Here is a 57,061-nt window from a genome sequence, read left to right on the forward strand (position 1 = left end):
CGGCTGCCGACGCCCGCCTCTGTACCTTCGCCGCATCGAATGACAAGTGATGCAGGCTGGCGAGGCGGCTTTTTGTGGAATTGAGACTGAGTCTGTTCGGCGTCAAACGCTCGATCGATCTGAGCGCTCTGGCGCGTTTTCGCAACACCTGGGTGGTATTGGCCGCTTTGGTGCTGGTGATCCCACTGACGTTGTGGTTGCTCGCCCCGGCGGCGATCCCTGATCTGGCGCATGGCAACGTGGCCGGGGCCCAGGCGTTGGCGACTGGCTGGGAAAAGGGCGAGATGATCGTGCTGGTGCGCCACGTCGAGCGCTGCGATCACTCCAAAGCGGCGTGCCTGAGCGGTAATGACGGCATCACCGATCGCTCGCGCAGTGTCGCGGTCGCGGTCGGTGCGCGGTACGAGCAACTGGGGCTGAACAATGCCGACATCTATAACAGCCCGATGGTGCGCACCGTGCAGACCGCCGGGTACATGTTCAACCGCGCCGCAGTGGGCGAAGACTGGTTGATCAGTTGCAAGGGCCGCATGTTACAGGAGGCGCTCGCGTACAAGGTACCGGGTCGCAATCTGATTCTGGTGACCCACAGCGAATGCATGGCGCAAATCGAAAAAGACCTGAAAGTGCCGGCGTCCGATCCCGGCTATGGCTCGTCACTGTTTGTTTCTGCTGCCAGCCCGGCGGCTCCGAAAATGCTCGGCTTCATTGAAGCCTCTGACTGGCACACGGTGACTACCGAATGAATACTCGTTTTTACGCTTACAACTTCGGCATCCCGCTGGCCTGCGCGACGTTGGTGTTTCTGATGTTCGACATGACCAACATCGACATCGCTTTCAGCAATCTGCTGTTCGATCCGCTGACCCAAACCTTCCCGCTCGACAAGATTCATTTCTTTGAAAAACTGACTCACAAGTGGGCGCGGATCATTCCGAACTGGACGGCGGAAATCGCCCTGATCGGCGCGATGTTGTCGGTGGTCTGGCCGTTGGTCACTCCGCAAAAGCGCCCGCGACTCGGGGCCTTTCTTGAGCGAAGTAAAGTTGCTCCGCTGCTGCGATTTGCCGCCGATCACCGTAGGGATTTTTTCTTCGTCGTCGTGGCGTTTGCCGTTTGCACCGGCGTGATTCATTTCCTCAAGGCGCACACCAGCGTTTACTGCCCGATCGAAACCACGCTGTACGGTGGGAAAATGGCTCACGTTGAGTGGTACAACAATTTTCAGCTGTTCCATGAAGCAGGCGAGGGGCGCTGCTGGCCGGGCGGACATGCGTCGGGCGGTTTCACCATGCTGGCGCTGTACTTCGTCGCACGGCGCTATCAGTGGCGGTTTTCCAGCGCGATTCTGTGGGGTTCGTTGTTGCTTGGTTTTGTGTATGGCACGACGCGGGTTCTGCAAGGCTGGCACTACATGTCCCACACGTTCTGGGCGGGAATCTTCGTTTGGTTGGCGTGTTTGCTGACGGCGTTGGCGTTTTATGGGCGGGCGCGGCTGGAGCGGCCGGTGTTGGAAAAGCATCAACAGCGAGTGCCCGCCAGCAACTTGGTAACTCCCTTGAGCAACGAATAACCCTGTGGCGAGGGGATTTATCCCCGACGGACTGCGCAGCAGTCCTTTCTTTTGAATCAAAAGAGGGGGCGCTGCGCACCCCATCGGGGATAAATCCCCTCGCCACAATAAGCCTCCTCAACCCAATGAGTCCTGGTCTGCGAACGATTGATTCAGTAGCCGACGAAGTAGTAAGCCTGACGCCCCACCATCATGGTCTTCAACACTTTCAGCGGTGCGGCAGGTTCGGTGTCCGCCGAAATCACCGCTACATTGGTAGCTGCCGCAGCGAGAAACTCCCGCAACTGCGCCTCTGTATCCAGACCTTTAAGCACGCTCTGCGTATAGAACACACTCGCACCGCCCACTCGTTCATTGGCTTGAAACAATGCAACTTGATGACCGTCCGCTTGCAACGTTTGAATGTGTTCGGTCAGCGGCAGGAACGACAGGTGTTTATCGGCGTTCGGCAACGTCCACTGTGCGGCAGCGAGATAGCTGCCGATCACTACGGTAAGGACAGCAGCGGTCAGTGCCTGACGATGCCTCGCGATTCGGCTGACAAAACCCTGGGCGGATTCGTACGCTTTCAGCTTGTCGAACAACACCCCCGCAAACTCGGCCGCAATCACCGCTGCCGCCGGGGTCATCGACATCAGGTACACCGTGCGCTTGCTCGAAGCCAATGTCAGCATCACGAATTGCGCAACGATCCACAGGCTGAAAAACAGCAGGTATCGGTTGGCCTTCAGTTGTTGGCGAAAATGCCACAGCCCCAGATACACCAGAATATTCCACGGCAAAAACGCTTCCGGCAGTTTGGCCAAGTAGTAGTAGAACGGCTCGTAATGCCCGGCCTCGACGAACGATCCGCTGAACCGTCCGACGCTGTTGGTCAGCAACACCTCCCGGATCGCTGGCGCGCCGCCGTGCTGATAAAGCACGACCAGCCAGATCAGCAGCGGCATCAGCCCAACCAGCGTCAGCAATCCCGGCCGCAGCCAATCACTGACCTTCAGGCGTTTCTCGATAAAGGTCTCCGCCAGCAGATAAGCAAAAATCACCACCCCCGGCATCGCCAGACCCAGCACGCCTTTACTCAACGTGGCGATGGCAATCCCGCCGACAAACAGCAACGAGTTACCCACGCTCGATGCGCGTTGTGCCTTAAAAAACGCCAGCAACGCCGCCGTCACACCCAGTGCGAGCAGCGCATCCTCGCCGACCCCACGCACGTTGCTCCAGTAACTGGCCATGGTTGCCAGCAGAATGCTTGCTGTCCACGCAACGATGCTTGGCCGCCCGAAACGCCGCAACATGCCGTACAACAGCATCACGCTGAGCAGTCCGGCCACCGCCGACGCCAGTCGTACCGCCCAGGGTGAAACGCCAAACACGCGCATGGCGCCGGCGTCGAGCCACAGACTCAGCGGGGGTTTTTCCAGAAAAGGCTCGCCGAACAGACGCGGCGTTATCCAGTCGTTGTCTAGGTGCATCTCCATCGCGATCCCGGCGACGCGGGCCTCGGTAGAGCCTTGCAACTGGTGATTGCCCAAGGCGAAAAAGAACAGCAGGGCGGCAAGCAGAAACAGCGAAGTGGCGGCACGCGACATGGCTTTCAGGCTACCGGAAGGGGCGAGAACCTTGAGCATACGTCGCCATTGCTGAACAAATCGTGAAGCTCAACCCAGTTGCCGCGACCAACGCTTTTCCGGCGTTTCGAACAGCGGATTGACCAACGCCGTCAGCACGTGATCCTGCCAGCGTCCGGCAATGTTCAGATACGCTTTGGCATAACCTTCACGCTCGAAACCCAGGCGCTCAAGCAAGCGCGCACTGCGGTCGTTGCCGGGAATGTAATTGGCCATGATCCGGTGCAGATTCTGGCTGTCGAACATGTAGCCGATGCCGGCCTCCAGCGCTTCCTGCATCAAACCTTGGCCCTGATGGGCTTCGTCGATGTGATAACCCAGATAACACGCCTGAAACGCCCCGCGAATAACACCGCTGAAATTGCACGCGCCGATCATTTGCTCACCGTCCGGCGTCAGCAGGGCGAAGTGCATGGCCAGTCCTGCCTCGAAAGCACTGGCCTGGATGTCCAGGCGTCGACGAATCTGTTCGGTGGAGAAATACTCCGTGGTGCAGATCGGCGACCAGGGCGCGAGGTGGCGCAGGTTGCGCTTATAGAAATCACTTTCCAGCGCGGCCTGATCCGGGGCAAGAATCGCCAGCGTCAGGCGTTGGCAGGGCAGGGTCAGCAGCGGCATCGGGCGCTCCGGTCAGGGGTATCAAAGGACAGAATTGACCGACGCGGCGGAAAATACAAACCGCTCTATAAAATCTGGCCACCCGCGGCACATACAAATAACGACGATGCTCTGTAGGAGCTGCCGAAGGCTGCGATCTGTTGATCTTGTTTACAATCAAAAGATCGCAGCCTTCGGCAGCTCCTACTTGAGAGGTTTGGGCGATGTTCAGGGAGTGGGGCATGGAGTTTGCGTTTACTGTCGGTACCGAGTCGCTGACATTGCGATCACCGGATCCGGCGATGACCAAGGCGTTCCAGCAAGCGCTGAACGCCAGTTATCCACAGCACGCAGAATTCCTCGCCTGGGCCCGGCCACACACCACCGAGGCGCAGGCGCTGGAATCGTTATCGCGTGCCCGTGATGACTTCAGCAGTGAAACCGGTGAGCGCCGGTTGTTCATCATCAGTGCGGACGGGCAATCCATCCTCGGCTGCATCGGCTTGAAACCGCGTCCGCGCCAGCGCTTTGTTGTCGGTTACTGGGCCAACACCGAGTATTCGGGCAAGGGTTACCTGCGCGCCGCCCTCACTCAATTGGTGAAGCGCTTGCCTGATTCAACGTTTTACCTGACCACCTCGTCGGCAAACACGCGTAGCCAGCGACTGGCCCAAGCGGCGGGTTTTGTGCGGGTCAGAGTTCATCCGCAAGCCCGCCACTCACCCCGCCATGGCGTGCAGGACACCTACGTGTATCGCCTCGACGCCAAACGCCAGGCAAAAAAAAGCCCGCAGGAGCGCGGGCGAACCGTAGTTTCTTGAATGAGCGAGTGGACTGTACAGGGTTGGTTGTGAAGGGGCTGTGAAGAAAAATTCATCTGCTCTGCCGCCGCAACTGCCCGGCGACGCGGCCTCGGAATGAATTCAGCGCTTGGTTTTGGCGCCTGCCGCATCACCTTGGGCAAGGCTTACCGACAGCGCGTAACTGGCTACTTCAGCACGCCGCGCCGCATTGCGCATCAGATAGACCTGCACCGTGTATTCGCCGTCGGCGGGCAATGGGCCAAGGAAGTGATTCCCCATGATCGAACCGTTGAACAACGCCGAATCCGCGCCTTTGGCATTGATGTTGAAGTAGGCGGAGGTTTTCGACGGTTTGAAATCGACCGTCAGAACCTGCCCGGCCCTGGCGTTGAACGTGTACTCCGCCGTTTGATTGCCCTTGATCGACTGTTTAATCACAACACTGTCGACACCAGCCTTGAAAGCGATGGGTTCTACCCGTGGAGCGGGAGTGTCCGCCGCGTGGGCGCACAGCGAAATCATTGCCACCATGACGGCGGCGATCCAGGTTTTCATGTTCAGCCTCATTGCTCTTCGATGTTTGCAGCATAGAGCCAGTAACGAGCGCTCGCCGGGCTGCGATGCGGATTAAATGTTGCTGGATTTGAGCGTGTACTTGAAGGGGTGTTCCCGCAGGCGGATGCTCAAGCCTCTCCAGCGATCCGATGAAGAAGCGGTCTTCACATAATTCCTACGCCAGTAAAGCTACCATCCGACGCATGCACCTCGGGTCTGACAGGGCGATCTCATCATGAACATGAATGTGCTCTACGCATTGGCCGCCGCGGCGTTGTTTGGCGCGAGCACGCCATTGGCCAAGCTCTTGGGCGTGAATGCTCCGCCCATTCTGTTGGCCGGCCTGCTCTATCTCGGCAGCGGTGTGGGCCTGGCGATTGTGCGGTTTGTTCGCGATAAAGGCTGGCGCGCGCCAGCACTCGCCGCTGGCGAATGGCCTTGGTTGATCGGCGCGATCGCCTTTGGCGGTGTGCTGGCGCCCGTGGCGCTGATGTTCGGTCTGACTCGAACGGCGGGGGCAACCGCCTCGCTGATGCTCAATCTTGAGTCAGTGCTGACGGCGCTGCTGGCGTGGATCGTTTTCAAAGAGAACGCAGACCGACGCATTGTGATCGGCATGATCGCAATCGTCTTGGGCGGCGTTGTTCTGTCCTGGCCGCAAGAGGCGGTCACGACTCAAGACTGGATCGGCCCTCTGGCCGTGGCTTTCGCCTGCCTGTGTTGGGCAATCGATAACAACCTGACGCGCAAAGTCTCGGCCTCGGATGCGCTGTTTATCGCCAGCAGCAAAGGCTTGGCGGCCGGCATGGTTAATTGTTCACTGGCCTTGGCCATCGGTTCGCAACTGCCCACCACCGGCCCACTGATCTCAATCCTGCTGGTGGGCTTTCTCGGCTACGGCGTCAGCCTGGTACTGTTCGTACTCGCGCTTCGCGGACTCGGCAGCGCGCGTACTGGCGCGTATTTTTCAACGGCGCCCTTTCTGGGGGCAGTCATCTCGATTCTGATACTGGGTGAGTCGGTCTCGGTGATGTTTTCGATCGCTGCAGCGTTGATGGCCCTCGGTGTGTGGATTCACCTGAGGGAGCACCATGCCCACGAACACCAGCATGAACCGCTCGAGCACCAACATCGCCATGTGCATGATGAACATCATCAGCATGAACATGCGTTTGAGTGGGACGGTTTGGAGCCGCATAGCCACGCGCATTCGCACGCGCCGATCCGTCATAGCCATGTGCATTTTCCGGATGTGCATCATCGGCATCGGCATTGATTGATGGGCCTGAAGGGGGGCTGAGGAGAATTTCTCGGTAGCAGGTCGGTGCAGGATGGATGCGGTCGGTGGCTTTTGAGGCGCGTTATCCAAACTCCAGATACGAAAAAGCCCGCACTTGGCGGGCTTTTTCGTTGAGTTGGTGGAGCCGGGGGGATTTGAACCCCCGTCCGCCAGTACTCCGCTGTCGGTACTACATGCGTAGCCGTTTCTATTAAGTTAACCCTCAGCGACCCGAAGGGCAGGGTGCTTTGGGCGAGTTGTGTAAGTTTTAGCCGCTTCGTCCACAACGTACTGCACGGCGATTCTGTTCTATATGACAATCACTTTGGGTTTACAGACATCCCCTGGTGATTGCTGGACCCGAAGGTACCAGAAGCTCAGGGCTAAGGCTGCTTACGCAGCGAGAGCGAATTCCTGGCCGTAGTTTTCGTCATTGGCAACTATAAGTAGTTGCAACAGTGGATTTACGACTTCTGTTACCAAGTCGGCATGCACCTAAAGTTTCGCAACCGGCGTCGAATCCTAAACGGCCCCGAACTCATTGCTCAGTACATCTGTTTGAGCAACAAGCCTGTGCAGTGTACGTCAATCGGCCGGGAAGGCCAACCCGAAGGTTGGCTTCCGGGTGTGTCAGTTACGCGTTGGATTGCGGATCTGCATTTTCGTGATCATGCCGCTGGTGATTTCGACGCATTCCTTGTCATTCCCGGCAGCCTGCGCCTTGGTGGCGTCTTCGTGCGCGGTTTTGACGTTCTCCAGCGAGGTCTCCGGAATCGAAGGCGAGCTGGTGATAAAGTCTTTGATAACTTGAAGATTCCCGGCACACAGGTCTTTATCCGCCGCAAACACCGGCGACGCCAGAAGTGCACCAGCGATGAACAATCCAGCAATTGCAGAATGCTTCATGGGTATCTCCTTGAACGATGGGGGCTCGGTGCTGCCGGACGGTCTGGCGGCGATGCCGAGGTCATGACAGGCCACGTTAGTGTAGTGCCTGTTCAATCGACCGCCACGCTACGCAGGAATTCGGTTTTTTTTACATTTAGTATGAAAACGCCATCTCGCCGAGATCACTTCTTGGTGTCGCCCGAGGCGTTCTGGATTTCCAGAATGGTGCGTTGAGTTTCCGCCAGGCAGTCGTCGATCTTGCCTTGGGACTTGAGATCCTGGGCCTTTTGCACACTGGCCGAGACGCGCGCGTTCAGATCGGGCGAGGTCTGATATTGCGATTTAGCGTTGTTTATCGTCTGCAGATTGGCTTCGCAGAGGCTGGTGGGCTTGTCGGCGGCAAACGAAGTGGAGGCCATCATCGAGGCAGTCACGAACAGACCAAGCAATACAGAACGTTTCATGGGTATCTCCTTACGCTGAGGGATCCAGACTTCGCTGACCCTGAGCGCCGGTCACCGAAAGAAGGAACGGCCCCGAGTGTTCGGGGCCTGTTCTGTGGACTGCGGTCTTGCGCAAGGGTTCTGATTTTCTTCAGTTGGCCTTCGCCTGAGTGACTCGATCAACCAGATAAACCAGGCCGTGATAGTCGATTCCGCCGTGTTGCGTCAGGCCGATTTCGCAGGTGCGGCTGGTGGAAATACCTTCGCTGCAATGCTGCACCGCGTCCTTCAAGGTGCGCAGCGAATGGCTGTTCAGCTCTGGCGTGGTGAAGCCCTTGTCGCCGGCAAATCCGCAGCAATGAATACCTTCCGGGATCACCACGGTTTTGCTGCACTTGCGCGCCAGGTCGATCAGCGCCTGGCTTTCGCCCAAGTGCTGAGTGCTACAGGTCACGTGCACGGCAATCGGTGCGTCTTGCGGGGTGAAGTCCAGTCGATCGAGAAGGTGCGTACGGATGAAACGCACCGGGTCGTACAGATCCAGACGGGTTTCTCCTACGTCTTGCACCAGCCGTAAGGTGCACGGACTGGTGTCGCAGTAGATCGGATCGAGACCGCCGCGACTGGCGTGGAGCAAAGCGCTGATCAACTCCTGCCGCTTGTGTTCGGCTTGCTCGGCGTAGCCTTTTGAGGCGAACGGCTGACCGCAGCAGAGGTTGTCTTGATTGTCCGGGAAGACCACTTGGTAACCGGCCTTTTCCAGCAGACCACGGGTTTTGTCGTAGAGCGACATCTGCTCTTTATCGCCCGCCGCCGGCCCCATGACACGCGAAACACACGCGGCCAGATACACCACGCGCGGGCGTTCATCCGACACGCTCGGGCTGAAGCGAATGGCTTTCTCCGGTTGCGGCATCGCATTTGTCCACAACGGTACGTGGCCTTTGGACAAGCGCGTCAGTGTTGCCGAAAGTTTCGCCAGACGCGGCGCGCCGAGCATCATCCGCGCACCGTTAGCCACGTGCAGAGTGAAGCGTGCGCCCTGCAAAGTCTTGGCGAAATTTCCTTCAATCCAGTCAGCGGTTTTCTGATGCGTGGCGTGTCGGCCACGCAGCTTTTTCACCAGCTCGCCGGTGTTGATGCCTACAGGGCAACGTTGCGCGCACAGACCTGTGGCGGCGCAGGTTTCGATGCCTTGGTATTCGTAGGCTTTTTCCAGTTCGGTGGTGTCGACGCCGGCACGTTTTTTTGCCTGGATATCGCGCCAGATCACGATGCGCTGGCGCGGGCTCAGGGTCAGGCCTTTCGAGGGGCAGACCGGTTCGCAGAAGCCGCACTCGATGCACTTATCGACAATCTCGTCGGCCGCCGGCAGCGGTTTCAGATGTTTGAGATGGATCTGTGGATCTTCGCTGAGCACCACGTCCGGGTTGAGAATGCCATTCGGGTCGAGCAGACGTTTGAGCTGCCACATCAGTTGGTAAGCGTCGCTGCCCCATTCCAGTTCCACGAACGGCGCCATGTTGCGCCCGGTGCCGTGTTCAGCTTTCAGCGAGCCGCCGAATTCCACCGCCACCAGTTGCGCGACGTCGTCCATGAACGCTTGATAGCGTGCGACTTCTTCCGGGTTGTTGAAGCCTTGGGTGAAGACAAAATGCAGATTGCCTTCCAGTGCGTGCCCGAAAAGGATCGCTTCGTCGTAGGAATGTTTTTCGAACAGTTCGATCAAGCGATTCACGCCAATCGCCAATTGCTCGACCGGGAAGGTCACGTCTTCGATGATTACCGTGGTGCCGGTTTTGCGCACAGCGCCAACGGCGGGGAAGGTGTCCTTGCGGATCGCCCAAAGCTTGGCGTTTTCGGCAGGGTCTTCGGTGAAGTCGACCTGCTTCTCCACTGGGAAACCACTGAGTGAAGCCATGATCTGTGCCAGTTGTTCCTGCAACAAAGTGGAAGACGCGGCGCGGGATTCGATGAGCAATGCGCAGGCATTGTTCGACAGCTGTTGTACGAAAGCGGGCATGCCCGGTTTGTCCTGCACCGAGCGCAGGCTGCGCCGATCCAGCAGTTCCACAGCGGATACCGGTTGGCTTTTCAGCACGGTGACCGCGTTGCAACAAGTTTCCACATCGGGGAAGACGATCAGCGCCGAGGCTTTGTTCGGGTGATCAATCACCGTGTCGTAAGTTACCGCGCTGATGAAACCGAGCGTGCCTTCGGAACCGACCAGCAAGTGGCTCAAGATATCCACAGGGTCATCGAAATCCACCAGGGCGTTGAGTGACAGGCCGGTGGTATTTTTCAGACGGTATTTGTGGCGGATTCGTGCAGCCAGTTCGGCGTTGGCGCGGGTCTCGCGGCCTAAAGTCGCCAAGCGTTCGAGCAGTTCGCCGTGGCTGGCGTGAAATGCCGCAACACTCGTCGCGTCTTCAGTATCCAGGCGCGTGCCATCAGCCAGCACCAGGCGAATCCCGGCCAGCGTGTGATAGGTGTTTTGCGCAGTCCCGCAGCACATGCCGCTGGCATTGTTAGCGACGATGCCGCCGATTTTGCAGGCGTTAATCGAGGCCGGATCCGGGCCGATCTTACGCCCGAACGGCGCCAGCCACGCATTGGCTTGCGCACCGATCACGCCCGGTTGCAGGCGGATTTGCGTACCTTGGCCACGAATCTCGCGAGCGTTCCAGTTATCCCCAAGCACAATCAAAACCGAGTCGCTGATTGCCTGACCTGACAGGCTGGTACCCGCCGCACGGAACGTCACCGGGACGTGGTCACGTTGAGCCAGTTTCAGCAGCGCAACCACTTCGTCTTCAGATTCAACGCGAATCACCAACTGCGGAATCAGCCTATAAAAACTCGCATCAGTGCCGAAGGCCAGCGTCGATAACGGATCATCAAAACGGCGCTCGGCCGGAATTAGTTGCTGCGCATCACGCAGGAAATTCACTGGCAGCGTCATTGGTCCTCCAGAATCAGCACCACGAGGTCTTTCGGGCCGTGTGCGCCGTAGGCCAGGACTTGTTCAATGTCGGCGGTTTTTGAAGGGCCGGACACCAGCAACGCATTGGTCGGCATGCCTTGGGCCCATTCGAATTCCTGTTGAACCTGATAAAAGTTGTCGCGGATTTCGCTGGCCTTGAGCAGCGCGAAATGCACCGGCGGCACCAGACTCATCAGCCGTGGTTCTTCGCGGGTTGGCCACATGATCAGGCTGCCGGTGGCGGCGATGGCACCGAGGGTGCCGGTGAGGCTGGCCGGGGTGTCGTTGAACAGCTCGGCTTTCCATTCTTCCATCGGCCGGTCGTAGGATTTCAGCGTCGGCAGATCAGGATTGTTCGCCCAGTGCTGTGCGATTTTCTGCCCGTGGCCAGTAGTCGGCGCGATCAACAGGCTCGGCAACTGACGATCGCGCAGCAATTGCGCGAGAAGCGCCGGCCATTCTTCGCCGGAGGTCAGGTGGATTTCGGTGTGCACCGCTTCCATCAATTTGCGCAGTTGTGGGATGCGTTGTTCGGCAGTGTAGGTGTAAGGCAGCGTCACCAGATCGACATCGAAGTCGTCGGCAATCGGCGTGGCGCCCGTCAGACTTTTGCGTAGTTTGCCGAGGATATTTTCTTTGGCGCTCATCAGCGGTCTCCCTGTTTGGCCAGATGCTCGCGGGCCATGTCGTGCAGTGAGCGTGCGGCGGGTTTCGGCGCGCTGTGGTTTTGTGTCCACGGGCCGACGTTGCTCGGGGTCAATGCACGCAGGCGCGTGGCGAAGAAACCGAACAATCGATACAAGGTTGGCGAGCTGTTGAGCATGGCCCAGGCGTTCCAGATAAAGCGTTCCTTACGCGAATATTTGCTGCCCTGACCGCGCATCACTTGGTGCGGGCTGTCGGGGGCTTTGACGTTTTCTTCGCGCAAGCGCCGCAGGATTGCCGGGATGGGAATTTTTACCGGGCAGACTTCACCGCAGGCCCCGCACAGCGATGACGCGCTCGGGTGATCCGGGACTTTCGCTAGGCCGACCATGTGCGGCGTGATGATTTTGCCGATCGGTCCCGGGTAAACCTCGCCATAGGTATGGCCACCGACGCGGGTGTATACCGGGCAATGATTCATGCAGGCGCCGCAGCGGATGCAGTTCAAGGTCTGGCGCAATTCACTGTCGGCGAAAGCCTGGCTGCGACCGTTGTCGAGCAGCACCAGGTGCACTTCCTGCGGGCCGTCGAGTTCGTGCTCCTTGCGCGGGCCGGAGATCATGTTGACGTAGGTCGTGATTGGTTGGCCGAGCGCCGAGCGGGTCAGCAGGGACAATAACGGCACCACGTCGCGCAGGTTTTCCACGACTTTTTCGATGCCGGTGACGGCGATGTGCACCGGCGGCACGGTGGTGGTCATGCGGCCGTTGCCTTCGTTTTCCACCAGCAGCAGGGTGCCGGTTTCGGCCACGGCGAAGTTGACACCGGAGACGCCGATGTCCGCTTCGAAGAATTTCTGTCGCAAGACTTTGCGACCGATTTGAATGAGTTGGTCAACGTCCTTGGTGTATTCCACGCCAAGTTTGTCGTGGAACAAGGACGCGACCTGACCGGCATTCTTGTGGATCGCCGGCATAATGATGTGTGAAGGCTTCTCGTGGTCGAGCTGGACGATGTATTCCCCCATGTCGGACTCCAGGCATTCAATGCCTTGAGCCTCGAGGAAATGGTTCATCTCCATCTCTTCGCTGACCATCGATTTGCCCTTGATCACTTGCCGCGCCTCGTGAGCGCGGATGATCGATAAGACGATGCCATTGGCCTCGTCCACCGTTTCCGCCCAGTGCACTGTCACACCGTTGCGGGTCAGGTTTGTTTCCAGTTGCTCGAGCAGGTCGGGCAACTTGGAGAGCGCGCGGGCTCTGATCGAGTTGCCCAGAGCACGCAAGTGTTCTCTTTCATGGGCATCGCTGAAAGCCGCTGCCCGTTTGCTCATCAATGAATCCATCGCAGTACGGAAGTTGTTCCGCAACTGCTGATCACCCAAGGCGTTGTGCGCCCGGGTGCGGAAATCTTCTTCTACGGCGACCGTAGGAATAATCGCGGAAGTGCTCATTGCGCACCTCCGGTTCGTTGCCACAGAAAGCTGGCGAGATGTTGCCCGCGTAGCGTTTCTTTTTGTTTCTCCAATGCGCCGTTGATGTTCATCAAACAGCCACAATCGGCGCTCAACACCTTATGTGCGCCGGAATCCTTCAGCGAACGGGTCTTGTCAGCCACCATCGCGCCGGAAATGTCTGGCATACGGACGCTGAATGTTCCGCCGAAGCCACAGCATTCGCTTTCGTGGTCATGGTTGACCCGTTCCACGTTGCTCAACTGCGCCAACAACTCGCGGCCGTGCAGGTGGGTGTTCATTTCGCGGCGCGCCGAACACGAAGTGTGCAGGGCGACTTTGACCGGTTCGCCGCTGTCCTTGAGCTGCACCTTGCAGACAAACAACAGGAACTCGGCCAGTTCGTAGGTGCGGGCCGCGAGGGCCTGAACCTGTTTCAGCGTGTCCGGCTCATCCTTGAACAAGTCGGCGTAATGTTCGCGCAGCATGCCGGCGCAGGAACCTGACGGCACCACCACCGGATAATCGCCGGCAAACAGCGCCAGTTGCGAGCGCGCTACCGTCCGCGCCTGCTCGGTGTAACCCGAGGTGTAGGCCGGTTGGCCGCAGCAGCTTTGTCCTTGCGGGTACTCGACCCGGATCCCTTCGCGCTCCAGCAAGTGGATCGCGTCCATCCCGGCCTCGGGGTAGAACAGGTCGACCACGCACGTGCCGAACAGGTACACCCGCGATGGTTTTTCGCTGGGGTATTGCCGAGGTTCGGGCAGTGGCGGTGCCACGCGGGTCGCGTTCGGCACAGCGTTGTAAAAAAGCTCGCTCATCAGGCGTGTCTCCGGGTGGGCCCGGTTATCCGTCTGTTGCGGCTGCTGAATATAGAGAACGTTGCTTTCAGCAGCCTTACAGACCGGGTTGTGAATTGCTGACGCCGGCATCACCAACCGGCGTCGGTTTTTTCTCTATTTCTTATCGGTTTAATGCACCAGCATGCCGGTGAACCAGTAGGCCTGAGCCAGAGTGATCAGACCGACAATCGTTGCAAAGAATAGGCTGTGCTTGAGGGTGAAGCGGAACAGATCCGATTCTTTGCCGACCAGTCCAGTCGCGGCGCAGGCCACGGCGATCGATTGTGGCGAGATCATCTTGCCGGTCACGCCGCCGCTGGTATTCGCTGCGACCAGCAGGGTGTCGTTGACGCCGATCTGGTGTGCCGTGGTCGCTTGCAGCGAACTGAACAGCGCGTTGGACGAAGTATCCGAGCCGGTGAGGAACACCCCCAGCCAGCCGAGGAACGGCGAGAAGAACGGAAACGCCGCGCCCGTACCGGCCAGCACCAGTGCCAAGGTCGACGACATGCCGGAATAGTTGGTGACGAAGGCAAATGCCAACACCATGCCGATCGACAGAATTGGCCAGCGCAGTTCGTAGAAGGTTTCTTTCAAAGTGGTAAGACCAATTTTGAAATTGATCTTCAGCACCAGCATCGAGATCAGTGCGGAGAAGAAAATCGCCGTGCCGGTCGCGGAAATCGGATCGAGTTTGAACACCGCAGGAATGGCGGTCGGAGCAGCAACAATCGGTGCAGTTTTAATCACCAGTTGATCAAGGTGCGGAATCGCGAAGTTGAACACCCAGCTGTACATCGAGCCGCCCGCGGCGAACATCGCCTTGAAAGGTTTCAGCGTCCAGATGGTTACCAGCACGGTGAGGATCAGGAACGGCGACCAGGCCTTGAAAATTTCCCCGAGGCTGTAAGGCGAAGCCACAGTGGTGCGTTTCTGGCCGAAACCGCCGACGCTGGCGGTAATCGCTGCGCTCGACGTGGCGCCAGCGATTTGCGCGCCGGCGGTGCGTTTTGGCTGCCAGATTTTCAGGAACAGGGTAAGCGAGACCAGGCTGGCCAGCGCCGAGGTGATGTCCGGCAATTCCGGGCCGATGAAGTTGGACGTGAAGTACTGAGTGACGGCGAAACTCAAGCCGGCAACCAGTGCGGCCGGCCAGGTTTCACGCACGCCGCGCAGACCATCCATCATGAAAATCAACCAGAACGGCACGAACAACGACAGCAGCGGTAGTTGGCGACCGGTCATGGCGCCGATCTTGAAGGCGTCGATGCCGGTGACTTGGCCGGCGACGATGATCGGAATCCCCAGTGCGCCGAACGCCACCGGTGCGGTGTTGGCGATCAGGCACAGGCCGGCGGCATACAGCGGGTTGAAGCCCAGGCCGACGAGAAGTGCGGCGGTAATTGCCACTGGCGCGCCGAAACCGGCAGCACCTTCCAGGAACGCGCCGAAGCAAAAACCGATCAGCAGCACTTGCAGGCGCTGGTCGTCAGTAATCGATAACACCGAACTGCGAATGACCTCGAACTGACCACTTTTGACCGTCAGTTTGTAGAGGAATACTGCGGCGACAATGATCCAGGCAATCGGCCACAGACCGTAGGCGAACCCATAACCGGCGGCGGCGAAGGCCATGTCGACCGGCATCTGGAACGCGAAGATCGCCACGGCAATCGACAGAGCGAGGGTGATGCTGCCGGCCACATGGCCTTTGAGGCGGAACACCGCCAGGGCGAGAAAAAAGAACACGATGGGAATGACGGCCGCGAGTGCGGACACGCCGAGACTGCCGAGCGGGCTATAGAGCTGTTGCCAGGTTTGCATATGGGGTGGCCCCTAATTGTTGTTGGTCAGGCACTGTCAGCGTTCTTGGATAATTGGTAAGACCAATTTACAATCGCTGTTGGCTAGGGTAAAAGCCTTGATGTCGGTGTGTCAATTTGTCGCCCTAAAACTTTTGTCGAATCAGCGGTGCAGATCGCATCTGATCCGGTTTCGGCAAGTGGCGTCCGGTAGGTGTCGGCGAGGCGCCAATAGGCCAGAATAGAGAGCCCGGCGAGCGGTCGGGATCGTGGAGAAATGAGTTATGGGGTTTGATCAGATACGTCAGCGCCGTTTGTCTGACGATATTGTCGAGCGACTCGAGGGGATGATCCTTGAGGGCACGCTGAAGTCCGGTGAGCGGCTTCCGGCGGAGCGCACGCTGGCTGAACAATTCGGCGTATCACGGCCGTCGTTGCGTGAGGCGATTCAGAAGCTGGCAGCGAAAGGTCTGCTGGTCAGCCGTCAGGGCGGTGGCAACTATGTTGTCGAAAGCCTGGGCTCGACGTTCAGTGATCCGCTGCTGCAGCTGCTCGAAAGCAACCCCGAAGCGCAGCGCGATCTACTGGAGTTTCGGCATACTCTGGAGGCATCGTGCGCCTATTACGCCGCATTGCGCGCGACGGATGTCGATCGTGAGCGGTTGACCGCAGCCTTTGAAGAGCTGCAGGACTGCTATTCGCGTCACGACGAGGTCGGTCGGGCGGAGGAGGGCGCGGCGGATGCGAAATTCCACCTGGCAATTGCCGAAGCGAGTCATAACGCGGTGTTGCTGCACACCATTCGTGGACTGTTTGATCTGCTCAAGCGCAACGTGGTGACCAACATTGGCGGCATGTACAAGCAGCGCGCGGAAACCCGCGACATGCTGATCACCCAGCACCGGGAATTGTATCTGGCGATTATTGAAGGACGTGCGGAGCAGGCGCGCGAAGTCTCCAGTCGACATATTTTGTATGTGCAAGAAGTGCTGGAAGAGGTGCGGCAGGAGGTTCAGCGCATGGCTCGGGCGGAGCGGCGCAAGGGGATGTGATTTTTTTAAAGCAAAAGATCGCAGCCTGCGGCAGCTCCTACACAGGAATTTGCGTTTTCCTGTAGGAGCTGCCGCAGGCTGCGATCTTTGCTTTCAGGGGGGAGGACTAGTCTTCCTTACCCTTGTTGCGCACAGCGCGCTGCAGTTCACGACCGGCGTCGCGCTCGCGCTCGGTGTCACGCTTGTCGTATTCCTTCTTGCCCTTGCCCAGAGCGATCTCGCACTTGACCATGTGCTTGCTCCAGTACCAGGACAGGCAGACGCAGGCGTAACCCTTTTGCTGCACCATCGCTGCAAGCTTTTCCAGCTCGCGGCGGTTGAGCAGCAATTTGCGCGTGCGCACCGGGTCGGCGATGACGTGGGTGCTTGCGGTCATCAGAGGCGTGATGTGGCTGCCGAGCAGCCACGCTTCGCCATCCTTGAGCAGGACATAGCTGTCGACCAGCTGTAGCTTGCTTGCCCGCAGACTTTTTACTTCCCAGCCGGCCAGGACCAGACCAGCCTCGAACTTATGTTCGATGAAGTAATCGTGTCGCGCCTTTTTGTTCTGCGCGATGGTCCCTGTTGGGTGTTTCTTCTGTTTAGCCATAGGGGCGGCATTATATGGAGATAAACGGCTGTCGGCTACGGTGATGCTGCGTGCTTGAGCAGGTTGAGTGAATCCCGGACAATGCGGCCTCTTTTTCTAACGCTTGGGCGTGATAAACGATGTCGACAGACAAGGTTTCTGTCCACGGCAGTTGGGCTAGCCGCTGGGTATTCATACTCGCCGCGACCGGTTCGGCCGTGGGACTGGGTAGTATCTGGAAGTTCCCGTACATGGTCGGGGTCTACGGCGGCGGTGCATTTGTACTGATGTTTCTGGCGTGCATCGCGCTGATCGGCATCCCCGTCATGCTCGCTGAAACCCTGATCGGCCGGCGCGCCCGGCAAAGTCCGGCGAACGCCTTGAAGGTGCTGGCGCTGGAAGCCGGGCACTCGGGCAAGTGGTCGTGGGGCGCATTTGCCGGGATGATCACGGCATTGTTGATCCTGTCTTTCTATAGCGTGGTCGGCGGCTGGTCGCTGGACTACATCGTCGATATGGGGCGCGGTGACTTCCAGGGCGCGACAGCCGAGCAGGTCGGCGCTTATTTCGGCAATGTCATCTCCAATCCATGGCGCCTGACACTTTGGCACACGATTTTTATGCTGCTGTCAGCGTATGTGATCGCCAAAGGCGTGGTTGCCGGGCTTGAGCGCAGCTTGCGCATCATGATGCCGCTGTTGTTCGTGATGGTGCTGGTACTGCTGGGTTACAGCATGACCACCGGGCATTTCATGGAAGGCGTGCATTTCATGTTCGACTTCCACCCGGAAAAAGTCCTCGACGGCTTGCTGCCAGCGATGGGGCACGCGTTCTTTTCGCTGAGCGTCGGCGTCGGCTCGATCATGATCTATGGCGCTTACATGCCGAAAAACGCTTCGCTGTCCGGCACGGTCGTCGGCGTGGCGCTGCTCGATACCTTTGTTTCGCTGGTCGCCGGTCTGGCGTTGTTCCCGATCGTGTTTGCCGGAGGCCTGAATCCTAGCGAAGGACCTGGCCTGATGTTCGTCAGCCTGCCATTTGCGTTTGGTAATGTGGCATTCGGTCAGTTGATGGGCGTGGTGTTCTTTGTGCTGGTGGCGATTGCTGCCTGGAGTTCGGCAATTTCCCTGCTGGAGCCGATGGTTGCCTATCTGGTTGAGCGCACGAAAGTCAGCCGCGCCTGGGTGACGTTCTGGTTGGCGTTCACCTGCTGGTTCGTCGGTCTGGGTACAGTGTTCTCCTTCAATATCTGGAAGGAAGCCAAATTTTTCGTGAACGAAGGCGGAGCGTTCCACCTCTACCAATGGGGTGCGCAGAGCGGTCTGGACTTCTTCGGCGTGATCGATTTCTTCACCTCGCGGATCATGTTGCCGCTCGGTGGCCTGTGTTTTGTATTGTTCGCCGGATGGGTGATGGGGCGTGAGGCGGTGCGTGACGAATTGTCGATCCGCAACCCGGCACTGTTTGCCCTGTCTTTGTTCTTGATGCGCTACGTGGCGCCTATCGGCATTGTTGTAGTGTTTGCCGCTCAGCTCTGGAAGTAACGCTTACATGACGACACATATTCAACGATCAGCACTGCTGCCGTACCCGGCGCAATTCCTCTATGACCTGGTCAACGACGTGGCGCGTTACCCGGAGTTTCTGCCGTGGTGCTCGGCCGCCGAGGTGCTGGAAAGCTCGCCCGAGCACATGCGCGCCAGCGTGGGGGTGGCGAAGGGCGGGCTCAGCCAGCATTTCGTCACGCGCAATACGCTGGTACCAGGGCAGTCGATCGAAATGAACCTTGAAGAGGGGCCTTTCAATCAACTGCACGGCGTCTGGGTGTTCAAGGTGTTGAACGAAAAAGCCTGCAAGATCAGTCTGGACTTGTCGTTCGATTACGCCGGGCCGCTGGTGCGTGCCACATTGGGGCCGCTGTTCAATCAGGCCGCCAATACGCTGGTGGATGCGTTCTGCCAGCGTGCCAAGCAGATGCATGGTTAAGCCGGTGATCGAGATAGAAGTGGTGTATGCCGCGGTTGATCGTCAGGTTTTGCGCTCGGTCAGCGTGGCAGAGGGCGCGACAGTTCGGGCGGCAGTCGTTGCATCGGGGATTGGCGTAGAGTTTCCCGAGCTGGATCTGGCGCAATGCCCGTTGGGTATTTTCGGCAAAGTGGTTGCCGATGCTGATTCGCGGCTGATTCAAGCTGGGGATCGCATCGAGATTTACCGCCCGTTACTCGCCGATCCGAAAGAGGTTCGGCGCCTGCGCGCGGCCAAAGCGGCCGAGGCTAAAGCCCGGAATCTTTAGGAGCGCCAAACGCCAGACAATAAAAAACCCGGAATTTCCGGGTTTTTTATTGCCTCGCCAATTACTGCGGCGAGGTGTCCAGCGGCTCTGGCGTCGGAACCGGAACGGTTTCCACACCATCGACATCCTTCTGGATCTGATCCAGCAAGGAACCTGGCTTGACCGGTTTTTCCGGTGCTGGCTTCTCGGCGTTTTCAGCAGGAGCGGTCACAGAAGTGCCACTGTCCTTGCCGAGAATGGCTTCGTCACGGCTGACGCCCGGCATAAAGTCACCGGACAGGCTGACAAGCTGGTCGTTTGAGTTGAAAATAACGCTGACGCGTTCCTGTTGGCGTTCACCGCCACCCGGTTGCAGGCTGTACAGATAATCCCAGCGATCGGCATGGAACGTGTCGGCAAGCAGAGGGTTACCCATGATAAACCGTACTTGCGGCCGGGTCATTCCCGGGCGTAACTGGTCTATCATGTCCTGCGTGACGACATTGCCCTGCTGGATGTCGATTTTGTAAACCCCGGGGAATGAACAACCGGCGAGTGCGAGCAGTCCCACAAAGGTGAAACTGGTTAGCAAGAGCTTGGTGTTTTGCATCGGTGGGCGACTTCCACTATCTTGGCTGGGACAACGTAAACGCCGATCATACCCGCATTAAGAGAAGCTGCGAAGCAGCATCGCGAGAAAGCTGACCATGGTTGAAAATAGCGAACTACGCAAAGCCGGCCTCAAAGTGACCCTGCCACGGGTCAAGATCCTGCAAATGCTCGACTCTACCGAGCAGCGTCACATGAGTGCCGAAGACGTCTACAAGGCGTTGATGGAAGCTGGCGAGGACGTCGGTCTGGCCACGGTTTACCGTGTTCTGACCCAGTTCGAAGCAGCTGGCCTCGTGGTCCGTCACAACTTCGACGGCGGCCACGCGGTATTCGAACTGGCTGACGGTGGCCACCACGACCATATGGTCAACGTGGAAACCGGTGAAGTGATCGAGTTCTTCGACGAAGAAATCGAAAAACTTCAGAAGTCGATCGTCGAGAAGCATGGCTTTGAGATGGTTGATCACAACCTGGTGCTGTACGTGCGCAAGAAAAAGTAAGCATGTCGCGCGAATTTCAGGTTCGCGAAACGAGCGAAGGCGACCCAAGGGTCGCCTTCGTGCTTTTTATTGTTTCTAAATCTTAAACTTTCGCGGTGACGACCATCTTTTTCGCGTGAGCCAGAGATTCCTTGGTCAGATCGATGCCGCCGAGCATGCGCGCCACTTCTTCTATGCGGTCGTTCTTGCTGAGCTTGGATACGGCCGTGTGGGTTGCCTGTTCGCCGCGGACTTTGTGCACGAACAGATGCTGATGTCCCTGCGCCGCCACTTGCGGCAAGTGCGTCACCGTCAGAACCTGGCCGCGATCACCCAGGCGACGTAGCAGCTGACCGACAATTTCAGCGGTCGGGCCACCAATCCCCACGTCCACTTCGTCGAAGACCAGCGTAGGCACGCGCGATGTCTGCGCCGTTATCACCTGAATCGCCAGACTGATCCGTGACAGCTCGCCTCCCGATGCCACTTTCGCCAGTGCTTTAAGCGGTTGACCTGGGTTGGCGCTGACCAGCAATTCAACCTGTTCCAGCCCATTCGGCAGCAGTTCGTCACTGCTGTTGGCGCGCAGTTCAATGGTAAATCGCCCGCCGGGCATGCCCAGGCGCTGAATCTCCTGCTCTACTGCACTGGCAAGACTGCCCGCCGCCTGATGGCGCAAATCGCTCAGCTCGCGGGCCTTCTCCTGATAATGACGAGCGTAGGACGCCAGTTCCTCACCCAAGCGCTCGATGGATTCATCGTTGGCGTTAAGGGTTTCGATTTCATCCAGCAGCTTCTGCTGCATTTCCGCGACTTCGGTTGGCTGGATTCGGTGTTTGCGCGCCAGCGTATAAATAGCGTCGAGACGTTCTTCGAGATATTGCAGGCGTGCCGGATCAGCGTCGAAGTTGTCGAGGAAGCGGTTGAGTTCGCCGACCGCTTCTTCGACCTGGATTTGTGCGCTGGTCAGCAGGCTGCTGGCCTCACCCAGCGCGCCGACCGAATTATTCACGCTCGACAGGCGATTGAGGCTGGCGGTCAGTGCGTTCAGGACATTGCCGGAGTCACTTTCACTGCACTGCTCGACCACTTGCCGGCAAATGCCCAGCAAGGTCTCAGCGTTGGTCAGATTCTTGTGTTCCTGCTCCAGTTGCTCCAGTTCGTTATCGCCGAGACCAAGGTTTTCCAGTTCTTCGAGCTGATAGCTGAGCAATTGATGGCGGGCGCGCTGTTCGTCGCCGGAATTGGAGAGACGCTCCAGTTCCTGACGAGTCTGGCGCCAGCGTTGGGCTGCAAGCTGCACTTGCCGGGCCAGATCGGTCGCGCCAGCGTATTCGTCGAGCAGGCGGCGATGGGTATCGGTTTTCAACAGCGACTGGTGTTCGTGTTGGCTGTGGATATCAATCAGCAACTCGCCCAACGCTTTGAGATCGCCAAGCGGGCAGGGCGTGCCGTTGATGTAGCCGCGCGAACGGCCTTCGCTGGTGATGACTCGGCGCAGGATGCACGGGCCTTCGATGTCCAGATCGCGCTCGGCCAGCCAGGCGCTGGCTTCAGGGATGTCGACCAGATCGAAAGTTGCAAGGATGTCGGCCTTGTCGGCGCCCGGGCGAACCACGCCGCTGTCGGCGCGATCGCCCAAGGTCAGGCCGAGGGCGTCGAGCATGATCGACTTGCCGGCACCGGTTTCCCCTGTGATCACGCTCATCCCGCGATCAAGTTCGAGATCGAGATGTTCAACGATGGCGTAGTTATGTACGGACAGGTGCACCAGCATAAAGGCCGCTCCCAGGCTTTAGGTCTGGTTATTTATACAGTGTTTTGTTTCGGCCTGACAATGCCCTCGCTTAGCTCGATTTGCTTGAACCGCAAAACTTCTTAGTGCATCAGGGAATGAAAATGCGGCACTTTTTTGTAGGGTTAATGCTTGAAGGCCCTTGAAGCCTGATTTTGCGGCCCCATATATCGGGACAGAAGCGCGAGTCAGGCTCGCGGACGAAATTGAAAGGAGAATTCTATGGCTGACGAACAGACAGTAGATACGCAAAACCCAGATGCCCCTCAGGCGCCGGAAGGTTCGAGTGATGACCTGGCGACCCGTGTGCAAGTGCTCGAAGAGCAATTGGCCGCAGCGCAAGATCAATCTCTGCGCGTAGCTGCCGATCTGCAGAACGTCCGCCGCCGTGCCGAACTGGACGTCGAGAAGGCGCACAAATTCGCCCTGGAGAAATTCGCCGGCGACTTGTTGCCAATCGTCGACAGCCTGGAACGGGGCCTTGAGCTTTCGAGCCCGGACGACGAAAACATCCGTCCGATGCGCGAAGGCATCGAGCTGACCCTGAAAATGTTCCACGACACCCTCAAGCGCTATCAGCTTGAAGCGATCGATCCGCAAAACGAACCGTTCAACGCTGTTTACCATCAGGCGATGGCTGCTCAGGAATGCGCTGACGTAGAGCCGAATTGCTGTCTGAAGGTGTTTCAGAAAGGCTACCAGCTCAACGGTCGCCTGTTGCGCCCGGCCATGGTTGTGGTCAGCAAGGCGCCTGCACCAATTTCGCCTTCGATTGACGAGAAGGCTTGAAATTAGCCGCAAGGCCCCCATTTAGAAGTCAAGCGTTTAAGTGCTACCGCAGTCAGCCACCACTGCTGCGGCATCCAAATCCAAAGTTTCGGGAGAGTTAACATGGGCAAAATTATCGGTATCGACCTGGGGACTACCAACTCCTGCGTCTCCGTGCTGGAAAACGGCAAAGCAAAAGTTATTGAAAACGCTGAAGGCGCGCGTACCACGCCGTCGATCATCGCTTACGCCAACGATGGCGAAATTCTGGTAGGTCAGTCGGCCAAGCGTCAGGCTGTGACCAACCCGCACAACACTCTGTACGCAGTAAAGCGTCTGATCGGTCGTCGTTTCGACGAAGAAGTTGTGCAGAAAGACATCCAGATGGTCCCTTACAAGATCGTCAAGGCTGACAACAACGACGCTTGGGTTGAAGTGAACGGCCAGAAAATGGCGCCGCCACAAATCTCGGCTGAAATTCTGAAGAAAATGAAGAAGACCGCCGAAGACTACCTCGGCGAGCCAGTGACCGAAGCGGTGATCACCGTTCCGGCCTACTTCAACGACAGCCAGCGTCAGGCGACCAAAGACGCCGGCCGCATCGCCGGTCTGGACGTAAAACGTATCATCAACGAACCAACCGCAGCCGCTCTGGCTTACGGTATGGACAAGGCCAAGGGCGATCACACCGTGATCGTTTATGACCTGGGTGGCGGTACGTTCGACGTGTCCGTGATCGAGATCGCTGAAGTTGATGGCGAGCACCAGTTCGAAGTGTTGGCCACCAACGGTGACACTTTCCTCGGCGGTGAAGACTTTGACATTCGTCTGATCGACTACCTCGTTGACGAATTCAAGAAAGAAAGCGGCATGAACCTCAAAGGTGACCCGCTGGCCATGCAGCGCCTGAAAGAAGCCGCTGAGAAAGCCAAGATCGAGCTGTCTTCCGCTCAGTCGACCGACGTCAACCTGCCGTACATCACTGCAGACGCGACCGGTCCTAAGCACTTGAACGTGAAGATCTCGCGCGCCAAGCTCGAAGCGCTGGTTGAAGACCTGGTTCAACGCACCATCGAACCTTGCCGCATCGCCATGAAAGACGCCGGTCTGGACGTTGGCGCGATCAACGACGTGATTCTGGTCGGTGGTCAGACCCGTATGCCGCTGGTACAGAAGCTGGTTACTGATTTCTTCGGTAAAGAAGCTCGTAAAGACGTTAACCCGGACGAAGCGGTTGCCATGGGTGCCGCGATTCAGGGTGCTGTTCTGGCCGGTGACGTGAAAGACGTTCTGCTGCTCGACGTCAGCCCGCTGACCCTGGGTATCGAAACCATGGGTGGCGTGATGACCGCGCTGATCGAGAAAAACACCACGATTCCTACCAAGAAATCGCAAGTGTTCTCGACTGCCGACGACAACCAGGGCGCTGTGACCATTCACGTGCTGCAGGGCGAGCGTAAGCAAGCCACTCAGAACAAGTCCCTGGGCAAGTTCGACCTGGCCGACATTCCACCAGCTCCACGTGGCGTGCCGCAGATCGAAGTGACCTTCGACATCGACGCTAACGGCATCCTGCACGTTGGCGCGAAAGACAAGGCTACCGGCAAGACTCAGTCGATCGTGATCAAGGCCAACTCCGGTCTGTCCGACGAAGAAATCGAGCGCATGGTGCGTGACGCCGAAGCCAACGCTGAGGAAGACCGCAAGTTCGAAGAGCTGGCCGCTGCCCGTAACCAGGGCGACGCACTGGTTCACTCGACTCGCAAAATGATCTCCGACGCGGGCGACAAGGTCACCGCTGAAGAGAAGACTGCGATCGAAGCTGCTGTGGTTGCACTGGAAGCCGCTGTCAAAGGCGACGACAAGGCTGCTATCGAAGCGAAGGTTGAAGAGCTGTCGAAAGTCTCCGCTCCGGTTGCTCAGAAGATGTATGCCGAACAGGCGCAGCCAGCTGATGGCGCAGCCCCGCAAGGCGAATCGGCTGAGAAGGCTGACGACGTTGTCGATGCAGAGTTCGAAGAAGTCAAAGACCACAAGTAAGTTGTTGGTCGGCCGGTTGACTGCCTTCAGGCAGTGACTGGTAGGATGTCGCCGCGCGGGAGCTAGCTCCCGCGTTGGCGTATCTGGAATACGCGAATTTTTACAGCATGCGACAACGTTCGGATGTTGGCGGTATGGCTGAAGATGCTCCTGCTTTTCACGCCGAAAGTACCGCAAGAAACAAAGACCAGGATCGTTGAATTGACGTGAGTTGGGTCCGGGCCTGTATTGGGGCTCAACGAGTTTGGCGATCCTCAGGAGGGGTTTGCCAGACGTCCTCAAGAGTGCAGAAGACTTATGGCAAAGCGTGACTATTACGAAGTGTTGGGTGTTGAGCGTGGCTCAAGCGATGCAGACCTGAAGAAGGCCTACCGCCGTCTCGCGATGAAGCACCACCCGGACCGTAATCCCGATGACAAAGCGTCGGAAGAACTGTTCAAAGAGGCCAACGAGGCCTATGAAGTGCTGTCCGATTCCAGCAAGCGTGCGGCTTACGACCAGTACGGTCATGCCGGCGTTGACCCAAGTATGGGTGGCGGCGGTGCCGGTTTCGGCGGTCAGAACTTCTCTGACATCTTTGGCGATGTCTTTAGTGATTTCTTCGGTGGCGGTCGCGGCGGTGGCCGTGGCGGCGCTCAGCGTGGCAGCGATCTGCGCTACACCCTGGAGCTGAATCTGGAAGAAGCGGTGCGCGGCACGTCGGTGAATATCCGCGTTCCGACACTGGTCAATTGCCAGCCGTGCGACGGTTCGGGTGCCAAGAAAGGCTCCTCGCCATCGACGTGCCCGACCTGTGGCGGCATCGGTCAGGTGCGCATGCAGCAAGGCTTCTTCTCGGTGCAGCAGACCTGCCCGCGCTGCCATGGCCAGGGCAAGATCATTTCCGATCCGTGCGATTCCTGCCACGGTGACGGTCGCGTTGAAGAGTACAAAACCCTGTCGGTCAAAGTACCGGCCGGCGTCGACACCGGCGACCGCATTCGTCTGTCCGGCGAAGGCGAAGCGGGTACGCAGGGCGGCCCGACGGGCGACCTGTACGTGGTCATCAACGTGCGCGAGCACGACATCTTCCAGCGTGACGGCAAGCATCTGTTCTGCGAAGTGCCGATCAGCTTCGTCGACGCAGCGCTGGGTGGCGAGCTGGAAATCCCGACCCTCGACGGTCGCGTCAAACTGAAAATCCCTGAAGGTACTCAGACCGGCAAGCAATTCCGTGTCCGTGGCAAAGGCGTTGCGCCAGTGCGTGGCGGCGGTGCGGGCGACTTGATGTGCCGCGTCGCGGTGGAAACACCGGTCAATCTGAACCGTCGCCAGCGCGAACTGCTGGAAGAGTTCCGCGGCTCGCTGGCGGACGACAACAGCCATTCGCCGAAAACCACCGGTTGGTTTGACGGTGTGAAGCGCTTCTTCGGCGATCTGTAAGGAGTCGGCATGCGACGTATAGCTGTGATGGGCGCCGCCGGGCGCATGGGCAAGATTCTGGTCGAAGCCGTGCAGCAGCGCGCACCGCTGACCGGGCTGACCGCTGCGGTGGTTCGTCCCGGCAGCACGCTGATCGGCGTCGATGCCGGTGAGTTGGCGTCGCTGGGTCGTATCGGCGTGCCGCTGTCCGGTCATATCGAGGCTGTGGCTGAAGAGTTCGACGTATTGATCGACTTCACGCTGCCGGAAGTGATGCTGAAAAATCTGGCGTTCTGCCGCAAGGCAGGCAAGGCCATGGTCATCGGCACCACTGGGCTGGATGCGGCGCAAAAGCAGTTGCTGGTCGAGGCGGGCAAGGATATTCCGATCGTCTTCGCGGCCAACTTCAGTGTCGGTGTCAATCTGTCGCTGAAGCTGCTCGACATGGCGGCGCGGGTGTTGGGTGATGAGGCCGACATCGAAATCATCGAGGCTCATCACCGTCACAAGATCGATGCGCCGTCGGGTACGGCGTTGCGCATGGGTGAAGTGATTGCCAGTGCGCTGGATCGTGATCTGCAGAAAGTTGCGGTTTACGGTCGCGAGGGTCATACCGGCGCTCGTGAGCGCGAAACCATAGGTTTTGCCACCGTGCGCGGCGGTGATGTGGTGGGTGATCACACCGTGCTGTTCGCCTGCGAAGGTGAGCGTCTGGAGATCACACACAAGGCGTCGAGCCGCATGACGTTCGCCAAGGGTGCGGTGCGTGCTGCGCTGTGGCTGGATGGTCGCGAGCCGGGTCTGTACGACATGCAAGACGTACTCGACCTGCGTTGATTGATCGTTTGAATCCGGCGCAAACGCCCTGTTTGCGCTGGTTTTTCTCCGCCTGGCGACGTCCTGTCGCATTCTCCGGCCTTTTAGGCTCTTTAGCGGTGGACCAAAAAAGCCTTTTTCTGTAAGCTACAGCTTTAGTGTGTCCACTAAAAGCGCGCAGAATAATTCAGTGAAGAAGCGGGGTGACGTGTCCATACGTCACTCCGCTTTTTTACAACCTGCGATCGCCCTTTCATGCGTTATTTACGGGAGGTCTTCTTGACTAAGCCAGCCATACTTGCCCTTGCTGATGGCAGCATTTTTCGCGGCGAAGCCATTGGTGCCGACGGTCAAACCGTTGGTGAGGTGGTGTTCAACACCGCAATGACCGGCTATCAGGAAATCCTTACCGATCCTTCCTACGCCCAACAGATCGTTACCCTGACTTACCCGCACATCGGCAACACCGGCACCACGCCGGAAGATGCCGAGTCCGACCGCGTATGGTCCGCTGGCCTGGTCATCCGTGACCTGCCGCTGGTAGCGAGCAACTGGCGTAACACGATGTCTCTGTCCGACTACCTGAAAGCCAACAACGTTGTGGCCATCGCCGGTATCGACACCCGTCGCCTGACCCGCATCCTGCGTGAAAAAGGCGCTCAGAACGGCTGCATCATGGCCGGCGACAACATCTCCGAAGAGGCTGCAATCGCAGCTGCGCAAGGCTTCCCGGGCCTGAAGGGCATGGACCTGGCGAAAGTCGTCAGCACCAAGACTCAATACGAATGGCGCTCGACTGTCTGGGACCTGAAAACCGACAGCCACGCGACCATCGACGCTTCCGAGCTGCCTTACCACGTGGTTGCCTACGACTACGGCGTCAAGGTCAACATCCTGCGCATGCTGGTCGAGCGCGGCTGCCGTGTCACCGTGGTGCCTGCTCAGACTCCAGCTGCCGACGTACTGGCACTGAAGCCGGACGGCGTGTTCCTGTCCAACGGCCCTGGTGATCCGGAGCCATGCGACTACGCGATCAAGGCGATCAAGGAAGTCCTGGAAACCGAAATTCCGGTGTTCGGCATCTGCCTCGGTCATCAACTGCTGGCTCTGGCCTCCGGCGCCAAGACCCTGAAAATGGGCCATGGCCACCACGGTGCCAACCACCCGGTGCAGGATCTGGACACTGGCGTTGTGATGATCACCAGCCAGAACCACGGTTTCGCGGTAGACGAAGAAACCCTGCCAGCCAACGTGCGTGCGATCCACAAATCGCTGTTCGACGGCACCCTGCAAGGCATCGAGCGCACCGACAAGAGTGCGTTCAGCTTCCAGGGTCACCCTGAAGCGAGCCCGGGCCCGAACGATGTCGCGCCACTGTTCGACCGCTTCATCAACGAGATGGCCAAGCGACGCTAAGCGTTCGCCTTGAGACTGTAGAGAGAAGCCCCTCGAGGGCGGCCCCGATAGCGGTGGCCCCCTCGGGACTTCAGAAATCGATCAAGACGGCTTGCCGACTGACCTGCGGATTTGAGTGACAAACCCATGCCAAAACGTACAGACATTAAAAGCATCCTGATTCTCGGCGCTGGCCCGATCGTTATCGGCCAGGCCTGCGAATTCGACTACTCCGGCGCCCAGGCCTGTAAAGCCCTGCGCGAAGAGGGCTACCGCGTCATCCTGGTGAACTCCAACCCGGCCACCATCATGACCGACCCGGACATGGCTGACGCCACGTACATCGAGCCGATCAAGTGGCAGACCGTGGCCAAGATCATCGAAAAAGAGCGTCCGGATGCGGTGCTGCCAACCATGGGCGGCCAGACCGCTCTGAACTGTGCCCTGGACCTGGAGCGCGAAGGCATTCTGGAGAAGTTCGGCGTAGAAATGATCGGCGCCAACGCCGACACCATCGACAAGGCTGAAGACCGTTCGCGTTTCGACAAGGCGATGAAATCCATCGGCCTGGCGTGCCCGCGTTCCGGTATCGCCCACAGCATGGAAGAAGCCAACGCGGTTCTCGAAACCCTCGGCTTCCCGTGCATCATCCGTCCGTCCTTCACCATGGGCGGCACTGGTGGCGGTATCGCGTACAACCGTGAAGAGTTCGAAGAAATCTGCGCTCGCGGTCTCGACCTGTCGCCGACCAAAGAACTGCTGATCGACGAATCGCTGATCGGCTGGAAAGAATATGAAATGGAAGTTGTCCGCGACAAAAAGGACAACTGCATCATCGTCTGCTCGATCGAAAACTTCGACCCGATGGGCGTGCACACCGGTGACTCGATCACCGTGGCTCCAGCACAGACCCTGACCGACAAGGAATACCAGATCCTGCGTAACGCCTCTCTGGCGGTACTGCGCGAGATCGGCGTCGAGACTGGCGGTTCCAACGTGCAATTCGGTATCTGCCCGGACACTGGCCGTATGGTCGTGATCGAAATGAACCCGCGCGTATCGCGTTCCTCGGCCCTGGCTTCGAAAGCCACCGGTTTCCCGATCGCCAAAGTCGCGGCCAAACTGGCTGTGGGCTACACCCTCGACGAGCTGTCGAACGACATCACCGGCGGCAAGACCCCGGCGTCTTTCGAACCGTCGATCGACTACGTCGTCACCAAGCTGCCACGCTTCGCCTTCGAGAAATTCGCCAAGGCTGACGCACGTCTGACCACTCAGATGAAGTCGGTCGGTGAAGTCATGGCCATCGGCCGTACCTTCCAGGAATCTCTGCAGAAAGCTCTGCGCGGCCTGGAAGTTGGCGTTTGCGGTCTGGACGAGAAGCTCGACCTGAGCAACCCGGAAAGCATGAGCGTGCTCAAGCGTGAACTGACCGTGCCCGGCGCCGAGCGTATCTGGTACGTGGCAGACGCTTTCCGCGCCGGCATGACCGTCGAAGAAATCTTCGCGATGAACATGATCGACCCTTGGTTCCTGGTACAGATCGAAGATCTGATCAAGGACGAAGAGAAGGTCAAGACCCTCGGTCTGTCCGCGATCGACCGCGACGTGATGTACAAGCTCAAGCGCAAAGGCTTCTCCGATCAGCGTCTGGCCAAGCTGCTGGGTGTGACCGAGAAGAACCTGCGGACTCACCGTCACAAGCTGGAAGTGTTCCCGGTCTACAAGCGCGTTGACACCTGTGCCGCCGAGTTCGCCACAGACACCGCTTACCTCTATTCGACTTACGAAGAAGAGTGCGAAGCCGCGCCATCGGGTCGCGACAAGATCATGATTCTGGGCGGTGGCCCGAACCGTATCGGCCAAGGTATCGAGTTCGACTACTGCTGCGTTCACGCTGCCCTCGCACTGCGCGAAGACGGCTACGAAACCATCATGGTCAACTGCAACCCGGAAACTGTTTCCACCGACTACGACACCTCCGATCGTCTGTACTTCGAATCGGTAACCCTCGAAGACGTGCTGGAAATCTGCCGCGTCGAGAAGCCGAAAGGCGTGATCGTCCAGTACGGCGGTCAGACTCCGCTGAAACTGGCGCGCGCTCTTGAAGCCGCTGGCGTGCCGATCATCGGCACCAGCCCTGACGCTATCGACCGCGCTGAAGACCGCGAGCGCTTCCAGCAAATGGTTGAGCGTCTGAATCTGCGTCAGCCGCCTAACGCCACCGTGCGCAGCGAAGACGAAGCAATTCGTGCCGCCAGCAAGATCGGTTACCCGCTGGTCGTACGCCCATCCTATGTACTGGGTGGTCGCGCGATGGAAATCGTTTACGAAGAAGAAGAGCTCAAGCGCTACCTGCGTGATGCGGTGAAAGTGTCCAACGACAGCCCGGTGCTGCTCGATCACTTCCTCAACTGCGCCATCGAGATGGACGTGGATGCAGTCTGCGACGGCAAAGATGTAGTGATCGGCGCGATCATGCAGCACATCGAACAGGCTGGCGTTCACTCCGGTGACTCCGCGTGCTCGCTGCCGCCTTACTCGCTGCCTGTGCATATCCAGGACGAGATGCGCGAACAGGTCAAGAAAATGGCCCTGGAGCTGGGTGTTGTCGGTCTGATGAACGTACAGTTGGCGCTGCAAGGCGAAGACATCTACGTCATTGAAGTCAACCCGCGCGCTTCGCGTACCGTACCGTTCGTATCGAAGTGCATCGGTGTTTCCCTGGCCATGATCGCTGCCCGCGTGATGGCTGGTAAAACCCTGAAAGAAATCGGCTTCACCAAAGAAATCATCCCGAACTTCTACAGCGTGAAAGAGGCGGTCTTCCCGTTCGCCAAATTCCCTGGCGTTGACCCGATCCTCGGCCCAGAGATGAAGTCGACCGGTGAAGTGATGGGTGTGGGTGACACCTTCGGTGAAGCATTCGCCAAAGCCCAGATGGGCGCCAGCGAAGTGCTGCCGACCGGCGGTACTGCGTTCATCAGCGTACGTGACGACGACAAGCCACTGGTTGCAGGCGTGGCCCGTGATCTGATCAACTTGGGTTTCGAAGTGGTTGCCACCGCCGGGACTGCCAAGCTGATCGAAGCCGCAGGCCTGAAAGTGCGCCGTGTGAACAAGGTGACCGAGGGGCGTCCGCACGTGGTCGACATGATCAAGAATGACGAAGTCACCCTGATCATCAACACCACCGAAGGTCGTCAGTCGATCGCTGATTCGTACTCCATTCGTCGTAATGCCTTGCAGCACAAGATTTACTGCACCACCACCATTGCTGCTGGCGAAGCTATCTGCGAAGCGCTGAAGTTCGGTCCGGAAAAGACCGTGCGCCGCTTGCAGGATCTACACGCAGGATTGAAGGCATGATCAAATACCCAATGACCGTCCAGGGCGCTAAAGCCCTGGAAGAAGAACACACTCACCTGACCAAGGTCGTTCGTCCGAAGCTCAGCCAGGACATCGGTACGGCCCGAGAGTTGGGTGACTTGAAAGAAAACGCCGAATACCATGCCGCGCGCGAACAGCAGGGCATGGTCGAGGCGCGGATTCGTGACATCGAAGGCCGGATTCAGAATCAGGTCATCATTGACGTCACGACCATTCCTCATACTGGCAAGGTGATTTTCGGCACTACCGTCGAAATCGCCAATGTCGAGACTGATGAAAGCGTCACTTACCACATCGTGGGTGAGGATGAGGCTGACTTCAAACTCGGCAAGATTTCCGTCGGCTCGCCTTTGGCCCGTGCCTTGATCGGCAAGGAAGAGGGCGATGTAGTCGCCGTGAAAACGCCAAGTGGCGTGATCGAGTACGAGATTGTCGAAGTCCGTCACATCTGAAAGAAGGCGCCCGCTGCAGGCGGGCGCCATGCTTTGGCAGCTGACCCAGATGTTGTGGGTCGGCGGTCTATGGTTGGTTCATCTCGGTTTGCAGCCGGTGCTGGTTCAGATTGAACTGGCGCCGCTGTTGATCGATGAAATCTCAAGCATGTTTGAAGTGCTGGTGGTGGGATTCGCTGCCGCTTGTGTGGTTTTTCAGGCTTTGGTGCTGATACAGGCCGAGGGCCTTGCCAGTCTATGGCGAGATTTTCGCGGGCAGGTGCTGCTGATGGCGTTGTATGCGTGTGCGATGTTTGTCGCAGTGCGTGTCGGCTGGCCGGATGCGCAGCGCTGGCAGGTGTTCAGTTATCTGGTGCTGGGCTTTTCCGGGCTGGTGCTGGTGATGCAGCCGGTGCCGGGATGGAGTGGCAGGGTGCGCGAAGCACACCCTTGACCCTTTTCATCACTTGAAGCGATGAACGTTCGACAGCTGCTTGTTGACGCTGAAGTTCTTGCGGTAAACCAGTGCCATCTTACCGATGACCTGTACCAGATCCGCTTTGCCGGCCTTGCACAGTTCTGCAATGTGCGCCAGGCGCGATTCGCGATCGAGGATGTTGAGCTTGATTTTGATCAGCTCGTGATCCGCCAAAGCGCGTTCAAGTTCGGCTAGCACACCTTCAGTCAAACCGTTGTCAGCCACCGTCAAAACCGGTTTCAGGTGGTGACCAATGGATTTGTACTGTTTCTTCTGCTCTGGAGTGAGCGGCATAATCTGACCCTTTCGTCTGGATTCTGTAAAATGGCGGCCATTTTACCCGAGGGTTCGTGGATCCGCCCAATTAATCACGACCCTAATCACTGAGGTGCCCAATGGCGCGTTCCAAGACAAGCCTTGGTTGGCTGAAAAGACATGTCAACGATCCCTATGTGAAGCAAGCGCAGAAGGATGGCTACCGCTCGCGTGCGAGTTACAAGCTTCTGGAAGTCCAGGAGAAATACAAGCTGATCCGTCCGGGCATGAGCGTTGTCGACCTGGGCGCCGCGCCCGGCGGCTGGTCGCAGGTCACCAGTCGTCTGATCGGCGGTCAGGGGCGCTTGATCGCTTCGGATATTCTGGAGATGGACAGCATCCCTGACGTGACCTTCATCCAGGGCGACTTCACTGAAGACGCGGTGCTCGCTCAGATCCTGGAGGCTGTGGGTAATTCGCAGGTGGACCTTGTGATTTCCGATATGGCCCCCAATATGAGTGGTACGCCTGAAGTGGATATGCCGAAAGCCATGTTCCTTTGCGAGCTGGCACTTGATTTGGCGGAGCGTATCCTCAAGCCGGGTGGTAATTTTGTGATCAAGATTTTTCAGGGTGAAGGGTTTGATGTTTACCTGAAGGACGCTCGCAAGAAGTTCGACAAGATCCAGATGATCAAGCCGGACTCCTCTCGTGGCTCCTCCCGCGAGCAATACATGCTGGCTTGGGGCTACCGCGGTCGTAGTGAATAAAACGAGTTTTTTTGGCAGGGTGATAGGTTTTTAGTATTTCGCCCGGCCAGCATTAACGAATATTGTGTAGAAAGTGTTTCACAAAGGGTTACAGACGGCGCCTGCCAGAGCTGTAGGTAATGTAGTAAGTTAGGCCGGTGAATATCATGCGAAGCGCGCGCCAGTAGCGGAGCTTGCTTCAGAGGGTAGTTAATTGAACGATATGGCAAAGAATCTGATCCTGTGGTTGATCATCGCGGCTGTCCTGGTGACGGTGATGAACAACTTCTCCAGCCCTAACGAGCCGCAGACCCTCAACTATTCCGACTTCATCCAGCAGGTCAAGGATGGCAAGGTCGAGCGCGTAGCCGTTGATGGCTATGTGATTACCGGTAAACGTAACGACGGCGACAGCTTCAAGACCATTCGTCCGGCAATCCAGGACAATGGCTTGATTGGTGATCTGGTCGACAACCACGTTGTGGTCGAAGGCAAGCAGCCTGAGCAGCAAAGCATCTGGACCCAGCTTCTGGTGGCCAGCTTCCCGATCCTGGTGATCATCGCAGTGTTCATGTTCTTCATGCGCCAGATGCAGGGTGGTGCAGGCGGCAAGGGCGGGCCGATGAGCTTTGGCAAGAGCAAGGCGCGCCTGCTCTCCGAAGATCAGGTGAAAACCACATTGGCTGACGTTGCCGGTTGCGACGAAGCCAAGGAAGAGGTCGGCGAGCTGGTTGAATTCCTCCGTGATCCGGGCAAGTTCCAGCGTCTGGGTGGTCGTATTCCACGCGGCGTACTGATGGTCGGTCCTCCGGGTACCGGTAAAACCTTGCTCGCCAAGGCAATTGCCGGCGAAGCAAAAGTGCCGTTCTTCACCATTTCCGGTTCTGACTTCGTCGAGATGTTCGTCGGTGTCGGTGCCAGCCGTGTACGTGACATGTTCGAGCAGGCGAAGAAGCACGCGCCATGCATCATCTTCATCGACGAAATCGACGCCGTCGGTCGCCACCGTGGCGCCGGCATGGGTGGCGGTCACGACGAGCGTGAGCAGACCCTCAACCAGTTGCTGGTTGAGATGGACGGCTTCGAGATGAATGACGGCATCATTGTTATCGCTGCAACCAACCGTCCTGACGTACTCGACCCTGCGCTGTTGCGTCCGGGCCGTTTCGACCGTCAGGTTGTGGTGGGGCTGCCGGATATCCGTGGTCGCGAGCAGATTCTCAAGGTTCACATGCGCAAAGTGCCAATGGGTGACGACGTTGCTCCGGCCGTGATCGCGCGTGGTACTCCGGGTTTCTCCGGTGCTGACCTAGCTAACCTGGTCAACGAAGCGTCGCTGTTCGCTGCACGCAGCGGCAAGCGCATCGTTGAGATGAAAGAATTCGAACTGGCGAAAGACAAGATCATGATGGGCGCCGAGCGCAAATCGATGGTCATGTCCGAGAAGGAAAAGCAGAACACTGCTTATCACGAAGCTGGCCACGCCATCGTGGGTCGCGTCGTGCCTGAGCATGATCCGGTTTACAAAGTGTCGATCATCCCGCGCGGTCGTGCTTTGGGTGTGACCATGTTCCTGCCGGAAGAAGATCGCTACAGCTTGTCCAAGCGCGCTCTGATCAGTCAGATCTGCTCGCTGTACGGCGGTCGTATCGCTGAAGAAATGACCCTGGGTTTCGACGGTGTGACCACCGGTGCTTCCAACGACATCATGCGTGCCAGTCAGATTGCACGGAACATGGTGACCAAGTGGGGCCTGTCGGAAAAACTCGGTCCATTGATGTACGCCGAAGAAGAGGGTGAAGTATTCCTCGGTCGTGGCGGCGGTGGTCAGGCTGCCAGCTTCTCGGGTGAGACAGCCAAGCTGATCGACTCCGAAGTGCGCAGCATCATTGACCAGTGCTATGGCACCGCCAAGCAGATCCTTACGGATAACCGCGACAAGCTCGATGCAATGGCTGACGCCCTGATGAAGTACGAGACGATCGATGCCGAGCAGATCGACGACATCATGGCCGGTCGTACGCCTCGCGAACCGCGCGATTGGTCGGGTGGCACTGGTACGCCACCGCCACCTGTGGTTCAGGACGAGCGTCCGCAAACACCGATTGGCGGTCCGGCTGCTGACGTTTAAGGTTTGAAATGACTTCTGTTCAGTCCCTGACCCGGTTGCCTTGCGGCAACCGGGTTCTTGATTTGGCCCAGACGCATGTCATGGGCATTCTCAATGTGACTCCCGATTCCTTCTCTGATGGCGGCAAATACAGCCAGCTCGATGCGGCGTTGCGCCATGCCGAAGCCATGGTTGCGGCCGGTGCCACGCTGATTGATGTGGGTGGCGAGTCGACCCGGCCTGGCGCGCGGGCGGTATCGCCGCTCGAAGAGCTGGAGCGCGTTGCGCCCATCGTCGAGCTGATCAATCGCGAGCTCGACGTCATTATCTCGGTTGATACTTCGACGCCTGCCGTGATGCGCGAAACCGCGCGGCTGGGCGCTGGTTTGATCAATGATGTGCGGTCGTTGCAGCGTGATGGTGCGCTGGATGCGGCGGCGGCTACAGGTTTGCCGGTTTGCCTGATGCATATGCTGGGTGAGCCCGGCGACATGCAGGACAATCCGCAGTATGAGGATGTCACCCGGGAAGTGGGCGAGTTTCTCGCAGAGCGGATGTCGGCGTGTGCACTGGCGGGTATTCCTGCTGAGCGCATCATTCTCGACCCCGGTTTCGGCTTCGCCAAAACCCTGCAGCACAATCTAAGCTTGTTCAAGCATATGGAAGCCCTGCATGCGTTCGGTCGACCTTTGCTGGTCGGCGTTTCGCGAAAAAGTATGATCGGCCATGCCCTGAATCGCCCGGTAGGCGAGCGCCTTTTCGGTGGCCTGGCCCTGGCAGCGCTGGCATCTGTCAAAGGCGCGCGTATATTGCGCGTCCATGATGTTGCGCAGACGGTAGACGTGGTGCGAATGATCGCGGCCGTGGAATCAGCCGAATAAGAATGATGGAGCACTTATGAGCAAAAAATACTTTGGTACCGACGGCATTCGTGGTCGCGTCGGTGTATACCCGATTACTCCTGACTTCATGCTCAAGCTCGGTTGGGCCGCAGGCATGGCGTTTCGCAAGATGGGCGCCTGCAAGGTGCTTGTCGGCAAGGACACGCGAATTTCCGGCTACATGTTCGAGTCTGCACTTGAGGCGGGGCTGACCTCGGCGGGTGCCGATGTGATGTTGCTGGGGCCGATGCCGACGCCGGCCATTGCCTATCTGTCGCGAACTTTCCAGGCGGAAGCAGGGATCGTTATCAGTGCTTCACACAATCCGCACGACGATAACGGCATCAAATTCTTCTCCGGCAAAGGTACCAAGTTGCCGGATGAGCTGGAACTGATGATCGAAGAGTTGCTGGATGCGCCGATGACGGTGGTTGAGTCGAGCAAAATCGGCAAAGTGTCGCGCATCAACGATGCCTCGGGTCGCTATATCGAGTTCTGCAAGAGCAGCGTGCCAACCGGCACCAGCTTTTCCGGGCTCAAGATCGTTATCGATTGCGCGCATGGTGCAACCTACAAGGTGGCGCCAAGCGTCTTCCGGGAGTTGGGCGCAGAAGTTGTCGTCTTGTCTGCCCAGCCCAATGGGCTGAACATCAACGATAACTGCGGCTCGACCCACATGGGCCAGTTGCAGGCGGCTGTACTCGCAGAGCACGCTGATCTGGGGATCGCCTTTGACGGCGATGGCGATCGGGTTCTCATGGTCGATCACACTGGCGCCATTGTTGATGGAGACGAGTTGTTGTTCATCATCGCTCGCGATCTGCATGAGCGCGGTAAGCTGCAGGGCGGCGTGGTTGGCACCCTGATGAGTAACCTCGGCCTGGAGTTGGCGCTGGCGGATCTTTCGATTCCGTTCATTCGTGCCAACGTCGGCGACCGTTATGTGATCGCGGAGTTGCTTGAGCGTAATTGGCTGGTCGGCGGTGAGAATTCGGGGCATATCGTTTGCTTCAACCACACCACGACCGGTGATGCGATCATCGCCGCGTTGCAGGTGTTGATGGCGCTGAAGACTCGCAATGAAGGCTTGGCGCAATCGCGTCAGGCGCTGCGCAAGTGCCCTCAGGTGCTGATCAACGTACGTTTTGCTGGTGGCAATAGCCCGCTGGAGCATCCGGCTGTCAAGGAAGCGAGTGCGCGAGTCACTCAGGCAATGGCGGGTCGCGGTCGTGTTCTTTTGCGCAAGTCCGGCACAGAGCCTCTGGTGCGTGTAATGGTCGAAGGCGAGGACGAAGCGCAGGTTCGCGGCTATGCCGAAGAACTGGCAAAACTGGTAACTGAAGTTTCTGCCTGATACGGCTTGCAAGGCATGATTGTGTTGGGTAACATCTGCGCCCACTTTGACCGACGAGGTACAGCATGCGTCGCCCTATGGTAGCTGGTAACTGGAAGATGCACGGTACCCGCGCCAGCGTCGCTGAGCTGATCAACGGCCTTCGTCATCTGGCCTTGCCAAGCGGTGTTGATGTCGCGGTATTCCCGCCTTGCTTGCATATCAATCAAGTGATTGATGGCTTGAAAGGTAAATCGATTTCGGTCGGTGCGCAGAATTCTGCGGTGGAATCCATGCAAGGTGCATTGACCGGTGAGATTGCACCGAGTCAGTTGGTGGATGCAGGTTGTTCCCTTGTGCTTGTCGGGCACTCCGAACGCCGCCAGATTATGGGTGAGCGAGACGGGATGCTGAATCGCAAGTTCGCAGCTGCACAGGCATGTGGCTTGATTCCGGTGTTGTGTGTAGGGGAAACCCTTGAGCAGCGCGAAGCTGGAAAAACTCTTGAGGTTGTCGGGCGTCAGCTGGGCAGCATCATCGAGGAGCTGGGTGTAGGTGCTTTTGCCAAGGCAGTCATCGCTTACGAGCCGGTCTGGGCTATTGGTACCGGACTGACTGCAACGCCGCAGCAAGCTCAGGATGTGCATAAAGCCATTCGCGAGCAGCTGGCGGCAGAGAATTCTGAAGTCGCACGAGGTGTGCGGCTTCTATACGGCGGCAGCGTGAAGGCGGCCAATGCGGTCGAACTGTTCGGCATGCCGGATATCGATGGGGGGCTCATTGGTGGAGCTTCCCTGAATGCAGATGAGTTCGGTGCGATCTGTCGCGCCGCGGGAAACTGAAAAAATGCTGGAAACAGTCGTAGTCGTTTTTCATCTGCTGGGTGCATTGGGCGTAGTTGCTCTGGTTTTGCTGCAGCAGGGTAAGGGTGCGGACGCTGGCGCGTCTTTCGGAGCAGGTGCTTCAAATACTGTGTTCGGAAGCCAAGGTTCCTCTACCTTTCTTAGTAAGTTTACTGCTATACTTGCCGCCGGTTTCTTCATAACCAGCTTAGGGTTAGGTTACTTTGCTAAAGAGAAAGCTCATCAGCTGACTCAAGCAGGTTTGCCAAACCCGGCAGTGTTGGAAGTACCTAAGCAACAACAACCGGCTTCTGATGATGTCCCGGTGCTTCAAGAGCAAAAGTCGGCTACTCCAGCGACTGACGTACCTCCAGCTCAAGAGCAGAAGTAAGAAGGGTTTCAAACGTAGTTTTGCCGAGGTGGTGGAATTGGTAGACACGCAACCTTGAGGTGGTTGTGCCCATAGGGTGTAGGGGTTCGAGTCCCCTTCTCGGTACCAATTAGTCAGGAGAGCCCGCTGTTGCGGGCTTTCTTGCAGGTGGAAGGTTACATTGACCCTATAAGGGATCGGTCGTATACTTCCGCCCCAGCTTTGTCGCGGGGTGGAGCAGTCTGGTAGCTCGTCGGGCTCATAACCCGAAGGTCGTCGGTTCAAATCCGGCCCCCGCAACCAGTTTAAGGAGCCCCTTTTAAGGGGCTTTTTGTTAGCTGGACACTTTCAACGCCGCTGTTCGACGGCGTTTCAAGGATGGGCGTTTCGCCCATTTTTTTATTTTGCAAAGCATGCACATATCATGCACTAGGGGGTTCAGGTGTCGAGCAAGCTAGAAGAGTTGCAGGCCTTGCTGGCCCCGGTGGTCGTGGCCCTGGGCTATGAATGCTGGGGTATCGAGTTTTCGGCTCAGGGTCGTCACTCGATGTTGCGCGTTTATATCGATAAAGAGGGTGGCGTGCTGGTGGACGATTGCGCCATTGTCAGCCGTCAGATCAGTGGTGTCCTGGATGTTGAAGATCCAATCACCGTTGAATACACCCTTGAAGTTTCCTCGCCTGGCATGGAGCGCCCACTGTTCACTATTGAGCAGTTCGCCCAGTTTGTCGGTGAACAAGTGAAGATCAAGCTGCGCTCGCCTTTCGAAGGTCGACGCAACTTTCAGGGCCTTCTGCGCGGTGTAGAAGAACAGGATGTCGTGGTGCAGGTAGACGACCATGAGTTCCTGTTGCCGATCGATATGATCGACAAGGCCAACATTATTCCCAGTTTTGACTGAGACGCGGATCCCGCGGATCCAATGGCTTGCGAAAGGCGAGGCGTACGATGAGCAAAGAAGTACTGCTGGTTGTTGAGTCGGTATCCAATGAAAAGGGCGTACCGGCAAGCGTAATTTTTGAAGCGCTGGAGCTGGCTTTGGCCACTGCTACCAAAAAGCGTTTTGAAGACGAAGTTGACCTGCGTGTGGAAATTAACCGCCACACCGGGGCATACGAAACTTTCCGTCGCTGGACGGTCGTTGAAGAGAATGATCTCGACGATCCGGCCATCGAAACCTGGCCGAGCAAGGTTGCTGAAACGCATCCGGGTGCCAACGTTGGCGACGTCGTCGAAGAAAAGATCGAATCCATCGAGTTCGGCCGCATTGCTGCACAGACTGCCAAGCAAGTCATCGTGCAGAAAGTGCGTGAAGCCGAGCGCGCTCAAGTGGTCGACGCTTATCGCGAGCGCCTGGGAGAAATCATCTCCGGCACCGTGAAAAAAGTCACCCGCGACAACGTGATCGTCGATCTGGGTAACAACGCTGAAGCGTTGCTGGCCCGTGAAGACATCATTTCTCGCGAAACCTTCCGTGTCGGCGTGCGTCTGCGTGCGCTGCTCAAGGAAATCCGCACCGAGAACCGCGGCCCGCAGCTGATCCTGTCGCGTACCGCGCCGGAAATGCTGATCGAGCTGTTCCGCATCGAAGTGCCGGAAATTGCTGAAGGCCTGATCGAAGTCATGGCTGCGTCCCGCGACCCGGGTTCGCGTGCCAAGATCGCCGTCCGCTCCAAGGACAAACGCATTGACCCACAAGGTGCTTGCATCGGTATGCGCGGTTCGCGCGTCCAGGCAGTGTCGGGTGAGTTGGGCGGTGAGCGTGTTGATATCGTTCTTTGGGACGACAACCCGGCTCAGTTCGTGATCAACGCCATGTCCCCGGCCGAGGTTGCGGCAATTATCGTTGACGAAGATGCCCATGCAATGGACATCGCCGTTGGCGCAGACAATCTGGCTCAGGCCATCGGTCGCGGTGGTCAGAACGTGCGTCTGGCTAGCCAGTTGACTGGCTGGACCCTGAACGTGATGACCGAATCGGACATCCAGGCTAAGCAGCAAGCAGAAACCGGCGACATCCTGCGCAACTTCATCGACGAGCTGGAAGTCGACGAAGACCTGGCACAGGTGCTGGTAGATGAAGGCTTCACCAGCCTGGAAGAGATTGCCTACGTACCGTTGGAAGAAATGCTCAACATCGACGGCTTTGACGAAGATACCGTCAACGAGCTTCGCGCTCGTGCCAAGGATCGTTTGTTGACCAAAGCCATCGCTACTGAGGAAAAGCTGGCAGACGCCCATCCGGCCGAAGACCTGCTCTCGCTTGAGGGTATGGACAAGGATTTGGCGATGGAACTGGCGGTGCGCGGCGTAATTACCCGCGAAGACCTGGCCGAGCAGTCTATTGACGACCTGCTCGACATCGACGGCATTGACGATGATCGTGCCGGCAAGTTGATCATGGCCGCCCGAGCCCACTGGTTCGAGTAATTAGGCGCGGCCTGAGGAGAGAAGTGCATGACGCAAGTCACGGTGAAACAACTGGCCGATGAGGTCAAAACACCGGTAGAGCGCCTGTTGCAGCAGATGCGTGAGGCAGGTCTGCCGCACACCGCCGCCGAAGAAAATGTGACTGACAGTGAGAAGCAGTCCCTGCTGACTCACTTGAAAAGCAGCCACAAGGCGAAAGTGGAAGAACCACGCAAGATCACGCTGCAGCGTAAAACCACCAGCACCCTGCGTGTTGCTGGCAGCAAGAGCATCAGCGTTGAAGTCCGCAAAAAGAAAGTTTTCGTACAGCGCAGCCCGGAAGAAATCGAAGCCGAGCGCAAGCGTGAACTGGATGAGCGTCGCGCAGTAGAAAATGCTGCCCGTCAGAAGGCTGAAGAAGAAGCCAAGCAACGCGCCGAAGTAGAAGCGCGTAACCAGCCTGCTGCTGCGCAGAACGCTAACAGCGCTGCCGTTGCGGCGCCGGTTGCCGCTGCAGAACCTGTACGCGAAAGCGCACCGGTCGCTGCCGCTGCTCCAGCGCCGTCTGCTGAAGTTCGCAACAAGCAGAACGAACAGCGCCGTCCGGACAAGCCACGTGCCGACGATAACAATCGTCGCAGCGGCGGTGGTGATGGCGAGCGCAAAAACGCTCCGCATCGCGCTTCGGTCAAAGAAAAAGCGCCGGCGCCACGTGTGGCACCACGCACTACCGACGAAGAAAGCGATGGCTTCCGTCGTGGTGGTCGCGGCAAGGCCAAGCTGAAGAAGCGCAACGCCCACGGTTTCCAGAGCCCAACCGGCCCTGTCGTGCGTGATGTGCAGATCGGCGAGACCATCACTGTTGGCGATCTCGCCAATCAGATGTCGGTCAAGGCTGCTGAAATCATCAAGTTCATGTTCAAACTGGGTACTCCAGCGACCATCAACCAGGTGCTTGATCAGGAAACTGCTCAACTGGTAGCCGAAGAACTGGGCCACAAAGTGACCCTGGTCAGCGACACCGCCCTGGAAGATTCCCTGGCCGAGTCCCTGAAGTTTGAAGGCGAGTCGTTCTCCCGTGCGCCAGTCGTGACCGTAATGGGCCACGTTGACCACGGTAAAACTTCCCTGCTCGACTACATCCGTCGTGCCAAGGTAGCTGCTGGCGAAGCCGGTGGTATCACCCAGCACATCGGTGCGTACCACGTTGAAACCGAACGCGGCATGGTCACCTTCCTCGACACCCCGGGTCACGCCGCGTTTACCGCAATGCGTGCTCGTGGTGCCAAGGCGACTGACATCGTGATTCTGGTAGTTGCAGCGGACGACGGCGTGATGCCGCAGACCATTGAAGCTGTTCAGCATGCGGTAGCGGCTGGCGTGCCATTGGTTGTTGCAGTGAACAAAATCGACAAGCCGGGCGCCGATCTCGATCGCATCCGTAGCGAACTGTCGGTTCACGGCGTGACGTCTGAAGAGTGGGGCGGTGATACGCCGTTCGTACCGGTTTCGGCGAAAGTCGGTACTGGCGTCGACGAGCTGCTCGAAGCCGTTCTGCTGCAAGCTGAAGTTCTCGAACTGAAAGCAACCCCATCGGCTCCTGGTCGTGGTGTTGTGGTTGAATCGCGTCTCGACAAAGGTCGTGGCCCGGTTGCAACCGTTCTGGTTCAAGACGGTACCCTGCGCCAAGGCGACATGGTCCTGGTCGGTTCGAACTATGGTCGTGTTCGCGCCATGCTCGACGAGAACGGCAAGCCAATCAAAGAAGCCGGTCCATCCATCCCTGTCGAGATCCTCGGCCTGGACGGTACCCCGGACGCTGGCGACGAGATGAGCGTAGTTGCTGACGAGAAGAAAGCCCGTGAAGTGGCTCTGTTCCGTCAAGGCAAGTTCCGCGAAGTCAAACTGGCTCGCGCTCATGCTGGCAAGCTGGAAAATATCTTCGAAAACATGGGTCAGGCCGAGAAGAAGACGCTCAACATCGTCCTCAAATCCGACGTCCGTGGTTCGCTGGAAGCGTTGAACGGTGCCTTGAATGGCCTGGGCAACGACGAAGTACAAGTGCGCGTAGTCGGCGGCGGTGTCGGTGGTATCACCGAGTCCGACGCTAACCTGGCACTGGCTTCCAACGCTGTACTGTTCGGCTTCAACGTGCGTGCCGATGCTGGCGCACGCAAGATCGTCGAGCAGGAAGGTCTGGATATGCGTTACTACAACGTGATCTACGACATCATCGAAGACGTCAAGAAAGCCCTGACCGGCATGCTCGGCAGCGATGTTCGCGAGAACATCCTGGGTGTGGCCGAAGTGCGTGACGTGTTCCGTTCGCCGAAGTTTGGCGCGATCGCTGGTTGCATGGTGATCGAAGGTGTTGTGCACCGTAACCGTCCGATCCGTGTACTGCGTGAAGACATCGTTATCTTCGAAGGCGAGCTGGAATCCCTGCGCCGCTTCAAGGATGACGCTTCCGAAGTACGTGCCGGCATGGAATGCGGTATCGGCGTGAAGAGCTACAACGACGTCAAAGTCGGCGACAAGATCGAAGTCTTCGAGAAGGTTCAGGTTGCTCGCAGCCTCTAACTCGCGCACTTCAGGAGCCGTGATGGTCGGCCGCACTCAAGGGTGTGGCGCATCACCCGGACTCTAAACGCAACGCCCGGTCTGGCTTTTGTCAGGCCGGGCGTTTGCCGCTTTCAGACCTGGCGGGTTTCACCGCCTGGCAGTAACAGGTAACAAAATCATGGCAAAAGAATACAGCCGTACCCAACGTATCGGCGATCAGATGCAGCGCGAGCTGGCCCAACTGATCCGTCGTGAAGTCAAAGATCCACGTGTGGGTCTGGTCACCATTACCGCTGTGGAAGTCAGCCGTGACGTCGGTCACGCAAAGATTTTCATCACCGTGATGGGGCAGGACAACGCTGAAGACATCGCGCAAAGCATCAAGGTGCTCAATTCCGCCGCAGGTTTCCTGCGCATGCAACTGGCCCGCGAAATGAAGCTGCGCAGCGTGCCGCAACTGCACTTCCACTACGACGAATCCGTCGTTCGTGGTGCGCATTTGTCGGCGCTGATCGAGCGTGCGGTGGCTGAAGACAATCAGCATCCGGTCGCTGCTGAACCTGAAGACACCAAGGAGTAATTCGGTGGCTCAGGTCAAACGTATCCGTCGTAACGTCAGCGGCATCATCCTGCTCGACAAGCCGCTGGGGTTCACCTCCAACGCCGCGTTGCAGAAGGTTCGCTGGTTGCTCAACGCCGAGAAGGCCGGTCACACCGGCAGCCTCGATCCGCTGGCCACTGGCGTCTTGCCGCTGTGCTTTGGCGAGGCGACCAAGTTCTCGCAATACCTGCTCGATTCCGACAAGGCTTATGAAACCCTCGCGCAACTGGGCAAGACCACCACCACGGCGGATGCCGAAGGTGAGGTTTTGCAGGAGCGCCCGGTGACCGTTGGTCGCGCCGATGTCGAAGCGGCATTGCCGAAATTTCGTGGGCAAATCAGTCAGATACCGCCGATGTACTCGGCACTCAAGCGTGATGGCCAGCCGCTGTACAAGTTGGCTCGTGCAGGCGAAGTAGTGGAGCGTGAACCGCGTTCTGTTACTATTGCGCGCTTGGAATTACTGGCCTTCGAAGGTGATACTGCGCGCCTTGCGGTGGATTGCAGCAAAGGCACCTATATTCGCACCCTGGTGGAGGATATCGGTGAGCAACTCGGTTGTGGTGCGTACGTCGCTGAATTGCGCCGTACCCAGGCCGGGCCTTTCACCCTGGCGCAGACCGTGACCCTCGAAGAGCTTGAAGCGGTACATGCCGAAGGCGGCAACGAAGCGGTGGATCGCTTCCTGATGCCATCGGACAGCGGCCTGCAGGATTGGCCGTTGCTGCACTTCTCCGAAGCGAGCGCGTTCTACTGGCTCAACGGCCAGCCGGTACGTGCCCCGGATGCTCCGAAGTTCGGCATGGTGCGGGTACAGGATCACAATGGTCGCTTCATCGGTATCGGTGAAGTGAGCGAAGACGGGCGCATCGCGCCACGTCGTTTGATTCGGTCAGAATGACCGGAACCGGCCTGTGTCACAGCAGGTCGGCGAGTGTGGCTGTTAACAGGCACGGTCACGACTCATTTATAGATACAGGGATTTGTCCCTGGCCTGTTGAAGCTGTTTCCCTGAAACAGTTTCCTGATAAAAGGATTGCCTCATGGCTCTCGACGTTCAAGAAAAAGCTCAAATCGTTGCTGACTACCAGCAAGCTGTTGGTGACACTGGTTCGCCAGAGGTGCAAGTTGCACTGCTGACCCACAACATCAACAAGCTGCAAGGTCACTTCAAGGCCAACGGTAAAGATCACCACTCCCGTCGTGGTCTGATCCGCATGGTAAACCAGCGTCGCAAGCTGCTGGACTACCTGAAAGGCAAGGATCTGGGTCGTTATCAGACTCTGATCGGTCGCCTGGGTCTGCGTCGCTAATCAGCGATTGCGCTATGAGGTTGGTTGTCTGTCGGACGTCTGCGGTTTACCGCCGGCGGCTTGCAGGCTCCCAGCCTCAAGTTTTATCTGGATACACGTTTTACCCTGGACAGGCGTTGGGCCGATTCCCGACATTGCCCAAGAATTCGCAAGAAACCAGTTCCCCCAAGAGCCACAAAGAAGGTAGGACACCGTGAACCCGGTAATCAAAAAATTCCAGTTCGGTCAATCGACCGTTACCCTCGAGACTGGCCGTATCGCCCGTCAGGCCTCCGGCGCAGTATTGGTCACCGTTGACGACGACGTCAGCGTGTTGGTGACTGTAGTCGGTGCAAAACAAGCCGATCCAGGCAAGGGCTTCTTCCCTCTGTCGGTTCACTACCAGGAAAAGACTTACGCTGCCGGTAAGATCCCTGGCGGTTTCTTCAAGCGTGAAGGCCGTCCTTCCGAAAAAGAAACCCTGACTTCCCGACTGATCGACCGTCCGATCCGTCCGCTGTTCCCAGAAGGCTTCATGAACGAAGTGCAGGTTGTCTGCACCGTCGTTTCCACCAGCAAGAAGACCGATCCGGACATCGCTGCGATGATCGGTACCTCGGCTGCCCTGGCGATCTCGGGCATCCCGTTTGACGGCCCGATCGGCGCTGCTCGCGTTGCTTTCCACGAAAGCACCGGTTACCTGCTGAACCCGACTTACGAGCAGCAAGCTGCTTCGAGCCTGGACATGGTCGTTGCCGGTACTTCCGACGCCGTCCTGATGGTTGAATCGGAAGCCAAAGAGCTGACCGAAGACCAGATGCTGGGCGCGGTACTGTTTGCTCACGACGAGTTCCAGGTGGTGATCAACGCCGTCAAAGAACTGGCCGCTGAAGCTGCCAAGCCAACCTGGAACTGGGCTCCTGCGCCAGAAGCCACCGAACTGCTGGGCGCTATCCGTGCCGAGTTCGGCGACGCGATCTCCCAGGCTTACACCATTACCATCAAGGCCGACCGTTACGCTCGCCTGGGTGAGCTGAAGGATCAGGTGGTTGCCAAGCTGTCCGGTGAAGAAGGCCAGCCTTCCTCCAGCGAAGTCAAAGCTGCTTTCGGCGAAATCGAATACCGCACCGTTCGGGAAAACATCGTTAACGGCAAGCCACGTATCGACGGTCGCGACACCAAAACCGTACGTCCGCTGAACATCGAAGTCGGCGTTCTGCCGAAGACTCACGGTTCGGCGCTGTTCACCCGTGGTGAAACCCAGGCTCTGGTTGTCGCGACTCTGGGTACTGCCCGTGACGCACAGCTGCTGGACACCCTGGAAGGCGAGAAAAAAGACCCGTTCATGCTGCACTACAACTTCCCTCCGTTCTCGGTGGGCGAGTGTGGTCGCATGGGTGGCGCTGGTCGTCGTGAAATCGGTCACGGCCGTCTGGCCCGTCGTTCGGTTTCGGCCATGCTGCCAGCCGCTGACGTGTTCCCGTACACCATCCGTGTGGTTTCGGAAATCACCGAATCCAACGGTTCGAGCTCGATGGCTTCCGTTTGCGGCGCTTCCCTGGCCCTGATGGACGCTGGTGTGCCGATGAAGGCGCCGGTTGCCGGTATCGCCATGGGTCTGGTTAAAGAAGGCGAGAAATTCGCCGTCCTGACCGACATCCTTGGTGACGAAGACCACCTGGGCGACATGGACTTCAAAGTAGCCGGTACCGCCAAAGGTGTTACCGCGCTGCAGATGGACATCAAGATCAAAGGCATCACCGAAGAAATCATGGAGATCGCTCTGGGCCAAGCCCTGGAAGCGCGCCTGAACATCCTCGGTCAGATGAACCAGATCATCGGCCAGTCGCGTACCGAACTGTCGGCCAACGCTCCGACCATGATCGCGATGAAAATCGACACCGACAAGATCCGTGACGTTATCGGTAAAGGTGGCGCGACCATCCGTGCGATCTGCGAAGAAACCAAGGCTTCGATCGACATCGAAGACGACGGTTCGATCAAGATCTTCGGCGAAACCAAGGAAGCTGCTGAAGCTGCACGTCAGCGCGTTCTGGGCATCACCGCTGAAGCCGAGATCGGCAAGATCTACGTGGGCAAGGTTGAGCGCATCGTCGACTTCGGCGCATTCGTCAACATCCTGCCGGGCAAGGACGGTCTGGTGCACATCTCGATGCTGAGCGACGCTCGCGTAGAGAAAGTGACCGACATCCTGAAAGAAGGCCAGGAAGTGGAAGTGCTGGTACTGGACGTGGACAACCGCGGCCGTATCAAGCTGTCCATCAAAGACGTGGCAGCTGCAAAGGCTTCGGGCGTTTAATTACCCCAAGGCTTTAGCGCAATGAAAATGCCCCGCCGTGAAAACGGCGGGGCATTTTTTTTGTCTGGCATAAAGCAATTGTGGCGAGGGGATTTATCCCCGTTCGGCTGCGCAGCAGTCGTAAAACCAGACACTGCGGACTGCCTGAAACACCGAGGTGTTGGATTCACGGCCGCTGCGCTGCCGAACGGGGATAAATCCCCTCGCCACAAATGGGAGTTTCAAGAGATAACCATCAGGCAACCCACAAATTTGCCGCAGCACACGACCGGTGCTAGGTTTAGCCCACCGCCCGTGTAGCTCAGCCGGTAGAGCAGCGCACTCGTAACGCGAAGGTCGCAGGTTCGATTCCTGTCTCGGGCACCAACCTCTTTATTTCACCTTGCGGCTCAGGTCCTCGACGGTACGTTTGAGCTGATCCATAGCCCGATCCTGATCATTGATCTTCTGTTTCAGATTGGAAATCTCACTGCTGCTCGAGCTTGAGCTCGAACCGCTGTTGCGCTTGAGGTCTTCGACCTGACGACCGAGCGTGTCCAGCTCACGATCCTGGTCCTTGATCTTGTTCTTCAGATCATCGATATCCCTGCTGCTGGAGTTTGAGCTCGAACCGCCGCTGCGCTTGAGGTCTTCGATCTGGCGCGATTGCTCGCTGATCGTGTCACGCATTTTTTTCAGTTCATCGATGCTGATATCACTTCTGATCACCACGTCTTTGCCGTAATCGTTGTGAATCAGCGAAACCTTGTCGCCGTAGGACGGGCTGCTGGAGCTCAGCTCAACCGCCATCGCGGTGGCGGGAAGCGCCAAAACGGCAAACAGCGTGGTAGCGGACACAACAGAAGAGATTTTTGAAAAGCTGCGCATCACTGGTTTTCCTTGTGAACAGCGAAGATGAGTGCCGAACTGGCACATCGCTATGACTGGAAAAGTGCATTTATGTTCCGCAGGTCAACTTTTTGTGCGAGAGATGTAAAGAGCCGTGTAATTCGTCATGCAAACGTCCTATATTCGGTGCCTGCATGAGCATCGCTTAGCAGTTTTCAGATGATCCCGAATGGTTCCGAAGGCCGGACAAATCCGCGTCAGAGAGATCCTTGATGATCCAGATCCATCCTCCATTCTTACGATCAACGAGAACGCCATGACCGAACTAACTCAAGAGCAACGTCACGAACAAGCGCTGGAAAAGTACATTCTGGACGTACCGGACCTGAAGGACGAGATCAAGGACCTGAGTCCTGATGATCAAAAAGATCAGATCCAGTGGGCCTTCGAAGACGAAGCCGAAGCTCAGGGCCTGCAGCCGTGGGAGCTGACGCTCAAGTACACGAGCACGCCGGAGGAGTTCGAGGCGCAGCGCCTCGTGCTGCACAAAGAGGCGGCCGAAGTACTGGGTGTCGAGTGGGATGAGTACTGCGAGATGAACAATCTGGTGGTCTGAAACAAAAACGCCAGCCTCAACCGGGCTGGCGTTTTTTATTGCGCGAAGCCTCAGAGGCTCAAGCGCATCGACAGATCGACGGCTTTGACATCCTTGGTCATCGCGCCGATCGAGATGTAATCCACCCCGGTTTCAGCGATTGGCAACAGCGTGCTCTCGTTGATGCCACCACTGGCCTCCAGTTTCGCCTTGCCGCCGTTCAGGCGCACGGCTTCGCGCATGTCATCCAGGCTCAGTTCGTCGAGCATGATGATGTCGGCGCCGGCCGCCAGCGCTTCCTTCAGTTCTTCCAGGCTTTCCACTTCGATTTCCACCGGTTTGCCCGGCGCGATCTTGTGCGCGGCGGCAATGGCTTGCGGGATGCCGCCGCTGGCTGCGATGTGGTTTTCCTTGATCAGGAAGGCATCGTACAGACCGATGCGGTGGTTGTGGCAGCCGCCGCAGGTTACTGCGTATTTCTGCGCCAGGCGCAGGCCCGGCAGGGTTTTACGGGTATCGAGCAGCTTGACGTCAGTAGCGCCGACGAAGTCTGCGAGGTACTGCGCGCGCGTGGCCACACCTGATAGCAGTTGCAGGAAGTTCAGCGCACTGCGCTCACCGGTCAGCAGCGAGCGCGCCGGGCCTTCCAGATGAAACAGCGGCTGATTGGGTTTGACCCGCTCGCCATCGACCACTTGCCAATGCACCGCGACGCGCGGATCGAGCTGACGGAACACCGCATCGACCCACGCGGTGCCACAGATGACTGCCTCGTCGCGGGTGATGATGGTGGCTTTGGCCAGACGTTCGGCCGGGATCAGTTGCGCGGTGATGTCGCCGCTGCCGACGTCTTCGAGTAACGCACGGCGCACGTTGGCTTCGATTTCGGCGGTCAAATCGGCGAGACGTAGATTCGGCATAACGGGCTCCACAAACAAAGTGGTTCGATTATAGGGGCATGGCATCGGCCAACCCAAGGCGAGAACTCGCGTGCTTGACTGCATCCGGTCGAATTTCTTTGAGCAAACACCCGGCGAGCGTGGTCTGTGCAAGGTACCGGTACCTAGGGGAAACCCTGACGGCTATAGATTCGGGGACATCTTTTGCAAGATAATCCGCCTTGCATTTGACGTCATAGCTTTGACGTAAAGGCTGGATCTGCCGAATGACGCCGAGAGGCGCGAGGCTGATTGCAATCAGGCTCGTTCCACCGTTACTGCGCTGACAGACAGGACGCGAGCGCGAGCAGGCTCACTCCTACACAGGGAATCGTGTTGCCGCTGCGCACTCGATGTTCTGCCAAGAAGAATCACCGTTTCAGGAGGCTTGGATGCACAACGACGGGAAAGTAGTGCCTTTGCACAAGGCCGCTACCGATCAGGCGAATCACTCGCCGCTCGCCCGCCTGCCTGTGATTCTGCTTCAGGTTCGCGACAAGGCCGCGCAGCAGCTGCGCCATGGATTGCAGGAGCTGTTTGATAACGCCGATGACACGCTGTTTGAAATGGCTGATCGGGCGCGGAATGATGTCGAGCAGAACATCTTTTTCGAGGCCATGCGCGACCTGCGCCTCAAGCGCAAAAATATCGAGCGGGGCTTTCTCGAGCTGTTTTTCGAGGCCTTCGTCAGCCTCACCCAATACGACTCCACGCACAACGCGCTGCCGCGCACGCTGATGTTCGAAGAGTCGGCGCCGCGCACCGATGACATGGAGCGCAGCGTGGCGGTCGAGACCATGGTCGGTCGTGTGCTCAAGCGGGACGGCTTCGCGCTCGATCAATTGACCACGCGGCTCAACGCCTTGCTCGGCAATACCCTCGACGATCAGCACAACCCGCTCGGCCCGGCGATGCTCTGCGAGTACTTCTTGCAGGCCGGGCGCAATCTGGGGGTGGAGATCAAGGTCAAGCTGATCCTGCTCAAGTTGTTCGAGCGCTATGTGCTCGCCGACACCGAACAGCTTTACGCGCAGGCCAACCAGCTCCTGCTCGCCACCGGTGTGCTTCCGGCGTTGAAGCCAGCACCGACGCGGCGCGCCATTGATCGCGCGGCTGCCAGCGTCTACAGCGAAGAAAGTCACGAGCCGACGCCCGCTGACGAAAGCGTGCAGGAGGTCTTCGCCGCACTGCAGGAGTTGCTGTTGCATGTGCGCGGCAGCGTTGCTCCGACGCTGGAGCCAAGCGGCGCCACCCAACCGATCACCACGCGCGATTTGCTGCGTCTGCTTTCGCATTTGCAGCAATACGTGCCCGCACTCGCCGCGCAGGACGACTTCGATCTGCGCAATCAGCTGGAACAACTGCTGACGCGGGTCAGCGTCAGAAGCGGCAAGTCGCGGATTGTCGGCGGGGCAGATGAAGATGTGATCAACCTGATCGCCATGGTCTTCGATTGCATTCTCGACGATCGCAACGTGCCGGATTCGCTGAAGGCGCTGATCGCCCGTTTGCAGATTCCGATGCTCAAGGTCGCGGTGCTCGACAAAAGCTTTTTCAGCCGCAGCAGTCATCCGGCGCGGCGCCTGCTCAACGAAATTGCCGAGGCGGCCATGGGCTGGGGCGATTGCGACAGTGAGGCGCGCGACAGTTTGTATGTGCGCATCGAACAAGTGGTGCAACGCCTGCTGACCGATTTTGTCGATGACCCGGCGATTTTTTCCGAGTTGCTCGCCGACTTCCTCGCATTCACCAGCGATGAACGCCGCCGCAGTGAATTGCTTGAGCAGCGTTTGCGCGATGCCGAAGAGGGACGCGCAAAAACCGAGTTGGCCCGGCGCCGGGTCGAGCAGGCGTTGAATCAGGCCTTGCTGGGTAAAGTCCTGCCGCCAGCGGTGGTGACCTTCGTCCAGAATGCCTGGAGCAAAGTGCTGCTGCTGACCTGCCTCAAACATGGCGATCAGTCCGCCGAGTGGCAGGCCGATGTGCAGACCATGGAACAACTGATCTGGAGTGTGCAGCGCCATGACCACGCCGAGTCGAGCCTGCGCCTGCTGGCCTTGGTGCCGGGGTTGCTCAAGTCACTGCGCGATGGCCTGAGCAGTTCGGCGTTCGATCCGTTCGCGACCAGCGAATTTTTCAGCGAACTCGAAGCCCTGCATGTGCGGGTGCTGGAGCGTTCTGCCGAGACGGATCAGGCCGCGATGATGGTCGAGGTGTCGCAGCAGATCGTTTTGCAGGCCGCCGACGAGGGCTCGCTGGAGCTGACCTCGGTCCGTTTGCCCCATGACGACGCGGGTCTGCGCCAGGTCGATCAGTTGCGCCTTGGCAGTTGGGTGGCGTTTCAGGAAGACGATGAACACAGCTTGCGCTGCAAACTGGCTGCCATCATCGAGGCCACGGGCAAATACGTCTTTGTCGATCGCACCGGGATGAAAGTGCGCGAGCGCAGTCGCACCGGGCTCGCCCTGGAATTTCGTCGCGGCGCAGTGCGCGCGCTGGACAATACCTTGCTGTTCGACCGGGCGCTGGAGTCGGTGCTGGGTAATCTGCGGCGACTCAATCGCGCCAAGTGATCGCGCGCCGGGGGCCGATCACGGCATACTGGGCGCCAACACAGTCGGCGTTGAAGGAATCGGTATGCAGTTGGATCCCGCTAGCGGGTGGTGTCACGGGGTGCAGGTCTGCCCATCGCCCAACTTCAATGAGCGTCCTGCGGGCGAAGTCTCCCTGTTGGTCATCCACAACATCAGCCTGCCACCGGCGCAGTTCGCCACCGGCAAGGTGCAGGAATTTTTCCAGAATCGTCTGGATGTCACTGAACATCCGTACTTTGCCGGGATCGCCGACTTGCGCGTCTCCGCGCACTTTCTGATCGAACGTGACGGCAAGGTCACCCAGTTTGTCTCCTGTCTTGAGCGGGCGTGGCATGCGGGCGTGTCGATTTTCGACGGCCGCGAAACCTGTAACGATTTTTCCGTGGGCATCGAGCTCGAAGGTACCGATGATCTACCGTTCACCGACGCGCAGTATCAGGCGTTGACGACGCTGACCCAGCAGTTGCAAGCAGCATTTCCGGCCATCACCGGCGCCCGCATTTGTGGGCACAGCGACATAGCACCCGGGCGTAAGACCGATCCTGGCCCGGCATTCGACTGGGCGCGTTACCGCGCAGCCCTGGCACAAGAGGAAGGACAATGAGTTTTCTGGTGTTACTGCTGGCGGTCTGGATCGAGAAGTTTTCGGCCCTGCGCCATCGGCTTCAACGCGATGGCGGATGGATCCGCGAACTGAACAAACTCGAAAGCAGTCAGCGGTTGGCGAAACAACCCTGGCTGGTGCTGACGATTCTGGTGCTGTTGCCGGTGGCATTGTTGGCGCTGTTGTTGGTGGTGCTGGAGCCGGTGGCTTATGGCCTGTTGGCGTTGCCGGTGCATTTGCTGGTGGTGATTTACAGTCTGGGGCGCGGCGATCTGCTCGGCGGCCTCGGCCCGTTTCGTGATGCCTGGCGCCGTGAGGACCTGCAGGCGGCGGCCCATGTGGCCAAGCGCGATCTGAATATTTGCGCCGACAGCGGCGAGCAATTGCTTGATCGCGTGCAGGGGCATTTGTTGTGGGAGGCCTATCAAAGCTTCTTCGCAGTGATTTTCTGGTATTTCCTGCTCGGTCCGGTGGCCGCATTGGCCTATCGCTTGCTGGCGCTGGCCGAGGAGCACGGCAAGAACCCGGCGCTGGTTGAACGTGCCGCGCAACTGCGCCACGCCTTCGACTGGGTGCCGGTACGTCTGCTGGCGGCGAGTTTTGCCTTGGTCGGCAACTTCGTCGCGGTTGGCCGGGTCATGCTGCATGAGCTGCTGAACTGGAACATCAGCGCCGCACAACTGATCAACAAGGTCGGTTTGGTCGCGGGCGAGATCCCGCCGCCGGTGGTTGGGCCGGAAGGCATCACCACCCTCGACAGCCTGTGGGAACTGCTGCTGCGTGCGGCGGTGCTGTGGTATGCCGGGTTTGCCCTGTGGACTGTTCTGATCCACTAGCCAGTTGGGGCGAACTCCTATGTGGACAGTCCTGATTCACTAACCAACTAAAGCGAACTCCTTTGTGGCGAGGGGATTTATCCCCGATGGGCTGCGCAGCAGCCCCAAAACCATCCTCCACGATTTATCAGATACAACGCCTGTTCAGCTATTGGGGCCGCTTCGCGCCCCATCGGGGATAAATCCCCTCGCCACAATGGTTTTGTATTGTCCTCGCACCGTTAACCTTAAGTTACAAAACCTCCCGCCGATTTGCGCTATACAGTGATGGCGCCCGATAGTGGCTATCTGCTGTCGCCCCGCGCCTGCCAATAAAAACAAGAAAAACCAAGGGAGACTTCCAGTGAAGAGCTTGCTCTATCCCGCCGTCTCGCTGATGAACCGTCTGAGCTTCGGCATGAAGTTCAGCTTGATCAGCGTGCTGTTCCTGGTGCCGATGCTGGTGACCAATTTCTATCTGGTGCGCGATTCCTACCGTGAATTCCAGGGCACTCGGGTCGAGTTGCAAAGTCTCGATCTGCTCGGCAGCAGCCTGACCCTGCGCCGGGATCTGGAGACCCTGAACAATCTGGTGCAGATCAACGTCACCCTCGGCCAATCCGGCAAGGCCGGCACTGTCGAAGCCAAGATCAGTACCCTTGAGCAAAACGTGCTGGCGCGTCTGCAAGGGCTGACGGCGATGACCGACGATCCCGAGCAGATCAAGGTGTTCGACGGCAAGCGCGATGAAATGATCGCCGCGTTCAAGGCCCAGCAAGCGGAAAACTCGCTACAAAGCAAAAGTGCGTTGATCGGCAAGCTGCTCAGCAGTGCGCAGATCTTCAGCCAGATCATCACCAGCCAGGCCGGCCTGAGCCGTGACAACCAGGGTGACATCCGCCAGTTGAGCGAGCTGGTTACCCTGATCACGCCAGGCATTACCCAAACCCTCGGCGAAGGTCGGGCGATAGGCTCGTATTCGCTGGCACAGGGTTTTCTCAACAGTGCCTCCAGCACGCGTTTCGATGAGTTGCTGGGGAAGATTGAAAAACTCCAGGCCGAGTACGGCTTGAAGCTGCAGGACGCCCTCGGCTCCAGCAAAGCTGCGCGTGACACCCTCAGCGCCCAGGCCGACGACAGCAGGGCCTCGCTGAAGCAGGCCAGCGAACTGTTCGAAGAACAGGTGGTGATGGCTGACACCCTCGATGCGCCGTGGCAGGGGTTTTACGATCAGGTCACCGCGCTGATGGACAAGACCTATGCGCTTAACGAAGCCTCGCTGAAATTTCTCGACACTCAACTGCAACAACGTCTGGCGCATAACCGCACGCACATGGTTTTGCAGGCGGTGGCGTTGTCGGTGGTGTTTGTGCTGATTTTCTATCTCTATGGCGGTTTCTACGCCTCGACCCGCACCACGCTCAAGCGCCTCGGCGCGATGATGGACAAGGTCGCGGCGGGGGACATGACGGTCAACTTTGTTGCTCACAGCCGCGATGAACTTGGCGAGTTGGGCGAAGTGTTCAATGGCACCGTGAAGAAGATTCACGACTTGATCGAACGTGTCGGCCACACCGTTGGTGAGGTCGAGCGGCAAGCCGGACAGGTCGAAAACGTCTCGGCGCAGAGCAATCAGGCGGTCGCCGGGCAACGCACGCAGATTGAACAAGTGGCGACGGCGATGAACCAGATGTCGGCGACCTCACTGGAAGTCGCGCGCAGTGCCGCCGCAGCCGTGAGCAGCGCCCACAGCGTCAATGATGAAACCATCAGTGGCCGTGGTCTGGTCGAGTCTCAGCAGGGCAGCATTGCCGCGCTGGCCAGCGAAATTGACCAGTCGGTGCGGGTGATCAACCAATTGGCCAGTGACAGCCAGTCGATCAGCCGGGTACTTGAAGTGATCAAAAGCATCGCCGAACAGACCAATCTGCTGGCGCTCAACGCTGCGATCGAAGCGGCTCGCGCCGGG

At 58.2% G+C, this 57,061-nt stretch carries 51 protein-coding genes, 3 tRNA genes, 1 other RNA gene and 1 pseudogene (1 of these 56 cut by a window edge); 39 read left to right on the plus strand and 17 right to left on the minus strand.

The genetic code is table 11. From position 1 onward, the window contains the following. The first annotated feature begins 74 nt into the window (after positions 1-74). Positions 75-746 (plus strand): histidine phosphatase family protein, encoded by a 672-nt coding sequence (locus PMI37_RS29215; protein ID WP_008088268.1) that lies wholly within the window; start codon positions 75-77, stop codon positions 744-746. Further along, on the plus strand, positions 743-1,573 hold the full coding sequence (locus PMI37_RS29220) for a phosphatase PAP2 family protein (RefSeq protein WP_008088269.1): 831 nt from the start codon (positions 743-745) through the stop codon (positions 1,571-1,573). The genes PMI37_RS29215 and PMI37_RS29220 overlap by 4 nt, the downstream gene beginning before the upstream one ends. A gap of 152 nt (positions 1,574-1,725) precedes the next feature. Here PMI37_RS29220 and PMI37_RS29225 read toward each other — a convergent pair whose 3' ends face one another. Beyond that, a complete protein-coding gene (locus PMI37_RS29225; protein ID WP_008088271.1) occupies positions 1,726-3,204 on the minus strand; it encodes an ArnT family glycosyltransferase in 1,479 nt (492 codons plus the stop codon). A gap of 30 nt (positions 3,205-3,234) precedes the next feature. Continuing rightward, positions 3,235-3,822, minus strand: a complete 588-nt coding sequence (gene rimJ / locus PMI37_RS29230; protein WP_008088273.1) for a ribosomal protein S5-alanine N-acetyltransferase — start codon at positions 3,820-3,822, stop codon at positions 3,235-3,237. Positions 3,823-4,043: 221 nt separating this feature from the next. Between rimJ and PMI37_RS29235 the strand changes: the two genes are divergently transcribed. Next, positions 4,044-4,622 carry a GNAT family N-acetyltransferase gene (locus PMI37_RS29235; protein ID WP_045123342.1) on the plus strand — a complete coding sequence of 193 codons (579 nt, stop codon included), beginning with the start codon at positions 4,044-4,046 and terminating at the stop codon, positions 4,620-4,622. Positions 4,623-4,724: 102 nt separating this feature from the next. On the opposite strand, the gene PMI37_RS29240 is transcribed toward PMI37_RS29235, so the two are convergent. Next, a complete protein-coding gene (locus PMI37_RS29240; RefSeq protein ID WP_008088277.1) occupies positions 4,725-5,159 on the minus strand; it encodes a hypothetical protein in 435 nt (144 codons plus the stop codon). 235 nt (positions 5,160-5,394) lie between these two features. On the opposite strand from PMI37_RS29240, the gene PMI37_RS29245 reads away from it, so the two are divergent. Beyond that, on the plus strand, positions 5,395-6,435 hold the full coding sequence (locus tag PMI37_RS29245) for a DMT family transporter (RefSeq protein WP_008088280.1): 1,041 nt from the start codon (positions 5,395-5,397) through the stop codon (positions 6,433-6,435). Positions 6,436-6,575: 140 nt separating this feature from the next. Here PMI37_RS29245 and ssrA read toward each other — a convergent pair. From ssrA to PMI37_RS29280, 8 genes are all read right to left on the minus strand, one after another. Continuing rightward, positions 6,576-6,972: a transfer-messenger RNA gene (gene ssrA, locus PMI37_RS31635) on the minus strand. Positions 6,973-7,068: 96 nt separating this feature from the next. Continuing rightward, on the minus strand, positions 7,069-7,344 hold the full coding sequence (locus PMI37_RS29250) for a hypothetical protein (protein ID WP_008088282.1): 276 nt from the start codon (positions 7,342-7,344) through the stop codon (positions 7,069-7,071). Between the two features lie 164 nt (positions 7,345-7,508). After that, a complete protein-coding gene (locus PMI37_RS29255) occupies positions 7,509-7,790 on the minus strand; it encodes a hypothetical protein (RefSeq protein WP_008088284.1) in 282 nt (93 codons plus the stop codon). 130 nt (positions 7,791-7,920) lie between these two features. Further along, positions 7,921-10,731: an FAD-binding and (Fe-S)-binding domain-containing protein gene (locus PMI37_RS29260; RefSeq protein WP_008088286.1), complete on the minus strand. Its 2,811-nt coding sequence runs from the start codon at positions 10,729-10,731 to the stop codon at positions 7,921-7,923. After that, the gene (locus PMI37_RS29265) at positions 10,728-11,399 is read right to left on the minus strand and encodes a LutC/YkgG family protein (protein ID WP_008088288.1); all 672 of its coding nucleotides are present in this window, start codon (positions 11,397-11,399) and stop codon (positions 10,728-10,730) included. The genes PMI37_RS29260 and PMI37_RS29265 overlap by 4 nt, the downstream gene beginning before the upstream one ends. Next, entirely contained in the window at positions 11,399-12,853 is a 1,455-nt protein-coding gene (locus PMI37_RS29270) for a LutB/LldF family L-lactate oxidation iron-sulfur protein (protein WP_008088289.1), read from the minus strand. Before PMI37_RS29270 ends, PMI37_RS29265 begins: the two co-directional genes overlap by 1 nt. Then, positions 12,850-13,674 carry a (Fe-S)-binding protein gene (locus PMI37_RS29275; protein WP_008088292.1) on the minus strand — a complete coding sequence of 275 codons (825 nt, stop codon included), beginning with the start codon at positions 13,672-13,674 and terminating at the stop codon, positions 12,850-12,852. The genes PMI37_RS29270 and PMI37_RS29275 overlap by 4 nt, the downstream gene beginning before the upstream one ends. A 150-nt stretch (positions 13,675-13,824) precedes the next feature. After that, positions 13,825-15,519: a lactate permease LctP family transporter gene (locus PMI37_RS29280; protein ID WP_008088294.1), complete on the minus strand. Its 1,695-nt coding sequence runs from the start codon at positions 15,517-15,519 to the stop codon at positions 13,825-13,827. A 262-nt stretch (positions 15,520-15,781) separates the two neighbouring features. Between PMI37_RS29280 and PMI37_RS29285 the strand changes: the two genes are divergently transcribed. Then, positions 15,782-16,549, plus strand: coding sequence for an FCD domain-containing protein (locus PMI37_RS29285; RefSeq protein WP_008088295.1), 768 nt, complete (start codon positions 15,782-15,784; stop codon positions 16,547-16,549). 106 nt (positions 16,550-16,655) lie between these two features. Here the strand turns inward: PMI37_RS29285 and smpB are convergent, their stop codons facing one another. Continuing rightward, a complete protein-coding gene (smpB, locus tag PMI37_RS29290; RefSeq protein ID WP_008088297.1) occupies positions 16,656-17,138 on the minus strand; it encodes an SsrA-binding protein SmpB in 483 nt (160 codons plus the stop codon). Between the two features lie 119 nt (positions 17,139-17,257). Between smpB and PMI37_RS29295 the strand changes: the two genes are divergently transcribed. From PMI37_RS29295 to PMI37_RS29305, 3 genes are read left to right on the plus strand one after another with little or no spacing between them, the layout of a single operon-like run. Next, a complete protein-coding gene (locus PMI37_RS29295; protein WP_008088299.1) occupies positions 17,258-18,661 on the plus strand; it encodes a sodium-dependent transporter in 1,404 nt (467 codons plus the stop codon). A gap of 7 nt (positions 18,662-18,668) precedes the next feature. After that, a complete protein-coding gene (locus PMI37_RS29300; RefSeq protein WP_008088301.1) occupies positions 18,669-19,103 on the plus strand; it encodes a type II toxin-antitoxin system RatA family toxin in 435 nt (144 codons plus the stop codon). Next, the gene (locus tag PMI37_RS29305) at positions 19,096-19,410 is read left to right on the plus strand and encodes an RnfH family protein (protein ID WP_008088303.1); all 315 of its coding nucleotides are present in this window, start codon (positions 19,096-19,098) and stop codon (positions 19,408-19,410) included. Before PMI37_RS29300 ends, PMI37_RS29305 begins: the two co-directional genes overlap by 8 nt. A 61-nt stretch (positions 19,411-19,471) precedes the next feature. Here the strand turns inward: PMI37_RS29305 and PMI37_RS29310 are convergent, their stop codons facing one another. Beyond that, complete coding sequence (locus PMI37_RS29310) at positions 19,472-19,999, minus strand: outer membrane protein assembly factor BamE (RefSeq protein WP_008088307.1); 528 nt, start codon at positions 19,997-19,999, stop codon at positions 19,472-19,474. A 97-nt stretch (positions 20,000-20,096) separates the two neighbouring features. On the opposite strand from PMI37_RS29310, the gene fur reads away from it, so the two are divergent. Continuing rightward, positions 20,097-20,501, plus strand: coding sequence for a ferric iron uptake transcriptional regulator (gene fur, locus PMI37_RS29315; RefSeq protein WP_008088309.1), 405 nt, complete (start codon positions 20,097-20,099; stop codon positions 20,499-20,501). An 82-nt stretch (positions 20,502-20,583) separates the two neighbouring features. Here the strand turns inward: fur and recN are convergent, their stop codons facing one another. Next, positions 20,584-22,257, minus strand: coding sequence for a DNA repair protein RecN (gene recN, locus PMI37_RS29320; RefSeq protein WP_008088311.1), 1,674 nt, complete (start codon positions 22,255-22,257; stop codon positions 20,584-20,586). Between the two features lie 240 nt (positions 22,258-22,497). Between recN and grpE the strand changes: the two genes are divergently transcribed. The 8 genes from grpE (at position 22,498) to PMI37_RS29360 (ending at position 32,970) form a co-directional block, all read left to right on the plus strand. Further along, positions 22,498-23,064, plus strand: coding sequence for a nucleotide exchange factor GrpE (gene grpE, locus PMI37_RS29325; protein ID WP_008088312.1), 567 nt, complete (start codon positions 22,498-22,500; stop codon positions 23,062-23,064). Positions 23,065-23,166: 102 nt separating this feature from the next. Continuing rightward, positions 23,167-25,083 carry a molecular chaperone DnaK gene (gene dnaK / locus PMI37_RS29330; RefSeq protein ID WP_008088314.1) on the plus strand — a complete coding sequence of 639 codons (1,917 nt, stop codon included), beginning with the start codon at positions 23,167-23,169 and terminating at the stop codon, positions 25,081-25,083. A gap of 297 nt (positions 25,084-25,380) precedes the next feature. After that, positions 25,381-26,505 carry a molecular chaperone DnaJ gene (gene dnaJ, locus PMI37_RS29335; protein WP_008088315.1) on the plus strand — a complete coding sequence of 375 codons (1,125 nt, stop codon included), beginning with the start codon at positions 25,381-25,383 and terminating at the stop codon, positions 26,503-26,505. 9 nt (positions 26,506-26,514) lie between these two features. Continuing rightward, complete coding sequence (gene dapB, locus PMI37_RS29340; RefSeq protein ID WP_008088318.1) at positions 26,515-27,321, plus strand: 4-hydroxy-tetrahydrodipicolinate reductase; 807 nt, start codon at positions 26,515-26,517, stop codon at positions 27,319-27,321. Between the two features lie 258 nt (positions 27,322-27,579). Further along, positions 27,580-28,716 carry a glutamine-hydrolyzing carbamoyl-phosphate synthase small subunit gene (carA, locus tag PMI37_RS29345; RefSeq protein ID WP_007915228.1) on the plus strand — a complete coding sequence of 379 codons (1,137 nt, stop codon included), beginning with the start codon at positions 27,580-27,582 and terminating at the stop codon, positions 28,714-28,716. Between the two features lie 126 nt (positions 28,717-28,842). Further along, entirely contained in the window at positions 28,843-32,064 is a 3,222-nt protein-coding gene (gene carB, locus PMI37_RS29350) for a carbamoyl-phosphate synthase large subunit (RefSeq protein ID WP_008088320.1), read from the plus strand. Continuing rightward, the gene (gene greA / locus PMI37_RS29355; protein WP_008088322.1) at positions 32,061-32,537 is read left to right on the plus strand and encodes a transcription elongation factor GreA; all 477 of its coding nucleotides are present in this window, start codon (positions 32,061-32,063) and stop codon (positions 32,535-32,537) included. The genes carB and greA overlap by 4 nt, the downstream gene beginning before the upstream one ends. A gap of 28 nt (positions 32,538-32,565) precedes the next feature. Beyond that, on the plus strand, positions 32,566-32,970 hold the full coding sequence (locus PMI37_RS29360) for a hypothetical protein (RefSeq protein WP_008088324.1): 405 nt from the start codon (positions 32,566-32,568) through the stop codon (positions 32,968-32,970). A gap of 9 nt (positions 32,971-32,979) precedes the next feature. Here the strand turns inward: PMI37_RS29360 and PMI37_RS29365 are convergent, their stop codons facing one another. Further along, positions 32,980-33,288, minus strand: coding sequence for a YhbY family RNA-binding protein (locus PMI37_RS29365; RefSeq protein WP_008088326.1), 309 nt, complete (start codon positions 33,286-33,288; stop codon positions 32,980-32,982). A 101-nt stretch (positions 33,289-33,389) separates the two neighbouring features. Between PMI37_RS29365 and rlmE the strand changes: the two genes are divergently transcribed. The 16 genes from rlmE to PMI37_RS29445 all read left to right on the plus strand — a co-directional run bounded on the left by rlmE (position 33,390) and on the right by PMI37_RS29445 (position 49,084). Next, positions 33,390-34,019: a 23S rRNA (uridine(2552)-2'-O)-methyltransferase RlmE gene (gene rlmE, locus PMI37_RS29370; protein ID WP_008088328.1), complete on the plus strand. Its 630-nt coding sequence runs from the start codon at positions 33,390-33,392 to the stop codon at positions 34,017-34,019. 202 nt (positions 34,020-34,221) lie between these two features. Beyond that, positions 34,222-36,129, plus strand: a complete 1,908-nt coding sequence (ftsH, locus tag PMI37_RS29375; RefSeq protein ID WP_045123343.1) for an ATP-dependent zinc metalloprotease FtsH — start codon at positions 34,222-34,224, stop codon at positions 36,127-36,129. Between the two features lie 8 nt (positions 36,130-36,137). Beyond that, entirely contained in the window at positions 36,138-36,989 is an 852-nt protein-coding gene (gene folP, locus PMI37_RS29380; protein WP_008088332.1) for a dihydropteroate synthase, read from the plus strand. 16 nt (positions 36,990-37,005) lie between these two features. Beyond that, entirely contained in the window at positions 37,006-38,343 is a 1,338-nt protein-coding gene (glmM, locus tag PMI37_RS29385; RefSeq protein ID WP_008088334.1) for a phosphoglucosamine mutase, read from the plus strand. Positions 38,344-38,408: 65 nt separating this feature from the next. Beyond that, positions 38,409-39,164 carry a triose-phosphate isomerase gene (gene tpiA, locus PMI37_RS29390; RefSeq protein ID WP_008088336.1) on the plus strand — a complete coding sequence of 252 codons (756 nt, stop codon included), beginning with the start codon at positions 38,409-38,411 and terminating at the stop codon, positions 39,162-39,164. A 4-nt stretch (positions 39,165-39,168) separates the two neighbouring features. Then, on the plus strand, positions 39,169-39,555 hold the full coding sequence (gene secG, locus PMI37_RS29395) for a preprotein translocase subunit SecG (protein ID WP_016986497.1): 387 nt from the start codon (positions 39,169-39,171) through the stop codon (positions 39,553-39,555). A 22-nt stretch (positions 39,556-39,577) separates the two neighbouring features. Continuing rightward, a tRNA-Leu gene (locus PMI37_RS29400) sits at positions 39,578-39,663 on the plus strand. Between the two features lie 97 nt (positions 39,664-39,760). Beyond that, a tRNA-Met gene (locus tag PMI37_RS29405) sits at positions 39,761-39,837 on the plus strand. A 139-nt stretch (positions 39,838-39,976) separates the two neighbouring features. After that, a complete protein-coding gene (gene rimP, locus PMI37_RS29410) occupies positions 39,977-40,435 on the plus strand; it encodes a ribosome maturation factor RimP (RefSeq protein WP_008088338.1) in 459 nt (152 codons plus the stop codon). A gap of 47 nt (positions 40,436-40,482) precedes the next feature. Next, positions 40,483-41,964 carry a transcription termination factor NusA gene (gene nusA, locus PMI37_RS29415; RefSeq protein ID WP_008088341.1) on the plus strand — a complete coding sequence of 494 codons (1,482 nt, stop codon included), beginning with the start codon at positions 40,483-40,485 and terminating at the stop codon, positions 41,962-41,964. A gap of 27 nt (positions 41,965-41,991) precedes the next feature. After that, positions 41,992-44,523, plus strand: a complete 2,532-nt coding sequence (gene infB, locus PMI37_RS29420) for a translation initiation factor IF-2 (protein ID WP_008088343.1) — start codon at positions 41,992-41,994, stop codon at positions 44,521-44,523. Between the two features lie 160 nt (positions 44,524-44,683). Then, entirely contained in the window at positions 44,684-45,085 is a 402-nt protein-coding gene (gene rbfA / locus PMI37_RS29425; protein WP_008088344.1) for a 30S ribosome-binding factor RbfA, read from the plus strand. 4 nt (positions 45,086-45,089) lie between these two features. Further along, entirely contained in the window at positions 45,090-46,007 is a 918-nt protein-coding gene (gene truB, locus PMI37_RS29430) for a tRNA pseudouridine(55) synthase TruB (RefSeq protein ID WP_008088346.1), read from the plus strand. A gap of 142 nt (positions 46,008-46,149) precedes the next feature. Further along, positions 46,150-46,419: a 30S ribosomal protein S15 gene (gene rpsO, locus PMI37_RS29435; RefSeq protein WP_003177875.1), complete on the plus strand. Its 270-nt coding sequence runs from the start codon at positions 46,150-46,152 to the stop codon at positions 46,417-46,419. A 193-nt stretch (positions 46,420-46,612) separates the two neighbouring features. Then, positions 46,613-48,718 (plus strand): polyribonucleotide nucleotidyltransferase, encoded by a 2,106-nt coding sequence (pnp, locus tag PMI37_RS29440; protein WP_008088348.1) that lies wholly within the window; start codon positions 46,613-46,615, stop codon positions 48,716-48,718. A gap of 290 nt (positions 48,719-49,008) precedes the next feature. Then, positions 49,009-49,084 (plus strand) — tRNA-Thr (locus PMI37_RS29445). Positions 49,085-49,090: 6 nt separating this feature from the next. Here the strand turns inward: PMI37_RS29445 and PMI37_RS29450 are convergent. Further along, the gene (locus PMI37_RS29450; protein WP_008088350.1) at positions 49,091-49,585 is read right to left on the minus strand and encodes a hypothetical protein; all 495 of its coding nucleotides are present in this window, start codon (positions 49,583-49,585) and stop codon (positions 49,091-49,093) included. Between the two features lie 277 nt (positions 49,586-49,862). Between PMI37_RS29450 and PMI37_RS29455 the strand changes: the two genes are divergently transcribed. Next, entirely contained in the window at positions 49,863-50,162 is a 300-nt protein-coding gene (locus tag PMI37_RS29455) for a DUF6388 family protein (protein ID WP_008088353.1), read from the plus strand. A gap of 50 nt (positions 50,163-50,212) precedes the next feature. Here PMI37_RS29455 and nadC read toward each other — a convergent pair whose 3' ends face one another. After that, positions 50,213-51,061: a carboxylating nicotinate-nucleotide diphosphorylase gene (gene nadC, locus PMI37_RS29460; RefSeq protein WP_008088355.1), complete on the minus strand. Its 849-nt coding sequence runs from the start codon at positions 51,059-51,061 to the stop codon at positions 50,213-50,215. Between the two features lie 410 nt (positions 51,062-51,471). Here nadC and PMI37_RS29465 point away from each other — a divergent pair, with 410 nt between their 5' ends. The 5 genes and pseudogenes from PMI37_RS29465 to PMI37_RS32620 all read left to right on the plus strand — a co-directional run. Next, entirely contained in the window at positions 51,472-53,652 is a 2,181-nt protein-coding gene (locus PMI37_RS29465) for a DUF1631 domain-containing protein (protein ID WP_008088358.1), read from the plus strand. 64 nt (positions 53,653-53,716) lie between these two features. After that, positions 53,717-54,277 (plus strand): 1,6-anhydro-N-acetylmuramyl-L-alanine amidase AmpD, encoded by a 561-nt coding sequence (gene ampD / locus PMI37_RS29470; protein ID WP_008088360.1) that lies wholly within the window; start codon positions 53,717-53,719, stop codon positions 54,275-54,277. Beyond that, the gene (gene ampE / locus PMI37_RS29475; RefSeq protein WP_008088362.1) at positions 54,274-55,113 is read left to right on the plus strand and encodes a regulatory signaling modulator protein AmpE; all 840 of its coding nucleotides are present in this window, start codon (positions 54,274-54,276) and stop codon (positions 55,111-55,113) included. The genes ampD and ampE overlap by 4 nt, the downstream gene beginning before the upstream one ends. A 1,312-nt stretch (positions 55,114-56,425) precedes the next feature. Continuing rightward, positions 56,426-56,629, plus strand: a pseudogene (locus tag PMI37_RS32615) (HAMP domain-containing protein); the annotation flags it as partial. Between the two features lie 153 nt (positions 56,630-56,782). Then, a protein-coding gene (locus tag PMI37_RS32620; protein ID WP_440093643.1) for a methyl-accepting chemotaxis protein crosses the window boundary here: on the plus strand, positions 56,783-57,061 show its 5' end (the start). 426 nt of this gene lie beyond the right edge of the window; only the first 279 of its 705 coding nucleotides appear in the window; it begins with the start codon at positions 56,783-56,785; the stop codon falls past the right edge of the window.

The organism is Pseudomonas sp. GM80 (assembly GCF_000282515.1).
In the GTDB taxonomy this organism is placed as follows: Bacteria; Pseudomonadota; Gammaproteobacteria; order Pseudomonadales; family Pseudomonadaceae; genus Aquipseudomonas.

Bases quoted from the DNA above. Each gene is read 5' to 3' on its own strand.
- PMI37_RS29220 (WP_008088269.1), top strand. From the start codon at position 743: ATGAATACTCGTTTTTACGCTTACAACTTCGGCATCCCGCTGGCCTGC.
- PMI37_RS29225 (WP_008088271.1), bottom strand. From the start codon at position 3,204: ATGCTCAAGGTTCTCGCCCCTTCCGGTAGCCTGAAAGCCATGTCGCGT.
- rimJ (WP_008088273.1), bottom strand. From the start codon at position 3,822: ATGCCGCTGCTGACCCTGCCCTGCCAACGCCTGACGCTGGCGATTCTT.
- PMI37_RS29235 (WP_045123342.1), top strand. From the start codon at position 4,044: ATGGAGTTTGCGTTTACTGTCGGTACCGAGTCGCTGACATTGCGATCA.
- PMI37_RS29240 (WP_008088277.1), bottom strand. From the start codon at position 5,159: ATGAAAACCTGGATCGCCGCCGTCATGGTGGCAATGATTTCGCTGTGC.
- PMI37_RS29245 (WP_008088280.1), top strand. From the start codon at position 5,395: ATGAACATGAATGTGCTCTACGCATTGGCCGCCGCGGCGTTGTTTGGC.
- PMI37_RS29250 (WP_008088282.1), bottom strand. From the start codon at position 7,344: ATGAAGCATTCTGCAATTGCTGGATTGTTCATCGCTGGTGCACTTCTG.
- PMI37_RS29255 (WP_008088284.1), bottom strand. From the start codon at position 7,790: ATGAAACGTTCTGTATTGCTTGGTCTGTTCGTGACTGCCTCGATGATG.
- PMI37_RS29260 (WP_008088286.1), bottom strand. From the start codon at position 10,731: ATGACGCTGCCAGTGAATTTCCTGCGTGATGCGCAGCAACTAATTCCG.
- PMI37_RS29265 (WP_008088288.1), bottom strand. From the start codon at position 11,399: ATGAGCGCCAAAGAAAATATCCTCGGCAAACTACGCAAAAGTCTGACG.
- PMI37_RS29270 (WP_008088289.1), bottom strand. From the start codon at position 12,853: ATGAGCACTTCCGCGATTATTCCTACGGTCGCCGTAGAAGAAGATTTC.
- PMI37_RS29275 (WP_008088292.1), bottom strand. From the start codon at position 13,674: ATGAGCGAGCTTTTTTACAACGCTGTGCCGAACGCGACCCGCGTGGCA.
- PMI37_RS29280 (WP_008088294.1), bottom strand. From the start codon at position 15,519: ATGCAAACCTGGCAACAGCTCTATAGCCCGCTCGGCAGTCTCGGCGTG.
- PMI37_RS29285 (WP_008088295.1), top strand. From the start codon at position 15,782: ATGGGGTTTGATCAGATACGTCAGCGCCGTTTGTCTGACGATATTGTC.
- smpB (WP_008088297.1), bottom strand. From the start codon at position 17,138: ATGGCTAAACAGAAGAAACACCCAACAGGGACCATCGCGCAGAACAAA.
- PMI37_RS29295 (WP_008088299.1), top strand. From the start codon at position 17,258: ATGTCGACAGACAAGGTTTCTGTCCACGGCAGTTGGGCTAGCCGCTGG.
- PMI37_RS29300 (WP_008088301.1), top strand. From the start codon at position 18,669: ATGACGACACATATTCAACGATCAGCACTGCTGCCGTACCCGGCGCAA.
- PMI37_RS29305 (WP_008088303.1), top strand. From the start codon at position 19,096: ATGGTTAAGCCGGTGATCGAGATAGAAGTGGTGTATGCCGCGGTTGAT.
- PMI37_RS29310 (WP_008088307.1), bottom strand. From the start codon at position 19,999: ATGCAAAACACCAAGCTCTTGCTAACCAGTTTCACCTTTGTGGGACTG.
- fur (WP_008088309.1), top strand. From the start codon at position 20,097: ATGGTTGAAAATAGCGAACTACGCAAAGCCGGCCTCAAAGTGACCCTG.
- recN (WP_008088311.1), bottom strand. From the start codon at position 22,257: ATGCTGGTGCACCTGTCCGTACATAACTACGCCATCGTTGAACATCTC.
- grpE (WP_008088312.1), top strand. From the start codon at position 22,498: ATGGCTGACGAACAGACAGTAGATACGCAAAACCCAGATGCCCCTCAG.
- dnaK (WP_008088314.1), top strand. From the start codon at position 23,167: ATGGGCAAAATTATCGGTATCGACCTGGGGACTACCAACTCCTGCGTC.
- dnaJ (WP_008088315.1), top strand. From the start codon at position 25,381: ATGGCAAAGCGTGACTATTACGAAGTGTTGGGTGTTGAGCGTGGCTCA.
- dapB (WP_008088318.1), top strand. From the start codon at position 26,515: ATGCGACGTATAGCTGTGATGGGCGCCGCCGGGCGCATGGGCAAGATT.
- carB (WP_008088320.1), top strand. From the start codon at position 28,843: ATGCCAAAACGTACAGACATTAAAAGCATCCTGATTCTCGGCGCTGGC.
- greA (WP_008088322.1), top strand. From the start codon at position 32,061: ATGATCAAATACCCAATGACCGTCCAGGGCGCTAAAGCCCTGGAAGAA.
- PMI37_RS29360 (WP_008088324.1), top strand. From the start codon at position 32,566: ATGCTTTGGCAGCTGACCCAGATGTTGTGGGTCGGCGGTCTATGGTTG.
- PMI37_RS29365 (WP_008088326.1), bottom strand. From the start codon at position 33,288: ATGCCGCTCACTCCAGAGCAGAAGAAACAGTACAAATCCATTGGTCAC.
- rlmE (WP_008088328.1), top strand. From the start codon at position 33,390: ATGGCGCGTTCCAAGACAAGCCTTGGTTGGCTGAAAAGACATGTCAAC.
- ftsH (WP_045123343.1), top strand. From the start codon at position 34,222: ATGGCAAAGAATCTGATCCTGTGGTTGATCATCGCGGCTGTCCTGGTG.
- folP (WP_008088332.1), top strand. From the start codon at position 36,138: ATGACTTCTGTTCAGTCCCTGACCCGGTTGCCTTGCGGCAACCGGGTT.
- glmM (WP_008088334.1), top strand. From the start codon at position 37,006: ATGAGCAAAAAATACTTTGGTACCGACGGCATTCGTGGTCGCGTCGGT.
- tpiA (WP_008088336.1), top strand. From the start codon at position 38,409: ATGCGTCGCCCTATGGTAGCTGGTAACTGGAAGATGCACGGTACCCGC.
- secG (WP_016986497.1), top strand. From the start codon at position 39,169: ATGCTGGAAACAGTCGTAGTCGTTTTTCATCTGCTGGGTGCATTGGGC.
- nusA (WP_008088341.1), top strand. From the start codon at position 40,483: ATGAGCAAAGAAGTACTGCTGGTTGTTGAGTCGGTATCCAATGAAAAG.
- infB (WP_008088343.1), top strand. From the start codon at position 41,992: ATGACGCAAGTCACGGTGAAACAACTGGCCGATGAGGTCAAAACACCG.
- rbfA (WP_008088344.1), top strand. From the start codon at position 44,684: ATGGCAAAAGAATACAGCCGTACCCAACGTATCGGCGATCAGATGCAG.
- rpsO (WP_003177875.1), top strand. From the start codon at position 46,150: ATGGCTCTCGACGTTCAAGAAAAAGCTCAAATCGTTGCTGACTACCAG.
- PMI37_RS29450 (WP_008088350.1), bottom strand. From the start codon at position 49,585: ATGCGCAGCTTTTCAAAAATCTCTTCTGTTGTGTCCGCTACCACGCTG.
- PMI37_RS29455 (WP_008088353.1), top strand. From the start codon at position 49,863: ATGACCGAACTAACTCAAGAGCAACGTCACGAACAAGCGCTGGAAAAG.
- nadC (WP_008088355.1), bottom strand. From the start codon at position 51,061: ATGCCGAATCTACGTCTCGCCGATTTGACCGCCGAAATCGAAGCCAAC.
- PMI37_RS29465 (WP_008088358.1), top strand. From the start codon at position 51,472: ATGCACAACGACGGGAAAGTAGTGCCTTTGCACAAGGCCGCTACCGAT.
- ampD (WP_008088360.1), top strand. From the start codon at position 53,717: ATGCAGTTGGATCCCGCTAGCGGGTGGTGTCACGGGGTGCAGGTCTGC.
- ampE (WP_008088362.1), top strand. From the start codon at position 54,274: ATGAGTTTTCTGGTGTTACTGCTGGCGGTCTGGATCGAGAAGTTTTCG.